This window comes from Pseudomonas sp. Q1 (assembly GCF_009935975.1).
GTDB lineage: Bacteria > Pseudomonadota > Gammaproteobacteria > Pseudomonadales > Pseudomonadaceae > Aquipseudomonas > Aquipseudomonas palleroniana.
In genome coordinates, this window is sequence record NZ_QODI01000016.1 from 1 (window position 1) to 56,419 (window position 56,419).

General features: G+C 61.9%; 53 protein-coding genes (1 of these 53 cut by a window edge). 27 read left to right on the top strand and 26 right to left on the bottom strand.

Features of this window, described 5'->3' with window-relative positions; all coding sequences use genetic code 11:
• The first annotated feature begins 405 nt into the window (after window positions 1-405).
• Window positions 406-1,962 (top strand): methyl-accepting chemotaxis protein, encoded by a 1,557-nt coding sequence (locus DK870_RS23005; RefSeq protein WP_372241701.1) that lies wholly within the window; start codon window positions 406-408, stop codon window positions 1,960-1,962.
• A 67-nt stretch (window positions 1,963-2,029) separates the two neighbouring features.
• Here the strand turns inward: DK870_RS23005 and DK870_RS23010 are convergent, their stop codons facing one another.
• A complete protein-coding gene (locus DK870_RS23010; RefSeq protein ID WP_161549762.1) occupies window positions 2,030-3,445 on the bottom strand; it encodes a cytosine permease in 1,416 nt (471 codons plus the stop codon).
• A 255-nt stretch (window positions 3,446-3,700) separates the two neighbouring features.
• Here DK870_RS23010 and DK870_RS23015 point away from each other — a divergent pair, with 255 nt between their 5' ends.
• Window positions 3,701-4,612 (top strand): LysR substrate-binding domain-containing protein, encoded by a 912-nt coding sequence (locus DK870_RS23015; RefSeq protein WP_060752510.1) that lies wholly within the window; start codon window positions 3,701-3,703, stop codon window positions 4,610-4,612.
• 48 nt (window positions 4,613-4,660) lie between these two features.
• On the opposite strand, the gene DK870_RS23020 is transcribed toward DK870_RS23015, so the two are convergent.
• The 7 genes from DK870_RS23020 to DK870_RS23050 form a co-directional block, all read right to left on the bottom strand.
• Window positions 4,661-5,041 carry a hypothetical protein gene (locus DK870_RS23020; protein ID WP_161549763.1) on the bottom strand — a complete coding sequence of 127 codons (381 nt, stop codon included), beginning with the start codon at window positions 5,039-5,041 and terminating at the stop codon, window positions 4,661-4,663.
• Window positions 5,042-5,176: 135 nt separating this feature from the next.
• Window positions 5,177-5,599, bottom strand: coding sequence for a hypothetical protein (locus DK870_RS23025; protein WP_161549764.1), 423 nt, complete (start codon window positions 5,597-5,599; stop codon window positions 5,177-5,179).
• A 203-nt stretch (window positions 5,600-5,802) separates the two neighbouring features.
• Entirely contained in the window at window positions 5,803-6,948 is a 1,146-nt protein-coding gene (argE, locus tag DK870_RS23030) for an acetylornithine deacetylase (RefSeq protein WP_161549765.1), read from the bottom strand.
• Window positions 6,945-7,622 (bottom strand): DUF1028 domain-containing protein, encoded by a 678-nt coding sequence (locus DK870_RS23035; RefSeq protein WP_104994037.1) that lies wholly within the window; start codon window positions 7,620-7,622, stop codon window positions 6,945-6,947. The genes argE and DK870_RS23035 overlap by 4 nt, the downstream gene beginning before the upstream one ends.
• Before the next feature lie 11 nt (window positions 7,623-7,633).
• Entirely contained in the window at window positions 7,634-8,044 is a 411-nt protein-coding gene (locus DK870_RS23040) for a RidA family protein (protein ID WP_060752514.1), read from the bottom strand.
• A gap of 24 nt (window positions 8,045-8,068) precedes the next feature.
• Window positions 8,069-9,400 (bottom strand): flavin-containing monooxygenase, encoded by a 1,332-nt coding sequence (locus tag DK870_RS23045; protein WP_372241696.1) that lies wholly within the window; start codon window positions 9,398-9,400, stop codon window positions 8,069-8,071.
• A gap of 108 nt (window positions 9,401-9,508) precedes the next feature.
• Window positions 9,509-10,111 (bottom strand): response regulator transcription factor, encoded by a 603-nt coding sequence (locus DK870_RS23050; RefSeq protein ID WP_161549767.1) that lies wholly within the window; start codon window positions 10,109-10,111, stop codon window positions 9,509-9,511.
• 111 nt (window positions 10,112-10,222) lie between these two features.
• On the opposite strand from DK870_RS23050, the gene DK870_RS23055 reads away from it, so the two are divergent.
• The gene (locus DK870_RS23055) at window positions 10,223-11,836 is read left to right on the top strand and encodes a hybrid sensor histidine kinase/response regulator (RefSeq protein ID WP_161549768.1); all 1,614 of its coding nucleotides are present in this window, start codon (window positions 10,223-10,225) and stop codon (window positions 11,834-11,836) included.
• Here DK870_RS23055 and DK870_RS23060 read toward each other — a convergent pair.
• Window positions 11,829-12,161: a hypothetical protein gene (locus tag DK870_RS23060; RefSeq protein WP_060752518.1), complete on the bottom strand. Its 333-nt coding sequence runs from the start codon at window positions 12,159-12,161 to the stop codon at window positions 11,829-11,831. The genes DK870_RS23055 and DK870_RS23060 overlap by 8 nt on opposite strands.
• Before the next feature lie 178 nt (window positions 12,162-12,339).
• Here DK870_RS23060 and DK870_RS23065 point away from each other — a divergent pair, with 178 nt between their 5' ends.
• Both DK870_RS23065 and DK870_RS23070 read left to right on the top strand, forming a co-directional pair.
• Window positions 12,340-12,810: a GNAT family N-acetyltransferase gene (locus DK870_RS23065; RefSeq protein ID WP_161549769.1), complete on the top strand. Its 471-nt coding sequence runs from the start codon at window positions 12,340-12,342 to the stop codon at window positions 12,808-12,810.
• 136 nt (window positions 12,811-12,946) lie between these two features.
• Window positions 12,947-13,276 carry a DHCW motif cupin fold protein gene (locus DK870_RS23070; protein ID WP_090370508.1) on the top strand — a complete coding sequence of 110 codons (330 nt, stop codon included), beginning with the start codon at window positions 12,947-12,949 and terminating at the stop codon, window positions 13,274-13,276.
• A gap of 313 nt (window positions 13,277-13,589) precedes the next feature.
• On the opposite strand, the gene DK870_RS23075 is transcribed toward DK870_RS23070, so the two are convergent.
• Entirely contained in the window at window positions 13,590-14,057 is a 468-nt protein-coding gene (locus DK870_RS23075) for a copper chaperone PCu(A)C (protein WP_060752521.1), read from the bottom strand.
• Window positions 14,057-14,665: an SCO family protein gene (locus tag DK870_RS23080; protein WP_060752522.1), complete on the bottom strand. Its 609-nt coding sequence runs from the start codon at window positions 14,663-14,665 to the stop codon at window positions 14,057-14,059. Before DK870_RS23080 ends, DK870_RS23075 begins: the two co-directional genes overlap by 1 nt.
• A 191-nt stretch (window positions 14,666-14,856) precedes the next feature.
• On the opposite strand from DK870_RS23080, the gene DK870_RS23085 reads away from it, so the two are divergent.
• The 3 genes from DK870_RS23085 to DK870_RS23095 all read left to right on the top strand — a co-directional run bounded on the left by DK870_RS23085 (window position 14,857) and on the right by DK870_RS23095 (window position 16,161).
• Window positions 14,857-15,240, top strand: coding sequence for a DUF2946 domain-containing protein (locus DK870_RS23085; RefSeq protein WP_060752523.1), 384 nt, complete (start codon window positions 14,857-14,859; stop codon window positions 15,238-15,240).
• A 62-nt stretch (window positions 15,241-15,302) separates the two neighbouring features.
• Window positions 15,303-15,863 (top strand): putative natural product biosynthesis protein, encoded by a 561-nt coding sequence (locus tag DK870_RS23090; protein WP_161549770.1) that lies wholly within the window; start codon window positions 15,303-15,305, stop codon window positions 15,861-15,863.
• Window positions 15,864-15,954: 91 nt separating this feature from the next.
• Window positions 15,955-16,161 carry a PLD nuclease N-terminal domain-containing protein gene (locus tag DK870_RS23095; RefSeq protein WP_060752525.1) on the top strand — a complete coding sequence of 69 codons (207 nt, stop codon included), beginning with the start codon at window positions 15,955-15,957 and terminating at the stop codon, window positions 16,159-16,161.
• Between the two features lie 61 nt (window positions 16,162-16,222).
• On the opposite strand, the gene DK870_RS23100 is transcribed toward DK870_RS23095, so the two are convergent.
• Window positions 16,223-16,783 (bottom strand): type 1 glutamine amidotransferase domain-containing protein, encoded by a 561-nt coding sequence (locus tag DK870_RS23100; protein WP_060752526.1) that lies wholly within the window; start codon window positions 16,781-16,783, stop codon window positions 16,223-16,225.
• 203 nt (window positions 16,784-16,986) lie between these two features.
• Here DK870_RS23100 and DK870_RS23105 point away from each other — a divergent pair, with 203 nt between their 5' ends.
• Genes DK870_RS23105 through DK870_RS23115 form a run of 3 tightly spaced genes read left to right on the top strand, consistent with a single transcriptional unit; the run spans window position 16,987 to window position 18,358 of the window.
• Window positions 16,987-17,199, top strand: coding sequence for a hypothetical protein (locus DK870_RS23105; protein ID WP_161549771.1), 213 nt, complete (start codon window positions 16,987-16,989; stop codon window positions 17,197-17,199).
• Window positions 17,200-17,201: 2 nt separating this feature from the next.
• Entirely contained in the window at window positions 17,202-17,633 is a 432-nt protein-coding gene (locus DK870_RS23110; protein ID WP_060752528.1) for a hypothetical protein, read from the top strand.
• Entirely contained in the window at window positions 17,630-18,358 is a 729-nt protein-coding gene (locus DK870_RS23115; RefSeq protein WP_161549772.1) for a DUF72 domain-containing protein, read from the top strand. Before DK870_RS23110 ends, DK870_RS23115 begins: the two co-directional genes overlap by 4 nt.
• On the opposite strand, the gene DK870_RS23120 is transcribed toward DK870_RS23115, so the two are convergent.
• Window positions 18,323-19,108: a DeoR/GlpR family DNA-binding transcription regulator gene (locus DK870_RS23120; protein WP_161549773.1), complete on the bottom strand. Its 786-nt coding sequence runs from the start codon at window positions 19,106-19,108 to the stop codon at window positions 18,323-18,325. The two genes, DK870_RS23115 and DK870_RS23120, sit on opposite strands and share 36 nt — an antisense overlap.
• Before the next feature lie 121 nt (window positions 19,109-19,229).
• Between DK870_RS23120 and DK870_RS23125 the strand changes: the two genes are divergently transcribed.
• Window positions 19,230-20,390 (top strand): alpha-hydroxy acid oxidase, encoded by a 1,161-nt coding sequence (locus DK870_RS23125; RefSeq protein WP_161549774.1) that lies wholly within the window; start codon window positions 19,230-19,232, stop codon window positions 20,388-20,390.
• Window positions 20,391-20,582: 192 nt separating this feature from the next.
• Here the strand turns inward: DK870_RS23125 and DK870_RS23130 are convergent, their stop codons facing one another.
• Window positions 20,583-21,509 (bottom strand): alpha/beta hydrolase, encoded by a 927-nt coding sequence (locus DK870_RS23130; RefSeq protein ID WP_161549775.1) that lies wholly within the window; start codon window positions 21,507-21,509, stop codon window positions 20,583-20,585.
• 193 nt (window positions 21,510-21,702) lie between these two features.
• Here DK870_RS23130 and DK870_RS23135 point away from each other — a divergent pair, with 193 nt between their 5' ends.
• From DK870_RS23135 to uvrA, 7 genes are all read left to right on the top strand, one after another.
• Window positions 21,703-22,290, top strand: coding sequence for an NUDIX domain-containing protein (locus tag DK870_RS23135; protein ID WP_161549776.1), 588 nt, complete (start codon window positions 21,703-21,705; stop codon window positions 22,288-22,290).
• Between the two features lie 45 nt (window positions 22,291-22,335).
• Window positions 22,336-22,953 carry a transcriptional repressor LexA gene (gene lexA, locus DK870_RS23140; protein ID WP_161549777.1) on the top strand — a complete coding sequence of 206 codons (618 nt, stop codon included), beginning with the start codon at window positions 22,336-22,338 and terminating at the stop codon, window positions 22,951-22,953.
• Window positions 22,953-23,567, top strand: a complete 615-nt coding sequence (gene imuA / locus DK870_RS23145; RefSeq protein WP_161549778.1) for a translesion DNA synthesis-associated protein ImuA — start codon at window positions 22,953-22,955, stop codon at window positions 23,565-23,567. Before lexA ends, imuA begins: the two co-directional genes overlap by 1 nt.
• 7 nt (window positions 23,568-23,574) lie before the next feature.
• Entirely contained in the window at window positions 23,575-24,987 is a 1,413-nt protein-coding gene (locus DK870_RS23150) for a DNA polymerase Y family protein (RefSeq protein ID WP_161549779.1), read from the top strand.
• Window positions 24,984-28,055 carry an error-prone DNA polymerase gene (locus DK870_RS23155; RefSeq protein WP_161549780.1) on the top strand — a complete coding sequence of 1,024 codons (3,072 nt, stop codon included), beginning with the start codon at window positions 24,984-24,986 and terminating at the stop codon, window positions 28,053-28,055. The genes DK870_RS23150 and DK870_RS23155 overlap by 4 nt, the downstream gene beginning before the upstream one ends.
• A gap of 109 nt (window positions 28,056-28,164) precedes the next feature.
• Window positions 28,165-29,877 carry an ATP-binding protein gene (locus tag DK870_RS23160; RefSeq protein ID WP_060752538.1) on the top strand — a complete coding sequence of 571 codons (1,713 nt, stop codon included), beginning with the start codon at window positions 28,165-28,167 and terminating at the stop codon, window positions 29,875-29,877.
• On the top strand, window positions 29,874-32,387 hold the full coding sequence (gene uvrA, locus DK870_RS23165; protein WP_161549781.1) for an excinuclease ABC subunit UvrA: 2,514 nt from the start codon (window positions 29,874-29,876) through the stop codon (window positions 32,385-32,387). Before DK870_RS23160 ends, uvrA begins: the two co-directional genes overlap by 4 nt.
• Before the next feature lie 110 nt (window positions 32,388-32,497).
• On the opposite strand, the gene tkt is transcribed toward uvrA, so the two are convergent.
• Window positions 32,498-34,552, bottom strand: coding sequence for a transketolase (gene tkt / locus DK870_RS23170; protein ID WP_161549782.1), 2,055 nt, complete (start codon window positions 34,550-34,552; stop codon window positions 32,498-32,500).
• 175 nt (window positions 34,553-34,727) lie between these two features.
• On the opposite strand from tkt, the gene DK870_RS23175 reads away from it, so the two are divergent.
• Window positions 34,728-34,952: a YdcH family protein gene (locus DK870_RS23175; protein ID WP_060752759.1), complete on the top strand. Its 225-nt coding sequence runs from the start codon at window positions 34,728-34,730 to the stop codon at window positions 34,950-34,952.
• Between the two features lie 136 nt (window positions 34,953-35,088).
• Here DK870_RS23175 and DK870_RS23180 read toward each other — a convergent pair whose 3' ends face one another.
• The gene (locus DK870_RS23180) at window positions 35,089-36,465 is read right to left on the bottom strand and encodes a VOC family protein (RefSeq protein WP_161549783.1); all 1,377 of its coding nucleotides are present in this window, start codon (window positions 36,463-36,465) and stop codon (window positions 35,089-35,091) included.
• A gap of 297 nt (window positions 36,466-36,762) precedes the next feature.
• On the opposite strand from DK870_RS23180, the gene DK870_RS23185 reads away from it, so the two are divergent.
• Entirely contained in the window at window positions 36,763-38,172 is a 1,410-nt protein-coding gene (locus tag DK870_RS23185; RefSeq protein ID WP_060752542.1) for an OprD family outer membrane porin, read from the top strand.
• Between the two features lie 134 nt (window positions 38,173-38,306).
• Complete coding sequence (locus tag DK870_RS23190) at window positions 38,307-40,946, top strand: glucosidase (RefSeq protein ID WP_161549784.1); 2,640 nt, start codon at window positions 38,307-38,309, stop codon at window positions 40,944-40,946.
• Window positions 40,947-40,993: 47 nt separating this feature from the next.
• Here DK870_RS23190 and DK870_RS23195 read toward each other — a convergent pair whose 3' ends face one another.
• Together DK870_RS23195 and DK870_RS23200 are read right to left on the bottom strand one after the other, a co-directional pair.
• Window positions 40,994-41,308 carry an SCP2 sterol-binding domain-containing protein gene (locus DK870_RS23195; protein ID WP_003215671.1) on the bottom strand — a complete coding sequence of 105 codons (315 nt, stop codon included), beginning with the start codon at window positions 41,306-41,308 and terminating at the stop codon, window positions 40,994-40,996.
• A gap of 55 nt (window positions 41,309-41,363) precedes the next feature.
• On the bottom strand, window positions 41,364-42,074 hold the full coding sequence (locus tag DK870_RS23200) for a histidine phosphatase family protein (protein WP_090370542.1): 711 nt from the start codon (window positions 42,072-42,074) through the stop codon (window positions 41,364-41,366).
• Window positions 42,075-42,278: 204 nt separating this feature from the next.
• Between DK870_RS23200 and sohB the strand changes: the two genes are divergently transcribed.
• Window positions 42,279-43,304 (top strand): protease SohB, encoded by a 1,026-nt coding sequence (gene sohB, locus DK870_RS23205; protein WP_060752545.1) that lies wholly within the window; start codon window positions 42,279-42,281, stop codon window positions 43,302-43,304.
• A gap of 138 nt (window positions 43,305-43,442) precedes the next feature.
• Here the strand turns inward: sohB and DK870_RS23210 are convergent, their stop codons facing one another.
• Window positions 43,443-44,972, bottom strand: coding sequence for an MFS transporter (locus tag DK870_RS23210; protein ID WP_161549785.1), 1,530 nt, complete (start codon window positions 44,970-44,972; stop codon window positions 43,443-43,445).
• 149 nt (window positions 44,973-45,121) lie between these two features.
• Here DK870_RS23210 and DK870_RS23215 point away from each other — a divergent pair, with 149 nt between their 5' ends.
• Complete coding sequence (locus DK870_RS23215) at window positions 45,122-46,018, top strand: LysR family transcriptional regulator (protein ID WP_161549786.1); 897 nt, start codon at window positions 45,122-45,124, stop codon at window positions 46,016-46,018.
• On the opposite strand, the gene dhaL is transcribed toward DK870_RS23215, so the two are convergent.
• The 7 genes from dhaL to DK870_RS23250 form a co-directional block, all read right to left on the bottom strand.
• Window positions 45,975-46,622 (bottom strand): dihydroxyacetone kinase subunit DhaL, encoded by a 648-nt coding sequence (gene dhaL / locus DK870_RS23220; protein ID WP_060752548.1) that lies wholly within the window; start codon window positions 46,620-46,622, stop codon window positions 45,975-45,977. The genes DK870_RS23215 and dhaL overlap by 44 nt on opposite strands.
• A gap of 3 nt (window positions 46,623-46,625) precedes the next feature.
• Entirely contained in the window at window positions 46,626-47,627 is a 1,002-nt protein-coding gene (locus DK870_RS23225; protein WP_090370547.1) for a dihydroxyacetone kinase subunit DhaK, read from the bottom strand.
• A 76-nt stretch (window positions 47,628-47,703) separates the two neighbouring features.
• Window positions 47,704-48,819, bottom strand: coding sequence for an alcohol dehydrogenase catalytic domain-containing protein (locus DK870_RS23230; RefSeq protein WP_090370548.1), 1,116 nt, complete (start codon window positions 48,817-48,819; stop codon window positions 47,704-47,706).
• 25 nt (window positions 48,820-48,844) lie between these two features.
• Window positions 48,845-49,600 (bottom strand): SDR family oxidoreductase, encoded by a 756-nt coding sequence (locus DK870_RS23235; protein WP_090370549.1) that lies wholly within the window; start codon window positions 49,598-49,600, stop codon window positions 48,845-48,847.
• A 60-nt stretch (window positions 49,601-49,660) separates the two neighbouring features.
• Window positions 49,661-50,668 (bottom strand): substrate-binding domain-containing protein, encoded by a 1,008-nt coding sequence (locus DK870_RS23240; protein ID WP_161549787.1) that lies wholly within the window; start codon window positions 50,666-50,668, stop codon window positions 49,661-49,663.
• Window positions 50,669-50,702: 34 nt separating this feature from the next.
• Window positions 50,703-51,680 carry an ABC transporter permease gene (locus DK870_RS23245; RefSeq protein WP_090370553.1) on the bottom strand — a complete coding sequence of 326 codons (978 nt, stop codon included), beginning with the start codon at window positions 51,678-51,680 and terminating at the stop codon, window positions 50,703-50,705.
• Window positions 51,677-53,164: a sugar ABC transporter ATP-binding protein gene (locus DK870_RS23250; protein ID WP_161549788.1), complete on the bottom strand. Its 1,488-nt coding sequence runs from the start codon at window positions 53,162-53,164 to the stop codon at window positions 51,677-51,679. Before DK870_RS23250 ends, DK870_RS23245 begins: the two co-directional genes overlap by 4 nt.
• A 283-nt stretch (window positions 53,165-53,447) precedes the next feature.
• Between DK870_RS23250 and rpiB the strand changes: the two genes are divergently transcribed.
• The 3 genes from rpiB to DK870_RS23265 form a co-directional block, all read left to right on the top strand.
• Window positions 53,448-53,909: a ribose 5-phosphate isomerase B gene (gene rpiB / locus DK870_RS23255; RefSeq protein WP_161549789.1), complete on the top strand. Its 462-nt coding sequence runs from the start codon at window positions 53,448-53,450 to the stop codon at window positions 53,907-53,909.
• A gap of 63 nt (window positions 53,910-53,972) precedes the next feature.
• Entirely contained in the window at window positions 53,973-54,953 is a 981-nt protein-coding gene (locus DK870_RS23260) for a sugar-binding transcriptional regulator (protein WP_060752556.1), read from the top strand.
• Between the two features lie 389 nt (window positions 54,954-55,342).
• Window positions 55,343-56,419, top strand: partial view of a TerC family protein gene (locus DK870_RS23265; RefSeq protein ID WP_161549790.1) — the 5' portion only. It continues 492 nt past the right edge of the window; the window shows 1,077 of its 1,569 coding nt (coding positions 1-1,077); its start codon is at window positions 55,343-55,345; its stop codon lies beyond the right edge, outside the window.

The following is a 56,419-nucleotide window of genomic DNA, read 5'->3' on the forward strand; positions in this document are numbered from 1 at the left end:
GTTGGTAGAGAGGTTGGGTGAGCGGCCGGCTTGCTCAATTTGAATCTGAGCCAATCCGACCGTCAGCTTTGGGTCGATAACGGACACTTGCGAGTGCCTGCTATTGGCCGATAGCCGCCTAAGTCTTTCACCGCTTTTCAACTGCCACCATTTCCCCCTTGCCCATCGCACACGCCACCACCGTAACCGAGATCACCGCCCAGCCTCTCGCACAATAAATCCAGCGCTAAGCAAAGGTTTCTACAAGCTCGTTAACCGACCACCCACCACCCTCAAACTTTCCCCCCCCAAGTCGATACAGTATTGAACGCCTCCACCCCCCTCGAAAAACAGGTATCCCGCATGCGCCTCAGAAATCTCAACGTAGCCCCACGCGCTGCGCTTTTTTTCGCGTTAATCATTGCGCTGGTCTTTGTGCAGGGCGTATTCGCAGTCATGCAGATGGGCAAGCTGAAGGACTCCGAAAAGGACGTCGAACTCAACTGGATGGCCAGCGTCCGACAAACGGCGTTGATGAACAGCACGGTCCTGCGTTTGAGGCTTGAAACGCAGCGGGGTCTGGCTGACCCCACGTCCATTCAAAAAACTCTTGAAGCCTTCCCGGGTTACCGTAAGGCGTTCACCGAAGCCGTGGCGAATTACGAGCCTCTGGTAGGGGGCGATAAAGAGCGCTCGTTATACACGGCGGTGAAAACCAGCGCCGAAGCGTACATCCGCCAACTGGATCTGCTCGAGCCATTGATGCGCCGGGGCGACCTGGAGGGAGCGGCCGGCCTGGTGAAAAGTGGCATTCGGCCCCTGACTGATGCGATGGAGACGCAGATCAATGCGTTGACCACCTTCAACAATGATGGCGCAGCGGAGGCGGGGTTGTATTCCACCAGTGTCTATAACAACGGGTTTTGGCTGATCGTGGGGCTGATTGCCGGGGTTATCGTGCTGACGGTGGGGTTGGCGCTGTTGCTGACCCGAAGCATTACCTCGCCGATCAATGATGCCTTGACGGTCGCGGAGCGTATCGCCGGCAGTGATCTGTCCAAGGAGGTTTTGGTCAGCGGCACGGATGAGGCCGGGCGTTTGTTGAAGGCGCTTGCGCAGATGCAGGCGAACCTGCGCAGTACCATCATGCAGATTTCCGATTCGTCTACTCAATTGGCCTCGGCGTCTGAGGAGATGACGGCGGTCACGGAAGAGTCGAGCCGGGGCCTGGTGGCGCAGAATGATGAGGTCAATCAGGCGGCCACGGCGGTCACCGAAATGAGCGCGGCGGTGGATGAGGTCGCTCGCAACGCGGAGTCGGCTTCCGAGGAGTCCAAGCGTACCCAGGGCTATACCGAGGTCGGTCTGGCACGTGTGGCGCAGACGCTGCAGTCGATCCAGAAGCTCAACGGTAACGTTGAAAACACCAGCGAACAGATTCAGGGGTTGTCGGATCGTGCGCAGAGCATCACCAAAGTGGTGGATGTGATTCGGGCGATTGCCGAGCAGACCAACCTGTTGGCGTTGAACGCCGCGATCGAGGCGGCACGCGCCGGTGAGCAAGGTCGTGGTTTTGCGGTGGTGGCTGACGAAGTCAGGGCTTTGGCCCATCGCACCCAGGTGTCGACCCAGGAAATCGAGCAAATGATCGCCGGCATCCAGAGTGAATCGGACCTGGCAGTGAAGGCGATGAACACGAGCCGGGACCTGGCGACTGAATCACTGGGTGTGGCGCAAGAGGCCAGTACTTCGCTGGATCAGATTTCCACGGCGATTGTGCAGATCAACGAACGTAACCTGCTGATCGCGACAGCCTCCGAAGAGCAGTCGCATGTTGCGCGTGAAGTTGACCGCAACCTGGTCAGTATTCGCGAGTTGGCCACCCAGAGTGCTGCGGGTGCCAGCCAGACCGCGAGTGCCTGCGGTGAAATGTCAAAACTGGCGATCAACCTGAATCAGTTGGTCAATCGCTTTGTAGTGTGACGCGGTTTTTTTGAATGAGGTGTAAGCAGGCTTGGCGACAGGTGACCTCTCGCCAAGCCTGCGCACGTCAGATCCCGCCGACCAACTTGCCCCCCTCCATGCGGCGCTTGTACGCGCTGTCCCGGCTCGCCAGCCAGAAGTACAGCGGCGACGTCACCAGCAAGCCCACCACCCAGGACAGGTCCGCGCCATTGATGTGCTCGGAAATCGGGCCCACGTACAGCGGCGTGTTCATGAACGGAATCTGCACCACGATGCCTACCGCATAGGCCAGTAGCGCCTGTGGGTTGTACTTGCCGTAGATGCCGCCGTCCACGCGGAAGATCGAGGCAATGTCGTACTTGCCCTTGTGGATCGCATAGAAGTCGATCAGGTTGATCGCCGTCCACGGCACCAGCACCACCAGCAATACCAGCACCATGTCGACGAAGTGGCCGATGAAGTCTTTGGAGGCGAACACGGCGGCAATCGCACACGCGGCCAGCACCAGCACCGAGATCACCGCGCGGCTTTTGGCGGTCGGTATCCAGCGGTAAGTGAAGGTCTGCACCAGGGTGATGATCGACAGCACCGCGCCGTACAGGTTGAGGGCGTTGTGGCTGATGACGCTGAGCAGGAACAGCACCAGCATCAATGGGCCAATGGCTCCGGTGGCGAGCTTGACGGCGTCCATGGTGTCCATGCCCACCGGGGTGGCGAGCACGGCCACGGCGCCGAAAATGAAGGCCAGGCTGGAGCCCAGCGCAGAGCCCAGGTAGGTGGTCCAGAAGGTCGACGCCACCGGCACGTCGGCCGGCAGGTAGCGGGAGTAGTCCGATACATAGGGGGCAAAGGCGATTTGCCAAAGCGCCGCCAGCGACACGGTCGCCAGCCAGCCGGACAGGTTGAATTCACCACGGGTCAGAAAGTCTGCGGTCTGCACATGGGTGAAGATGTAGCCGAAGCCCAGCACGATGCCGGCGCCGAGTACCCAGGTGCCGATGCGGTTGAGCACGTGGATGAAGCGGTAGCCGATAATGCCGATGACGCCGGAGCCAATCGCGCCGATCACGATGCCCACCGGCACCGGTACGCTGTCGACCACGCCGTGCAGGGACTTGCCCGCCAGCACGATGTTGGAGGCGAAGAAGCCGACGTACATGACGCCGGCAATTACCACCACCAGCAATGCGCCGAGCGAACCGAACTGGGCGCGGCTCTGGATCATTTGCGGGATGCCCATCTGCGGGCCCTGGGCCGAATGCAAGGCCATCAACACGCCGCCGACCAAGTGGCCGACTAGGATGGCGACAATGCCCCACAGCAGGTTCAGGTGAAACAGTTGTACGCCGAGTGCACCCGTGACGATCGGCAACGGCGCGATGTTGCCGCCGAACCACAGGGTGAACAGGTCTCTTACCTTTCCGTGGCGATCTTCCGGGGGCACGTATCCAATCGTGTGTTTTTCGATAAGCGGGGCGGAGGATGTTGCGGTGGTGACCATGACGAGCTCCAAGGCAAGGTGAGTACGTTGACGTACTTCGCTGTGCGCCGCACGGAGAGGCGCTTTCTTTGTTGTTGGAGGGATCATCTGCAATGGGCGCAGGGAGGTAAATTAGTAAGTTTGTTGCTATAGACCTTAAAAAATATAGCTCGCGGCGGATTCTGCTCCGGTATGTTGCATGCACTTGAATCCTCGTAAAAAAGTCGATTTTCACGCACTTGTTTGGGGCGAAATCCCACGTTTCTGGAGGTTCTGATGGCTGCTTACAACCTGCGCCAGCTCAGATATTTTGTAACCACGGCAGAATGCGGCAGCGTCGCCGAGGCCTCGCGCAAGCTGTATATCGCGCAACCGTCGGTGTCCACCGCCATCAAGCAGTTGGAAGACAGCTTTGGCGTGCAACTGTTTATCCGCCATCACGCGCAGGGTGTGTCGCTTACACCCAGCGGCGCGCGGTTTTATCGCAAGGCGCTGGAGCTGTTGCGGGTGGCCCACGAGTTCGAGCAGAACGCCCTGGCGGACAATGACGTAGTGGCGGGACAGATCGATATCGGCTGCTTTGAGACCGTGGCGCCGTTGTATCTGCCGCGCTTGATCGCAGGTTTCAAGGCGCGTTGGCCGGGGGTGGAAATCCGTATTCGCGACGGCGAACAACAAGAGCTGGTGCAGGCGTTGACGGCGGGCAGTATCGATATGGCGATGCTGTTCGAGCATGACCTGGGCGGCACCATCGAGACGACGCCATTGATGCCGCCGCAACAGCCGTATGCCTTGTTGCCGGCCGATCACCGCTTTGCGCAGCAGGCCAAGGTGTCATTGGCGGACCTGGTGCTGGAGCCGATGATTTTGCTGGATGTGCTACCGAGTCGGACCTACTTCGTGAGCATCTTTGAAGAACGGGGGCTGACGCCGAATATCGTGTTCAGCTCACCATCGATCGAGATGGTGAGGGGCATGGTGGGCAGGGGGTTCGGCTTTTCGATCCTGGTGACCAAGCCGTATTCGGAGTACGCCTATGACGGGCAGAAGGTGGTGTGTGTGCCGTTGGCCGAGACGGTCACCGGGTCGGGCCTGTCGGCGGTATGGCTGCGGCGGGCGCCGTTGACCAAGCCGGTGCAATTGTTTGTTGATTACTGCCGCGAGGAACTGGCGCGGCTGCTTGGCTGACAGGATCGTTCTCGCGCCAGGCGCGGGAACGATCAACAAAACTAGTCTTTATTCAGGCGCGTAGTTCCTGATGCATTCCACGCGCATCCAGTCTTCAAACAACTGGTTGGTTTTGTTCACGCTTTCCAGATAGTTGGGGCTATAGGTGCCATCGGCTTGGTCAGGGTGGAAGCTGAAGGTGAAGGTCTCTGATTCGATTGGCTTATTGCCATAATCCAGGTTGCTCGACTCCGGCTGGTCAATGGTCACTTGGGTACCGTGGCGCCTGGCGGCTTCAGAGAGCAGATCGATGACCCTCGAGTAGTCTTCTTTTCTTACGGTGATGCGGTTGGATTCTTTGTCCGGCGTGTTGGGTTCGGGGCGCATGCGCAATGCTTCCGGCGCCGCTTGAAGGGTGTTTGAATACAGGGAGGATTGAATGTTGTTCATATAATACCCGTGGCTGTGTTGAGAGTTGATGAAGCGAAATTTAAATAAAAGGGATCTGTGGCCAAATGGCAGATCAAAGATCTGCAAGTTGAAGTTTTTGATATTGGGTTTAGCGATTTTTAGATAGCTAGAGCATTACTGGACAGCGGCATAGTTGGCAATACCCGCACTTCTCATTCGGCCTTCAAACATTCGGTTTGCTCCTTCCATTCTTTTCAAATAATCAGGGCTGAAGGTGCCGTCCGCCTGGTCCGGTACGAAGCTGAATTTGACTGTATGGTAGGTTTCCCGCCCATCGCCGAAGTCAGCTACGAACGACTGATCGGCTTCCTGTTTGACTGTGACCCGGTTCCAGTTTGCGGCATCGTTAAAAAAGTTCACGGCGTCGGCATGGTCTTCTTTGTGTACGGTGAATTGGCGGGAGGTTGATTGAGGGTGCACTTCACTTGAGCGCACGGCACGTACTTGGGCATCTGTATCCAGCCGTGGAGCGGACAGCGAAGATGAAATACTACTCATGATAAGTACCTGTAAGTCGATCAGGGTATAACCAGTCAAGTTTGACTGCCTTCATGGGTGGTCTTTAAGTTCCTTCGGTTCCAGGCGATAACTCACCAAATGTGGCGGAACATTTCATCTTTGCAGGAGGATAAGTTTTTACAGCGAAAGCGCCGGACAGCCACAACGTAGTAGGCAATATCCGGCGCCAGGGCCTGTTCGAATGTGTCAGGCCGGGAAGGGCGGTGAGGGCTGTGTCCGGCTCAAGCGCGGATCGAGTCCAGCATCCGTTGCAGCATTGCGTCGCAGCCCGCCAGTTGTTCCAGGCTCACGAATTCATCCGGCTTATGCCCCTGGTCCATGCTCCCAGGCCCGCACACCACGGTGGGAATGCCCACGGCATCAAACAACCCGCCTTCGGTACCAAACGCCACGGTACCGAAGGCCCGTGAACCGCAAAACGCGGCAATCAACTCCGCGGCCTGGCTGCGCTCATCGGTGACCAGCCCCGGATAAGCCGACAGCGCGGTAAACCGGATGTCACTCTGCGCGCTCACCGCTTGCATGCGTGGCAGCACCTGTTGCCTGGCGTAGGCTTGCAGGGCTTGTGCGACCTCGGCCGGATCCTGGGAGGGCAGTGCGCGAACCTCAAAGTCAAACTGGCAGTCGGCCGGTACGATATTCAGCGCCTTGCCGCCGCTGATCAAACCGGCCTGCACGGTGCTGAAGGGCGGATCAAACCTTGGGTCTTGTTGCTCGCGCAGGCGTTGCCCGATGCGTCCCAGTTCGCCAATCAGGTCGGCGGCATGTTCGATGGCATTCACGCCGTAGGGCGCATACGCCGAATGACAGGCTTCGCCGTGCACATCACAGCGCATGGCCAGCTTGCCCTTGTGACCGAGCACCGGTTTCAGTTCCGTCGGTTCGCCGATGATGCACAACATCGGTTTGACCGGCCGCTGCTCCAGCACCGTCAGCAGCGAGCGCACGCCCAGGCAACCGACCTCTTCGTCATACGACAGGGCGATGTGCACCGGCCTGCGCAGTGTCGCCTTGACCAGCGCCGGAACCAGCGCCAGCACGCAAGCGATATAGCCCTTCATGTCGGCCGTGCCCCGGCCAAACAGCTTGCCGTCGCGTTCGGTCAGCGCAAACGCCGGCACGCTCCAGGGTTGGCCATCCACCGGCACCACGTCGGTATGCCCCGACAGCACAATCCCCGGCAGTTCCACCGGGCCGATGCTGGCGAACAGGTTGGCCTTGCTGCGTTCGTCGTTGTAGATCAACTCACTGGCCACGCCAAAACCGGCCAGGTAATCGCGTACGTACTCGATCAACTGCAGGTTGGATTCGCGGCTGGTGGTGTCGAACCCCACCAGCGTTTGCAGCAATGCGCGGCTGTGGCTCATCGGTCGTCTCCGGCCACGCCGTAGCCGGGTGAGCGATCAGGGGCGAGCGCACGGTCGATGTAGTCCTGCACCTGCGGGCGGTACGCGTCCCAGAGTTTTTGCAGCTCAACGATGGGCGCTTCATCGGCCCAGTCCACGCGCAGGTTGATGATCGGCCAGGTCAGCTCACCCACCACCACCAGCGCAGCGGAATGCACCGGACCGGCTTCGCCACCGGCGGCGATGGCCGCGTGCATCGCCGCCAGCAACCGGTCCGCCAATTGACCTTCGCTTTGTTCAAAGGCCTTGACCATCGCCTCGATCACACCGCGGTCGGCGAGCATATTGCCCGCCGCCACACACTGTTCGCCTGACACGGCATTGTGCGTGCCGAGGGTTTCGCTGCCGCTGAAATGTACGCTGCGCCCCAGGTGATCAATCGCCGTCAGTTGCCGGTACTGGCTGTAGCCGTTGCTCGTCAGGGCCTTGTCGAGGGCGTCGGCCGGTGCGAGGCCCTGTTCCAGCAGGTCGAGTACGTCCGGGCCGAGGGCCGGCAGGGTGATGTTCTGGGTCGATACGGCGCCGACACCGGGCCGCAGCCATGGGCAACGGGCGCCTACGGCGATGCTCGAGGAACTGATGGCGATCCCCAGCTGGCCGGTGTCCGCGCAGCGGGCGACGATGGAAAAGGTCATGGGTTGCCTCCTTACTCTGGGATAACCGCGATCACGTCAATTTCCATCAACCACTGTGGCTGACCCAGGGCCGACACCACCAACCCGGTGGAAATCGGGAACACCCCTTTGAGCCACTTGCCGACTTCCTGGTACACCGGTTCGCGGTAGCGCGGATCGATCAGGTAGGTGGTGGTCTTGACGATATGCGACAGGTCGGAGCCCGCCTCCTCGAGCAACTGCTTGACGTTACGCATGGCTTGCTCGGCCTGGGCACGCGGGTCGCCGAGGCCGATCAGGTTGCCTTCGAAATCCGTGCCCACCTGGCCGCGCACATACACGGTGTTGCCGGCGCGCACGGCCTGGCACAGGTCGTTGTCCAGGCTCTGGTTGGGGTAGGTTTGCTTGGTGTTGAACATGCGGATGCGAGTGTGAGTAGGCATCAAAAAGACTCCGGCAAAAAGTGATCAGGCGCTGACAGGGGACGGGCGAGCCACCGAGGCGGCTTCGCGGTATTCAAGGTATTGGCGCTGGATGGCGATGTGGTCGGCCACGTATTTGGCGTCGTGCCACACCCCCCAGATGAACGACGAACCCCGACGCGATTGCCACGGCAAACCGAGGAAGTAGATGCCCGGCTCACTGGCCACGCCGCGCTGGTGTTGCGGCTTGCCGGCGGCGTCGAACGCGTCGACTTTCAACCAGCTATAGTCCACGGCAAACCCGGTGGCCCAGATGATCGAGGTGATGCCGGCCTTGGCCAGGTCCAGTTCCAGGATCGGCTGCTGGATGCACTCGGCGTCGGGGAACACGCGGCGGGCTTCGGGCTCCTCCGGCAGGTCGAGGCCGTTGCGCTCGATGTAGGCGTCTGCCGCATCCAACAGGGCCAGGTAGTTCTCATCACCACGTGCCAGGTTCTCCACCAGGTTGGCCTGGAAGCGGGCGACGTTGCCGTCGAAGGACTGGGTCAGGCCGACCAGGGTCATGCCTTGCTGGGCCAGCTCGCGAAAGTCGATGGTCTTGCCGCCGTGGGCGCCGCTGACGGCAATGGTCACGTGCTCGCGGCCGGGTTTCATCGCCGCCTGGTCCCACTCGCCCAACACCCCCAGCCACCAGCAGAAATCACGCTTGCGATAGGCACGCGGCGGGCGGTCGTGAGCGCCGACCGACAGGTACACCTGGCGCCCGGAGCGTTGCAATTCATCGGCGATCTGCACGCCGGACGAACCGGCCCCCACCACCAGCACGGCGCCTGCCGGCAGTTGCGCAGGGTTGCGGTAGTCGGCGGAATGGATCTGATGCAGCTCGGTGTCCTTGGGCGCAATCGCCGGAATCACCGGCTTCTGGAACGGCCCGGTCGCCGCCACCACGCGGTTGGCTTCGATCACCCCTTCGCTGGTGTGCACGGTGAAGCCGGGGCGGCCCACATTGCGCACCACAGAAAGCACGTCGACACCGGTGCGTATCGGCGCATTGAACTTGCGGGCATAGGCTTCGAAGTAGGCGGCAACGCGTTCTTTCGGGGCGAAGCCGTCGGCGGCCACGTCATCAAATTCCAGCCCGGGAAAACGGTCATGCCAGGCCGGCCCGTTGGCCACCAACGAGTCCCAACGCCCGGTGCGCCAGCGCTCGGCAATACGGCTGCGCTCCAGCACCAGATGCGGCACGCCTTGCTTGCTCAGGTGCTCGCTCATGGCGACGCCGGCTTGACCGGCTCCCACCACCAGCGTGTCTATTGTTGTTATTGCTTGAGTCATGTGTCTGTCCTTGCGTAATGCAGTTGGATTCAGCTTGGGCATGACTTCAAGGCTAGGGGGAGGGCGGTTTTTAATAAAATATTATTAAGCTGGGAATTGAGCATAAATATCGGATGCAGCCGGTGGGCGCGACTGTGCATCGCCAAGCGCCTAGAACTCCCCCGAATACTTCACCGCTGCGGCCGCACGCGACGGCACATCCAGTGCGCGCAGCACCGACGACACATGAATGCGCACGGTAAACGGCGAGATAGCCAGGGCTTTGGCGATTTCCTTGTTGGTCTTGCCCTGGGCGATCAGGCGCAGCACTTCCTGCTGGCGCGGGGTGAGGGTGTGGGTGTCCAGCGGCAGCAGGCCGGAGGGGGCGAACTTGACAAGCACTTCGCCTTCGCGGATCGCCAGCAACGCCTGGCCGATTTCATCCGGGGCAATGTTCTTGCCGATAAAACCGTCGACGCCCAGCGCCATGACCTGTTCGATCAACTCACGGTCATCCACCATCGACACCACCACCAGGGTGGTGCGGCGCAGTTGCTGGCGCAGCTTGGCCAGTTGGCTCATGCAGGTCAGGCCGGGGAAGCGCAGGTCGAGGATCAACGTATCGACCTCGCCGGGATCCAGCAGCAAGGCTTGCACCGCGTCCAGGTCGCCGGCTTCCTGGATCACGGCGCCGGGCAGCAGCCGTTGTACCGTGCGCGCCATGCCTTCGCGAAACATCGGGTGGTCGTCGGCAATGATGATCCGGCCTGTCATGGTGGGCTCCTTCCTGGGGCACGACGTTGCTGAGGCATGTTACTTTACCACCGGGCGGGATGCCCGCTCAGCCCCCTTGATACGCTGAACGTGACGACAAGGACGTAGTGCATGAGTCATGAGACCAACTCCGAACTCGACCAGGCCAACCTGCGAATTGTGGTTGCCAGCATCGCTATCGTGTACATCGGCGCGCTGGGCTTCCTGCCCGGGCAGTCGGTGGACACCTACCTGCCGGTCATTCTCTACATCCTTGTGTTCCTGCTGGCATCCATCGCCTTGCGCCAGGTCATCGTGCGCTGGCCCGGGCATTACCCGGCGCGGCGGATCTTCGGCATGGTGCATGACTACACCGGCACCTCGTTCGGCATGGTGGTGGGGGGCGAGGCGGCGCTGCCGCTGTATGCGGTGATGGTGTGGGTCAACCTGGGCAATGGCATGCGCTATGGCTCGCGCTACCTGGCGATCGCCACGGCATTGGCGTTGCTGGCGCTGCTGATCGTGTATCGGCTTACGCCTGTGTGGCAGGCGCAACCCTTCATGGTGCTGATGCTGATGATCACCAGCACCGTGATCCCGGTGTACGCGCATATCCTGCTCGAGCGCACGCGCAAGGCATCTGAACAGGCCATCGCCGCCAACCTGGAAAAATCCCGCTTCCTCGCCCAGGCCAGTCACGACTTGCGCCAGCCGATCCACTCCATCGGCCTGTTCACCGCGTGCCTGCGTGAAGCGCGCCTGGGCGATGAAGAGCGGCGGCTGGTGGATAACATCGACCGTTCGCTGCTCAACGTCTCGCAATTGTTCCGTTCGATTCTCGACCTTTACACCCTCGACAACGGCCGCCTGCTGCCCAAGTACCAGCCGGTGAACCTGGGCGATTTTCTGGCCGACCTGGTGCGCCAGAATGCCGAGGCCGCGCGTTGGGCCGGCGTGGAACTGCGCTTGCGGCCGTGTGCTCACTGGGTATTGGTAGACCCTGCGCTGTTGGCCACGATGGTGCAGAACGTGCTGTCCAACTGCTTCAAATACGGCGCGCATCGGCCAGTGCTGATCGGCGTGCGCATTCGTCAAGGTGGCTTGGCGGTGGAGATTCATGATCGGGGCCGGGGGATTGCCGAGGAGCATCTGTCCAAGGTCTTCGAGGAGTTTTACCGGGTGCGCTACCGCCGGGACAAGGACGTCGAAGGCGTGGGCCTGGGGCTGTCCATCGTCAAGCGCCTGGGGCAACTGATGGGCGTGCAGGTGAACCTGCGTTCGCGGGTGGGCCATGGCACCTCCGTGAGCCTGTACGGCCTGACCCTGGCGACCGCACCGCCGACCCCGGCACCCCGTGATGATGCGCGACAGGTCGGTCTGCTGACCGGTTTGAAAGTGTGCCTTGTGGAAGATGACCAGAACGTGCTGCTCGCGACCCAGGCGCTGCTGGAGCGCTGGGGCTGCGAGGTACAGGCCGAACTGTCAGGGCGCGATCTGGTCAGCGATTGCGACATCATCGTCGCCGACTACGACCTGGGCAATCATGCCACCGGTATCGAGTGCATCGACGCCTTGCGGGCGCAACGCGGCTGGGAGGTCCCGGCGCTGATCCTCACCGGGCACGATGTGGAGAAAATCCAGGCCGCGTTGCACGACCGCCAGATCGCGATTCTGTCCAAGCCGGTACGCCCCGCGGAACTGCGCGGCGCCCTGCGCGACCTTAGCCAGCAGGCGGTGATCAGTTGAACGGCACCAAGCCATTGCCGCGAGCCCCTTTGGGCTGGCAGTAAGCGGCCGGCTTCATCATGCCGAAGCTGGCCACGGCGAACATGCCGCCGCTGGCACCGCTGGGCACGGAGCAGTTGTAATCACCGCTGGCGGTGCTGGCGATGTAATAGGTCGTCATGGAATCATTGCGCACATTGGAGATACGCTTGACCGGCTCACCCAGGTTGGTTTCAGACAGCGTCTTGAGATGGTCTTCGGTGGGCTTGATATTGCTGCAACCGGCCACACCGATAATCAACGTACCGAGCAGGGCGAGGCGGGTCAGGGGAGCGTGGAGTTTCATGATGGATCTTCCTTGGGGTTGTTATGGCTTTTCCAACGCGCAACGAGCCCTCGCGCCCTGGAGGCACGGTGTTGGCGGAGCGTTGGAAGTGCCGGGGAATATAGCGCCGGGGGCCGGCAGGGTCGATTAGCACAAATGGGCTAGTGGCAATTTGAAGTCATGGAAGGAGGCAGTACGGTTGGAGATACGACGAGCCACGCCAGACGATGCTGACCGCGCGTTTGAGATTCGCCGCGAGGCCATTCGCGGTCAATGCATCGGTGCCTACAGTGCTGAGCAAATGGCGCTCTGGACCCGAGGTTGCGCAAGCGACGGTTATAACGCCCTGATGGAAAAACCGTTTTACCTGGGGTGGGTGAACGGTCAGCCTGTCGCCACCGGCATGCTCGACCTTGCCAACAATGAAGTCGGCGCGTTGTTTGTACTGCCGGCCTTCACCGGCCGCGGGTACGGCAAGGCAATGCTCGATCATCTGGAAAGCGTGGCGCGGGCATTGGCGATTGAAGAAGTGGTGCTGGACGCCACGCTGAACGCGGCAAGCTTCTATCGCGCCAACGGATATGTGGGTGAGGAGCAGGCGGTCTATCACTCGCCGTCGGGGCTGACGCTGGCGTGTGTGCCGATGGTGAAGCGGCTGGCTGCGGTTTGAACCCTGCAGAACCCCCGCACTTGATTGCCTGACAAGCGAAGGCACCTGTATCCCGCAAACCCGTCGGATCTGTGTCTATCGCCAACGGCCTCGGCCCGGTAGTTTCATGCCACGCTAACTGACGACCGAGTGTCCCATGGATCTTACCGCTGTCCCGTTTGGCACCACGGATTGGGCCACCCTCGAACCCACAACCCATCCTGGCGTTACCGGCAATGCCTTATGGCGTACTTGCCATTTCGGCACCACCCGCGTGCGTCTGGTGGAGTACACGCCCGGTTACCTGGCGGATCATTGGTGCTGGAGAGGGCATGTGCTGTTGTGCCTTGAAGGCGAGTTGCACACGGAGCTGGAAGATGGCCGCCGGTTCATTCTGACGGCCGGGATGAGTTATCAGGTGGGCAATGACATGGAGGGCCATCGCTCCTCGACGGCCATTGGCGCCAAACTCTTCATCGTCGACTGATCTGTAGTGAGCGGGCTCGCCCCGCGCTGGGCTGCGAAGCGGCCCTAACCCCAGGCACCTCGGGTTCACTGAAAATACTGTGGCGTTCTTATTGGGGCGGCTACGCCGCCCAGCGCGCGGCAAGCCCTAATGCCAGTCAGTTAAGCGATAAAGCGGGCGATGAATAAATTGTGGGAGGGGGCTTGCTCCCGATAGGCCGCGCAGCGGCCTCAAAAATGGGCCTGCTACGCAGTCCATCGGGAGCAAGCCCCCTCCCACATTGACCGCGTTAATCCTTAACTGACTGGCATTAGGGCGAGCCCGCTCACTACAGTCAGTGCATCTTGCTGTGGTCCATGCCGTTCAGGGCACGGACCGCTGCTTTCACTTCGATGGACTGTTTCTCGCCCTTGGCGTCCTTGACGGTCAGGGTCAGCGGCACCTGGTCGCCTTCTTTGATCTGGCCGGTGAGGCCCATCAGCATCACGTGGTAGCCGTCCGGGTCGAGCTTGACGGCTTTGCCGGCGGGCAGGGCGACCGAGTCTACCGGGCCCATTTTCATCACGTCGTCCTTCATGCTCATTTCATGGATCTGTACGTCCTTGGCCACCGGCGACGCCACGCTGAGCAACTGGCTGTCGCTGTCGGCGGTGAGGGTCATGAACGCGCCGCTGGACGGCTGGCCCGGCACTGTGGCGCGTACCCAGGCATCGCTGACTTGTACCTGGGCGCTGGCGTGGGCGGCAAGGCCCAGCAGGGTCAGGCCGAAGGCAACGCGTTTGAGGTGTTGAACGGCAGTCATTAGCAGACCTCCATGACGGTGAGCAGGTCTTCTGCGCACTCTTTAGCGGTAAGGGATGCCGACAGGCCCAGGCGCAGGTTGCCGCGGGTGTCGAAGACGAAACTGGTCGAAGTGTGGGACAGCGTGTAGGTGTCCCCGGCCGGGATCTTTTCATAGAAGATCCCGAATTCCTTGGCGGCCACGGCGATTTCTTCCGGGGTGCCGTACAGCGCTTCGAAGCTGGGGTCGAAGGCTTTCACGTAGCGGTCGAGCAGTTGCGGTGTGTCACGCTCGGGGTCAAGGGTGATGAACACCACCTGCATGATCTCGCCGTCGCGGCCCATCAGCTTCTTGGCCTGGGCGGCACGCGCCAGAGTGGTGGGGCATACGGCCGGGCACTGGGTGAAACCGAAGAACACCACCGGCATCAGGCCACGGAACGAGCTCAGGGTGACGGTTTCGCCGTCGGTGTTCTTAAGCTTGAAGGTGCGGCCCATGATCTTGTCACTGAGGTCCTTGCCGTACTTGAAGTTCAGCTTGGGGCTGTAGTCACAGCCGCCCAGCAGGCTGCCCAGGCCCAACAGGCCCATACCGGTCAGCACTTTGCGGCGGGTGAATAACGTACTCATCAACTGTGCATCCTGTGAAGCGCCTGCATGGCTCTGGATCTACACATCAGGCTTTGAAAAGGCATTGAAACGTAGAAACGAGGAGGGCGCACAGTCTACCAACCCAGGCCTGCCTGCGTAATCTGCGACGTTCTGCCACAGGGGCGCGTCGCGCTTCATCCTTTTACGGCTTCGGTGGTAGAGTCGCCGCCATGAAACTGAGCCATCCCGACCGTTCGCTGATCGCCTGGACCCTGTACTTCTGCGTGCTGATGAACGTGTTCGTGTGCGGTTTGGGCCATGGGCAGATGCTGGGCCAGCAGCTCAACGGTATCGGCGGCGCGTTCTGTTCGGTGGACGGTAGCCAGGCGCCACTTTCCGATAAAGGGTTGGGCACTCCGTCGTCCAGCAACATCTCGAACTACTTTGCCTGCCCGGTGTGCAACGCGGTCACCGTGGCCATCGTGTTTCTTATCGGCCTGGCCTGGCTGCTGAGCCTTCAGCAAACCCCGGGCCCGGCCCATGAGCGGCGCAACAAGGCGCCGCCGCGTTATTCCTGGCCTTCGGCCAACCCCCGCGCTTCTCCCGCAGCCTGACGTTTGCCTTGGGCTTCCTGTGATCAGGAGGCGTTCTATCGTCACGACTGTGAGTCCATCTGATGACCCCTCTATTGCCTGCAGGCGCCAGTCGCCTGGTCAGCAAGGCGTCCCGTCGCCCGCTTGCGCAACCCCTGCGTACGGAACCGTTGTTGGCGCACTACCCGAGTAATTCCCGTTGCTTCGTGCACCTGGATGCACGCCTGCTGCCTCATTGGCACAGCTTGTTCGACATCTGCCCGACGCTGCTCAAACTCGACCCGCCCGAGGGCTTGAACCTGTTCCGCAGCTTCATGACCTGGGCCTATCGCAAGCAGCCGCCACTGGATTGGACCTACCACCTGAATGTGGCGCGCTGGCTGCTGGGCTCCCCATACCGTGCGCAAATCAATGAGGAGCCGATCGAGGCGTTCATGGCGGCCGCAGCAGCGTGCTGGATCAGCCTGGACACCAGCCAGGCCCGGGGTCTGGTCCTGGCCTGGCAAGGCGCCACTCTCTTCGATTGGAAAGGCCCGCCGATCAGCGCCGCGCAACAGCAGGCATTACCCGCTTCTACCCTGGACTTCGCCTGGAGCCCGCTGAACGCACGGGGTGAATTCAGCGGTTGGTTGCCGGTGCCCTGAGCAGTCAGCATCACGCTGCGATGGCTGCGCAATTTTAATGAACCCTTGGCGCATCGGCTTGACCTAACGCATACGACCTAGGAGGTGAAGCATGCAAACTGAATACATCTGGATCGGCCTGGCCGTGGTTCTGGTGCTGGTGGAGTTGTGGGCGATCAGTACCGTGTTGCGCAGTACCGGGGGCTGGGAAAGCAAGGGTTTCTGGCTGGTGATCTTGATCTTTGTGCCGCTGTTCGGGCTGATCGCCTGGGCGATGTTCGGGCCTAAACGCGAGATGCCTGAGCAACGTAGAAGCTAACGTAGAAGCTGAAGCAGAACAGGCGCCCTTGAGGCGCCTGTTTTCATTCAAGGGTTTGGCGTTATCCAGCAATCGCCTTGGCAATCGCGTCATTGAACGCGGGCAGGTCATCGGGTGTGCGCGAGGTGATCAAGGTCCAGCCATTGGCCTTGCATGCCTTGACCTCGGCGTCGACCCAGCCCGCAGCTCCGGCATTTTCCAAGTCGATGCGCACGCTTTTATACGAGGTCAGCGTCTTGCCCTGGATCACGCCGGCGTCGATCAACGTCCACGGCCCATGGCAAATCGCTGCCACGGTCTTGCCGGCCTTGACGAAATCGTTGATCAACTTCAACGCGCCGGCGTCCTGGCGCAGGGTGTCGGCGTTGACGGTGCCACCCGGGATGACCAGGGCGTCGAAATCGCTGCTCAACACATCCGACAGCGCCACGTCGGACTCTACGGTTTTGTCTTTCTCTGTATCGCCGACGAACGTCTGCGTGGTGCCGCCCTTGCTGGAACCGTGGGTCACGGTCGCGCCGTAGCCGCGCAATGCCTCCAGGGGCTTGAGCAGTTCATCGCGCTCGATACCGGTGTTGGAGGTGATGACCAGAATCTTCTTGCCGCTAAGGGGTGAGCTCATGATCGAGAGTCTCCTGATGGCTGGGTTTATGGGTGGATATGGGAGAGTTGATCAAGGCCAGGGGCTAAAGGTTTAAATTAATTTGGGTTGATGGGCTGGACGGTTGTACGGGGCAGTTTCCTTGAACTATCGAAAGGGGGCGGGCTCTGCTGCATAAGGGCTCGCCTTTATTGCGAGCATTAAAAAAAGCCTGGAGACCGAGCATGACTGCCGATAAAACCCCTGATCCGATCAGTTCCGAGCAAGCGCAGAAGGGCGCGGAAAAACCCGTCAAAGGCCGCACGCTGGAGCATCCGAACCCGAAGACCGAAACCATCGACAAGGTGCTCACGCCCACCTCGATCAAGGACACCGAGCGCCAGGCCGAGGCGATCAACCGGCAGGCCGACAAGGCTGAGCGCAAGCTGGACCACTGATCATGGCCAAGTCGATCACCGCTTCCGAACTGGGTATCGAGCTGGCGCCCGAAGACGACGCCAGCCTGTTCAAATGGTTTATTGCCAGCTTTCTGATGGGCAAGCGAATCCAGGCGCCGATTGCCGCGCAGGCGTACCGCGTGATCGTCGAGCAAGAGGGGCGTGATACTGCGCGCAAGTTGCAGCACTGCACTGCTGGCGAACTGGTCAGGATGCTGGGGCGTGCCCACTACGTGCGCTATGACGAAACCACCGCGCAACGGCTGTTGGACCTTAGCGCCAAGTTGAACGCCGAGTATGCCGGCAAGATCACGCAGATACGCGACGCCAGTGGCGACCGTCCGGGGTTCGAGAAACGCCTGGGTGAGTTCGAGGGGGTTGGCCCCAAGACGATCGAAATCTTCATGCGCGATGCGGCCAAGGTGCTGTTTTGACCGCACCGTTGTATCTAGGCTGTGCGGGGTGGAGTTTGCCCCGTGAGCACTGGCCGGCATTTGCCGACGAGGGCACGCATTTGCAACGTTATGCGTCGCGCTTCAATGCAGTGGAGATCAACAGTTCGTTTTATCGTGCGCACCAGCCCAAGACCTACGAGCGCTGGGCACAATCGGTGCCGGCAAGCTTTCGCTTTTCGGTCAAGGTGCCCAAGCGCATCACCCATGAACTGCGTTTGCAGCGTTGTGACACGGCACTGGATGAGTTTCTGGAACAGTGTCTGCACCTGGGTGAAAAGCTCGGTTGCCTGCTGGTGCAGTTACCGCCCTCACTGAGCTATGACCCGGCCGTGGCGTCGAATTGGTTCATGGCATTGCGCCAACGTTTTGCCGGCGCCGTGGTGCTGGAGCCGCGTCATCCCAGCTGGCGAGAGGCCGAGTCGCTGCTGATGGACCTGCACATCGGCCGGGTGATCGCCGACCCGGTTGTCATCCAGATGAGCACCGGTTGGCCAGGCGTGCAGTATTGGCGCCTGCACGGCGCTGAGCGCATCTATTACAGTGCCTATGGGCCCGAGCGCGTGAAGGCGTTCGGGCAACAGCTCGACCTCTCGGTAGCGGCGGGCGTGCCCACGTGGTGCATTTTCGATAACACTGCCAGTGGTCATGCGACGGCCGATGCCTTGTGCCTACTCGACCTCTACCCGCACCACTTCCAGACCTAGCTGTTCATAAGCTTCGACACTCGGCACATGCCACTCGGTAATCAGCGTGTGAAGACGGTTGCAGGGCGCTACGACAAAGGGCTCCACCGCGCCGAGCTTGTCCGCCATGGTCACTGCGACCACGTGGGAGGCGCTGTCGAGCAAGGCCTGTTTGACCACCACTTCATCGAAGTGCAACGAGGTGATGCCCACTTGCGGGTGCAGGGCGCACACGCCCGTGAACAATAGGTCTGCCTTGATACTCTGGATCAGGCGCACGGCATCGTGGCCGCCGGTGGAAAGGGTGGCCGGGTTGAGCTGGCCGCCGGCCAGGATCACTTTCACATGGGGATGGTCGGCCAGGGCGATGGCGATCATCGGTGATGCCGTGACCACCGTCAGGTGAATCGAGCGCGGCAGCGATTGGGCAATGCGCAGGGTGGTCGAACCGGAATCGAACAGCACGATCTGGCCGTCCTCCACGCGCTGCGCCGCCAATTGGGCGAGCTGACGCTTGGCCTCGTTGGTCTCGCCGACCCGGGTAAAGAAGTCTTTGCCGGTGTCCTTGGGCCGGGGCAGGGCGCCACCGTGTACGCGCTGTAACAAACCGGCGGCGGCCAGTTCGCCGAGGTCGCGGCGGATGGTGTCCTGGGATACGGCAAAATGCTCCACCAGCTCCGCTGCGGTGACTTTTCCGTCGCGCTCCAGCAGCAACAGGATCTTCTGTTTGCGCAAGGAAGGCAGGTCAGTGGCTTGATGAGTGTTGTGCATGTTTGTGCATATTTTTGCTGGTTTGTGCGACATTAGCCGCCTGCTGCCATAAACGCAATGGCTGGTTGCGCAACCGCTGGACGGTTACTCTTCGTGCTCGGTTCAGGGAGAGGTGACCTAGATGACGTTGATCACAACCATCGAAGACTTACGCAAGCTGGCGCAAAAACGTGTCCCACGGATGTTCTACGATTACGCCGATTCCGGCTCCTGGACTGAAAGCACCTACCGGGCCAATGAAAGCGATTTCGCCCGGATCAAATTCCGCCAGCGCGTGGCGCGCAATATCGACCAGCGCTCGATCCGCACTACGATGATCGGCCAGGACATGACCATGCCGGTGGCCCTGGCGCCGACGGGCCTGGCGGGCATGCAGCACGCCGACGGCGAAATTCTTACCGCCCGCGCCGCCGCCGCATTCGGCCTGCGCTACACCTTGTCGACCATGAGCATCTGTTCACTGGAGGACATCGCCGAGCATGTCGGCCAGCCGTTTTGGTTCCAGCTCTATGTGATGCGTGATCGCGGGTTTATCGAACAGTTGATCGAGCGCGCCAAGGCTGCCGGCGTGGATGCGCTGGTGCTCACACTCGACTTGCAGATCCTCGGGCAACGCCACAAGGACTTGATCAACGGCCTGTCGGCACCGCCGCGATTGACCCTGCCGAATATCCTCAACATGGCGACCAAGCCACGTTGGGTGATGGGCATGCTCGGTACCAGGCGCCGTGGGTTCGGCAATATCGTCGGCCACGTGAAAGGCGTGGCCGACATGAGTTCGCTTTCGTCATGGACCGCCCAGCAATTCGACCCGCGCCTGAGCTGGGACGATGTGGAGTGGATCAAACAATGCTGGGGCGGCAAGCTGATCATCAAGGGCATTCTCGATGTGGACGATGCGCGCCTGGCGGCAGACGCCGGTGCCGATGCACTGGTGGTGAGTAACCACGGTGGCCGTCAACTTGATGGGGCGCCGTCGAGCATCAGCCAATTGCCGGCGATTGTCGACGCGGTAGGCCAGCGCATTGAAGTGTGGCTCGATGGCGGTATCCGCAGCGGCCAGGATGTGCTCAAGGCGGTCGCGCTGGGGGCCAGGGGCACGATGATCGGCCGCCCCCATCTGTACGGTCTGGGCGCGATGGGGGAGGCGGGCGTGACCAAGGCTCTCGACATCATCGCCCGCGAGTTGGACGTGTCGATGGCGCTGTGCGGCTATAACGATATACGCGATGTGAATCGCGAGATTTTGCTGCCGGGAACCTTGCCTGAAGGGAATTGCTGAGCAAAAAAATCGTAAAAAAGTAAAAAGAGTTGTCCACGAAAACCGTGGGTATCTCTGTGGATAACTTTGTGAAGACCCGGCTGGGTTGGCGATTTAACCTGCGGTTAATATTTGATCAACTGCCGGCGAGGACCAGTATGGGCAGGGTTTGCGCTTGACAGGCAAGCGCGAACTCAGTGCCGAAATGCGTGTTCAGGAGTCGCCGTCGGGTGCTGTGGAGTGTGTCACGACCTGGGACGGCGCCTTCGCTTGCATCAACCTGTCCAGTGCCTGGCCATAACTGCGGCCGGCCAGGCTCATGCTGTTGTTGTGGGTGGCACCGGGCACCAGCAGCAGTCGCTTGGGCTGCTGGGCGGCGTCGAATAATTGCTGGCTGAAACGCGGCGGCACGTACTGGTCGGCCAGGCCGTGGACCACCAGCAGCGGCATGTGCACATCAGCGATCTTGTCGATGGAGTCGAACTTCTGCGAGAGCAACCAGCGCACCGGCAGCGAGGTGTTGGCCACGGCGGTCGCCGCGTCCCCCAGCGAGGTGAAAGTGGATTCGATCACCAGGCCGCGCACGGGGATCGGCGTTTGCCGGCTCAGTTCGGCCGCCAGGTCGATCGCCACCGCGCCGCCCAGGGAGTGCCCGTAGATCAGGCGCTTGTTCGGGTCGGGTTGCAGTACCTTGAAGCGTTCCCAGGCGATACGCGCGTCTGCGTAGACACTGGTTTCCGACGGCAGATCACCCTGGCTCTGGCCGAAGCCACGATAGTCGATGGCCAGCACCGAATACCCCAAGGCGTGCAATTGCTCGATGCGAAACAGCTGGCCGGTGAGGTTCCAGCGCACGCCGTGCAGGTAGAGGATCGCCGGGGCGTTCTTCTTGTCTGCCGGGTACCACCAGCCGTGAATGTTCTGGCCCGACTTGAAACTGGCCGGCTTGAGGTCGAATTCCTGTACCGCTTTGGGCAGCCCGGTATACCAGCCGGCGGTGCCCGGTTCGATGCGAAACACCAACTCACGTTCTTTGTGTTGCAGCACGGCACACCCCACCGGCAGGCCGATGATCAACAGCGCCATGCACAGCAGGGGAAACCAGCGCAGGCCGAGGCGAGACAGAAAACGAGAGGACATGAAGATTCCAGGACAAAAACAAAGCAGGGGTTTTACCAGATGGCACATCGGGTAAGGAATTAATTCGACAGTCGTGAGTGGGTATTGCTTGCAAAGTGTTACATCGCCTCCGTTGAACTCGAGCGCACCTGCCAACTTGACGCTGGCCGGCGCCCGGGAACATGCTCGCCCTCCCACGTACAGAGGCCCAACCATGGACAACAGCCCCGTTCGCATCACCGCCGAAGAAACCCTCTCGAAAAACTGGTACCTGTTGAAAAAATACAGTTTCGACTTGCGCCGCCAGGACGGCAGTTGGCAAGCCCAGACCCGTGAGGTGTACGACCGCGGCAATGGCGCGACCATCCTGCTGTACAACCGTGCGCAGCGCACGGTGTTGCTGATCCGCCAGTTCCGTATGCCCACCTTCGTCAACGACTACCACGGCTATCTGATCGAAGCGGCGGCCGGCTTGCTCGACAACGCCAGCCCCGAAGAACGCATTCGCCTGGAAGCCGAAGAAGAGACCGGCTATCGCGTCGGCCACGTGGAGAAAATCTACTCGGCGTTCATGAGCCCGGGTTCGGTGACTGAGCGCATTCACTTCTTTATCGGCGAGTACCAACCGACGGATCAGGTCGGTACGGGGGGCGGCCTGGAGGAGGAGGGCGAGGATATCGAAGTGCTGGAGCTGGGGTTCGAGCAGGCGCTGACGATGGTACAGAACGGCGAGATTGTGGATGGCAAGACGATCATGCTGCTGCAGTATCTGGAACTGCAGATGTTGAAAGACGGCTGGTGAGCCCCGACTGGCGGTTATTGTCAGAAATTTCCCAGAGGAGTACAAATGTACTCCATGACGACTCTCACTCCCCGCCGTACCGCCATCCTGACCTTTATCCGCGACCGTATCGCGCAGCAAGGTCAGCCCCCCAGCCTCGCCGAGATCGCCGAGGCGTTCGGCTTCGCCTCGCGCAGCGTCGCGCGCAAGCACGTGGTAGCCCTGACTGAAGCCGGGTTCATCGAGGTCAACCCCAACCAGGCGCGGGGCATTCGCCTGCTCAACCAACCGGCACGCCCCGAATGGCTGGATGTGCCGGTGCTCGGCCGAGTGGCTGCGGGCCGGCCCATCGGCGCCGACGCCGAAGTGCACAGCCGCCTGCAACTGGACCCTGCCACCTTCACGAAAACCCCGGATTATCTATTGCGGGTGCAGGGCGACTCGATGATCGATGACGGCATCCTCGACGGCGACCTGGTGGGCGTGCGCCGCAGTGCCGAGGTGTTGAACGGGCAAATCGTCGTGGCGCGGCTGGATGGCGAAGTCACCATCAAGCGTTTCGAGCGCAGTGGCGAGCGCGTGCGCCTGCTGCCGCGCAACCCCGCCTATCAACCCATCGTGGTCGGGCCCGACCAGGACCTGGCCATTGAAGGGGTGTTCTGTGGCCTGGTGAGGCAAGGCTGATGGGCGCCGTGGTTGCCCTGGACGCGCTGTTCAATGGTGGGCGCGTGTGGAAGGGCCGGCCCGTTGCACCATCGGCCAGCGTGCACCCCACGGGGTTGGCGAGGCTGGATGCGGTGTTGCCAACGGGCGGCTGGCCGGAGTCGGCCTTGAGCGAAATCCTGATGGCCAAAGAGGGCATCGGCGAATTGCAATTGGTGCTGCCGACCCTGGCGCGCTTGTCGGCGGCGGGGGAGCGAATTGTGTTGGTCGCGCCGCCTTACACGCCGTACCCCCACGCCTGGCAGAACGCCGGGGTGGATGTGCGCCAGCTGTCGGTGATCCGGGCCGAGGAGCGCGATGCGTTGTGGGCGGTGGAGCAATGCCTGCGCTCCGGTAGTTGCGGCGCGGTGCTGTGCTGGCCGCGCAAGGCCGATGACCGAGCACTGCGCCGCTTGCAGGTGGCGGCGGAAACCGGACAGACCCTGGCGTTTGCCTGGCGTGCCTTGAGCGAGGCGGTCAATGCGTCGCCTGCGGCTTTGCGCCTGGCGGTTGAGGCAGCGCCTGCACAAGTGCGGGTGCTCAAATGCCGGGGCGGGTTGGCCCATCCGGCGCCCATCGCGTTGGCGGGGCACTGAGGTTGCCATGCGTTGGGTGTGTATTGTCTTTCCGCAATTGGCGCTGGACGGCGTGCAGCGTGTGCATCCCGAGCCGGACCAACCCCTCGCGTTGTTGGCCGGTACCCCGCAACGTCGCGTGCTGCAGACCGTCAATGCTGCCGCCCGTGCCTTGGGCCTGCGCCCCGGGCAATCGCTGACGGCGGCCCATGCGCTGGCCAAGTCCTTTGCCTGCGCCGAATACGACCCCGCCGAGATCGAGCGTTGGCAGCAATTCCTCGCGGCCTGGGCCTACTGTTTCAGCTCCCAGGTCAGTCTGCACTACCCACGCGCCTTATTGTTCGAGATCGAGTCGAGCCTGGGCCTGTTCGGGCCGTGGCCGCGGTTTGAAGCGCGTTTGCGCCAGGAGCTGAACGAGTTAGGTTTTCGCCACCGTATCGTCGCCGCGCCCAACCCTGCGGCGGCGCGGGTACTGGCCAATCTCTACGATGGCCTGGCGGTGACTGACGACGCCTTGAGCCAGGCCCTGGCGTCGCTGCCCATCGACCGCGCCGGCCTCGACCCGCAGGCCGCCATCGCGTTGTCCCGCATGGGCCTGCGCACCCTGGCCCAGGTGCAGGCGTTGCCCCGGCACACCCTGGCGCGGCGTTTCGAGGCGGGCTTGCTCAAGCACCTGGATACCCTCACCGGGCAACGGCCATTGGCCTTGGCGTTCTATCAGCCGCCGGATCAGTTCGAGGCACGCATCGAATTGAATTTCGACGTGCAATCCCACCAGGCGCTGCTCTTCCCCTTGCGCCGTTTGACCGGCGACCTGTCTGCCTTCCTCTGCGGTCGTGACAGTGGTGTGCAGCGCTATGACCTGCACCTGGAACACGCCCAGCAACCCGATAGCGTGATCAAGGTCGGCCTGCTCAGCGCCGAGCGGGAACCTTCGATGTTGTTCGAACTGGCCCGCGGGCGCCTGGAGCAGGTGCAAGTCAGCGCGCCGGTACGCGGCGTGCGCCTGCTGGCCCAGGACTTGCCCGTATTCGTGCCGCAACGCCAGGACCTGTTCGACGACCGCCCGCAACAGACCTTGCCCTGGGAGCAACTGCGCGAACGCCTGCGCGCGCGGCTTGGCGATGACGCGGTGCAGAGCCTGCGTTTTCATGCCGACCATCGCCCCGAATGCGCCTGGCAAGCGACAGCGGCCAAACACCCGTGCCAGCCCCTGGACAACGTGCGCCGCCCCGGCTGGTTGCTGACCGAGCCGACCCTGCTGGCCGAGCCGGGCGTGCAGATCCTCATGGGCCCGGAGCGCATCGAATCCGGCTGGTGGGACGGCGCGGATATCCGTCGCGACTATTACCTGATCCGCACCCGTGCCGGCCAGCAAGGCTGGGCCTACCGCACCGTCGGCGAACCCGATGGGTTGTGGTTGCAGGGTTGGTTTGCATGAGTTACGCCGAGCTGCATTGCCTGTCCAACTTCAGTTTCCAGCGCGGCGCCTCCAGTGCGCTGGAGTTGTTCGAGCGCGCCAAAGGCCAGGGTTACAGCGCCCTGGCGATCACCGACGAATGCACGCTGGCAGGTATCGTGCGGGCCTGGCAGGCGGCAAAGGCCGTGGCGTTGCCGTTGATTATCGGCAGCGAAGTGCGCATCGAAAACGGCCCGAAACTGGTGCTGCTGGTGGAAGACCTGAATGGCTATCAGCACCTGTGCCGCTTGATCACCCTGGCCCGACGGCGTGCCGCAAAGGGCGGTTATCGCCTGCTGCCAGCCGACTTCGAACAACCGTTGCCGGGCCTGCTGGCATTGTGGGTGGCCGAAGACAGCGACACCCAGGCGTCGATCCAATGGCTGCGCCACACCTTCGCCGAACGCCTGTGGCTGGCGGTACACCTGCACTGCGGCCAGGACGATGCGCGTCATCTGGAGCAACGCCTGCACCTGGCCGCCAGCCTGAATATCAAGGCGGTGGCCTGCGGTGATGTGCATATGCATGTGCGCGGCCGTCGGGCCCTGCAAGACACCATGACTGCTATCCGCCATCACGTGCCGGTGGCCGAGGCCGGCACGCGCCTGCACCCCAATGGCGAGCGGCACTTGCGTGATCTCGACGCCCTGGCTGCGCTGTATCCGCAAACGTTGCTCGACGAGACCCAGGCCATTGCGCGCCGTTGCACCTTTGACCTCGGCCAGTTGCATTATCACTACCCACGCGAGCTGGTGCCCGAGGGGCATGACGCAACGTCCTGGCTGCGTGCCGTGACGCAAGAAGGCATCGCCCGGCGCTGGCCAAAGGGGGTTGATAGCAAGACCTTGCAGCAGATCGACAAGGAACTGGAGGTGATCGGCACCCTGGGTTATGAAAGCTATTTCCTCACGGTTCACGACATCGTGCGCTTCGCCCGCAGCCGGTCGATCCTGTGCCAGGGCCGGGGTTCGGCGGCCAACTCGGCCGTGTGTTTTGCCTTGGGCATCACCGAGATCGACCCCAGCCTGACGGCTATGCTGTTCGAGCGCTTCCTGTCCAAGGAGCGCAATGAGCCCCCGGACATTGATGTGGACTTCGAGCACGACCGACGCGAGGAGGTGTTGCAGTACGTGTTCCAACGCTACGGCCGCACCCGCGCGGCGTTGACGGCGGTGGTCAGTTGTTATCACGCGGCCGGCGCGGTACGCGACGTGGCCAAGGCCCTGGGGCTGCCGCCGGACCAGATCAACGCCCTGGCCGACTGTTGCGGGCGCTGGAGTGACGATGCTCCGCCCCTGGAACGCCTGCGTGAAAGCGGCTTTGACCCGCACAGCCCGATCCTGCGCCGCGTGCTGACGCTGACCCGGCAACTGATTGGTTTTCCCCGTCATCTGTCGCAGCACCCCGGCGGCTTCGTGATTTCCGAATACCCGCTGGACACCCTGGTGCCGGTGGAAAACGCGGCCATGGCCGAGCGCACCATCATCCAGTGGGACAAGGACGACCTCGATGCGGTCGGCCTGCTCAAGGTGGATATTCTGGCCCTGGGCATGCTCAGTGCGATCCGCCGCTGTTTCGACCTGTTGCGCCGCCACCGTGGCCGTGACCTGGCCTTGGCGACGATCCCCAAGGAAGATCCGGCGACCTACGCGATGATCAGCAAGGCCGACACCATCGGCGTGTTCCAGATCGAATCGCGGGCGCAGATGTCGATGCTGCCCAGGCTCAAGCCGAATAATTTCTATGACCTGGTGATTGAGGTGGCGATTGTGCGGCCGGGGCCGATCCAGGGCGGCATGGTGCATCCTTACCTGCGTCGTCGGAACAATGAAGAAGCCACCACTTACCCGTCGCCGCAATTGAAAACGGTGTTGAAGCGCACCCTGGGCATTCCGCTGTTCCAGGAACAGGTGATGCAGATCGCCATGGTCGCCGCCGACTACAGCCCCGGCGAGGCCGACCAGTTGCGCCGTTCGATGGCCGCCTGGAAGCGCCACGGCGGGCTGGAACCACACCAGGAGCGCCTGCGCGACGGCATGCTCAAGAACGGCTACACCGAAGCCTTTGCCGCGCAGATTTTCGAGCAGATCAAGGGCTTTGGCAGCTATGGTTTCCCCGAGTCCCACGCGGCCAGTTTCGCCTTGCTGACCTATGCCAGTTGCTGGCTCAAATGCCATGAGCCGGCGGCCTTCGCCTGTGCGCTGATCAACAGTTGGCCCATGGGTTTCTACAGCCCGGACCAGATCCTGCAGGACGCCCGGCGCCATCGGTTACAGATTCGCCCGGTGGAAGTCCAGGCCAGCGACTGGGATTGCAGCCTGGAGCCTATCGACGGCGCGCAACCGGCAATCCGCATGGGCTTGCGCATGATCGCGGGGTTTCGCGAGGAGGACGCACGACGTATCGAGGCCGCTCGCCAACACCAGGCATTCAGCGACATTGCCGACCTGGGCGCACGCGCCGGGCTGGATGCGCGGGCCCAGGCCTTGCTGGCGGATGCTGGGGCCTTGCGGGCGTTGGCCGGGCATCGGCACAAAGCGCGCTGGGAGGTGGCGGGCGTGCAGCAGCAACTGGGCCTGTTCGCCGGTCTGCCCAGCCCCGACGAAGCGGTGGTGGAGTTGCCGGCGCCTTCGGTCGGCGAAGACCTGCACGCTGATTACGCCACCGTTGGTACCACCCTTGGCCCGCACCCGTTGGCGCTGTTGCGTGAAGAATTGCGCAAGCGACGCTGCCGCAGCTCCCATGAACTCCTGGCGGTCGAGCATGGTCGTAACGTGAGTATTGCCGGGCTGGTTACGGGGCGGCAGCGGCCCGGCACGGCCAGTGGCGTGACCTTCGTCACCCTGGAGGATGAGTTCGGTAACCTCAACGTGGTGGTCTGGCGTGACTTGGCCGAGCGTCAGCGCCAGGCGCTGGTTGGCTCTCGGCTGCTCAAGGTGGATGGGCGCTGGGAGGCGGTGGGTGACGTGCGACACCTGATCGCCGGACGTTTGACCGACCTGACGCCGCTGCTGGAAGGGATCCATGTGCGCAGCCGGGATTTTCACTGAAGACTGTGACGCGGGTTGCATTTACCTGCTGGCGTTAAGGCGGTGAAACGATCTAGGGTTGGCGCGCTCCAACGCTGGTCGATGTTTTCTTTTCGTACTGAGTCAACCCATGCATTTTTTATCCAACTCTCATGGCTGCGAAGGCTGGGCCGGTGAAATGGCCCGGCGAATCCGCGCGTTCGACTGGTCGACCACTGATCTTGGCCCCATCGACTCGTGGTCCACCAGCCTGGTCTGCAACGTGCAAATGATGCTGGCCTCGCCCGTGCCGATGGTGATGCTGTGGGGGCGGGCGGGGTACATGATCTATAACGACAGCTATTCGGCGTTTGCCGGTGGCCGCCACCCGTATCTATTGGGCAAGCCGGTGGAGTTGGGTTGGCCGGAAGTCGCCGACTTCAACCGTCATGTGGTCGACACCTGCCTGGCGGGCGGGACCTTGTTATTCAACAACAAGGACCTGGTACTGTCGCGCCATGGCAAGCCGGAGACGGTCTGGCTGGACCTGTATTACAGCCCGGTTGCCGGCGACAACCAGCAGCCGGCCGGCGTGCTGGCGATTGTGGTGGAGACCACCGAACTGGTGAAGTCCGAGCAAGTGCGCCAGGAACTTACCCACAATCTGGAACAACGCGTCGCCGCTGAAGTGCAGGCGCGCTCCGCTGCCGAGGATCAACTGCGCCAGTCGCAGAAGCTGGAAGCCATCGGCGGCCTGACCGGTGGTGTAGCCCACGACTTCAATAACCTGCTGCAGGTGATCGCCGGCAACCTGCACCTGCTGGCCCGGCATGAGCCGGATAACGCCCAGGTGCAGCGCCGGGTCAACGCAGCCATTGAGGCCGTTGAGCGCGGCGCCAAGCTGTCGGCGCAACTGCTCGCCTTCGCCCGTCGCCAGCCGCTGTCGCCGGCGGTGTACAACCCGCAGCGCATCTATGCGGGCCTGGGCGAATTGCTGCAGCGTGCGTTGGGTGAAACCATTCATATCGATGTGCAGATGCCCACGGATGCCTGGTGCATCAAGGTCGACCGCAACCAGCTGGAAAACGCGCTGCTCAACCTGGCGATCAATGCCCGGGATGCCATGCACGGCGAAGGCGTGATTCGTATCACCGGCGAAAACATAATCCTCAACCCTGACGATTGCGCCGGTAAAAGTATCAAGCCGGGCGAGTATGTGCGCCTGGCGGTCAGCGACACCGGCGTGGGGATGTGCCCGGAGGTGCTCAAGCGCGTCTTCGAGCCGTTTTTCACCACCAAGCTCGAGGGCCAGGGCACCGGGCTGGGCTTGAGCATGGTGTTCGGCTTCGTGCGCCAAAGCGGCGGGCACGTGGAGATGTGGAGCGAGGAGGGCAAGGGCTCGACGGTGCAGATGTATTTCCCCCACAGCCTGGAGCCGGAATGCTTGGACACACAGGAAGAACTGGCGCTGCACTGCGGCGGCCAGGAGACCATCCTGGTGGTGGAGGACAATGAAGGCGTGCGCCTGACGGTCGTCGAGTTGCTCAAGCAAGCGGGCTATACCGTACTCACCGCCGAGGACGGCGACCGGGCGATGCGGGTGTTGCAGGACGGTGTACGGCCGGACCTGATTTTCACGGATGTGGTGATGCCCGGCCGCGTCAAAAGCACGGACCTGGCCGACTGGGCCCGCGTGCAGCAGCCTCCCGTGCCAGTGCTGTTCACCTCCGGGCACACCCGTGACATTCTCTCCAGCAATCATTTGCTGAGCCCGGATATCAACTTGCTGAGCAAGCCCTACAGCCCCGATGCCCTGACGCAACGGGTGCGCTCGGTGCTCACTACCCGACAAGGTTGTCCATGACCTCACAGCGCAACATGCCCAAGCTTTCTACCCCGGTCGGCTTCGTCCGGGTGCGTGGCGCCCGCGAACACAACCTGCGCGATGTCGATGTGGACATTCCCCGTGACGCCCTGGTGGTGTTCACCGGGGTGTCCGGCTCCGGCAAGTCGTCGCTGGCATTTTCCACGGTGTATGCTGAGGCGCAGCGCCGTTACTTCGAGTCGGTGGCGCCGTATGCGCGGCGCCTGATCGATCAGGTCGGCGTCCCGGACGTGGACAGCATCGAGGGCCTGCCCCCCGCCGTGGCCCTGCAACAGCAGCGCGGCACGCCGAGTGCGCGTTCATCGGTGGGCAGCGTGACCACGCTGTCGAGCCTGATCCGCATGCTGTATTCCCGCGCCGGCAGCTACCCGCCGGGCCAGCCAATGCTGTACGCCGAAGACTTTTCGCCGAGCCTGCCCCAGGGGGCCTGCCCGGAGTGCCATGGCCTGGGTCGCGTGTATGAGGTGACCGAGGCGCTGATGGTGCCGGACCCGTCGCTGACCCTGCGCCAGCGTGCGGTGGCATCCTGGCCGCTGGCCTGGCAGGGCCAGAACCTGCGCGACATCCTCGTGACGCTGGGCTATGACGTCGATATTCCGTGGTGCGACCTGCCGAAAAAGCAGCGCGACTGGATCCTGTTCACCGAAGAAACCCCGACCGTACCGGTGTATGCCGGCTTCACCCCCGAACAGACCCGCGACGCCCTCAAGCGCAAACTGGAGCCGAGCTACCAGGGCACGTTCAGCGGTGCGCGGCGTTATATCCTGCACACCTTCACCCACACCCAAAGCGCACTGATGAAAAAGCGCGTCGCGCAATTCATGCAGGGCAGCGCGTGCCCGTTGTGCGAAGGCAAGCGGCTGAACCAGGCGGCGCTGTCGGTGAAGTTTGCCGGGGTGGATATCGGTGAGTTGTCGCAGTTGTCGTTGTCCCGCTTGGCCGAGCTGTTGCGCCCGGTGGCGGCGGGGCAGGACAAGATGAAACTGTCGGTGGAAAAGCGCCTGGCGGCGCAGCGCATCGCCCAGGACCTGCTGGAGCGGGTCAACACCTTGATCGAATTGGGCCTGGGTTATCTGTCCCTGGAGCGCAGTACGCCGACCTTGTCGTCCGGTGAATTGCAGCGCCTGCGCCTGGCCACTCAATTGGGCTCGCAGTTGTTCGGCGTGATCTATGTGCTGGATGAGCCTTCGGCGGGCCTGCACCCGGCCGATGGTGAAGCGTTGTTCAGCGCATTGGAGCGCTTGAAGGCGGCGGGCAATTCGTTGTTCGTGGTCGAGCACGACCTGGAAACCATGCGCCGCGCCGACTGGCTGATCGACGTCGGCCCGGCGGCCGGCGAGCAGGGTGGGCAGGTGCTGTACAGCGGCCCGCCGGCCGGTTTGGCCGACGTTGAGGCGTCGCAGACCCGCGAGTATCTGTTTGCCGAACAGCGCCCGCCGAGGCCGCCGCACCGTGAGCCTTCGGGCTGGTTGAAGCTCGAAGGGGTGACGCGCAATAACCTCAATGACCTGGACGTGGAGTTCCCGCTGGGGTGCTTCACGGCGGTGACCGGTATTTCCGGCTCGGGTAAATCCAGCCTGGTCAGCCAGGCGCTGCTGGAACTGGTGGGCACGGGCCTGGGGCGCGTGCTGGAGAACGACGAAGAACCAAGCCTGGAAGACGACGCGCCGCAAGCCAGCGGCGGGCGGATCAGCAGCGGCCTGGAACACCTTCGCCGTCTGGTGCAGGTGGATCAGAAACCCATCGGCCGTACCCCGCGTTCGAACCTTGCGACCTACACCGGGCTGTTCGACAACGTGCGCAAGCTGTTCGCCGCCACGCCAGCGGCGAAAAAGCGCGGTTACGATGCCGGGCAGTTTTCCTTCAACGTCGCCAAGGGCCGCTGCCCGAATTGTGAAGGCGAAGGCTTTGTCAGCGTCGAATTGTTATTCATGCCCAGTGTGTATGCGCCGTGCCCGACGTGCCATGGCGCCCGCTACAACCCCGAGACTCTGGCGATCCAGTGGCAGGGTTTGAACATCGCCCAAGTGCTGGGGCTGACGGTGGCGCAGGCGGTCGAGGTCTTCGCCGAGCAGCCGGGGATATTGCGCTCCTTGCAGGTACTGCGGGATATCGGCCTGGGCTATTTGCGCCTGGGCCAGCCGGCGACGGAGTTGTCGGGCGGAGAGGCGCAGCGCATCAAGCTGGCCACCGAACTGCAACGCAATGCGCGGGGCGCCACGTTGTATGTGCTGGATGAGCCGACCACCGGCCTGCATCCGCGAGACGTCGACCGCCTGCTCAGCCAGTTGAATCAGCTGGTGGATGCCGGCCACACCGTGGTGGTGGTGGAGCATGAAATGCGCGTGGTTGCCCAGAGTGATTGGGTGATCGATATCGGGCCGGGAGCGGGCGCTCAAGGCGGCAAGGTGGTGGCGTGTGGTACGCCGCAGAAAGTCGCCAAGAGCAAGGCCAGCCGCACCGCCCCCTTCCTCGCCCGGGAACTGTGAGGCCGATGCGGGACAAACTGTGGGAGGGGGCTTGCTCCCGATGACGGCCTGTCAGTCACTTCATGTGTCGACTGAACCCCGCCATCGAGAGCAAGTGCGAATCAACGCATTCAGTGTTGAGCCCGTTGGATCTGCTGCCTGGCCAGCTCCACCACATTCTCAACCGTAAACCCGAACTTCTCCTGCAACTTGGCCAGCGGCGCCGAAGCCCCGAAGCTGTTCATCACCACTTTGGCCCCGGTCTGCCCGACATAGCGGTCCCAACCCAGGGGGCCGGCCTGTTCTATCGCTATCCGAGCCTTTACTGCGGGCGGCAACACACTGTCGCGATAGCTGCGTTCCTGCTCTTCAAACAGCTCCCAACAGGGCATTGAAACCACCTGCGCGGCAATCCCTTCGGCGGTCAACTGTTCATAGGCCGCCACGGCCAGGCTGACTTCACTGCCGGTCGCCAACAGCAACACTTCAGGGCGCTCGGCACCCGCCAGCACATAGGCGCCCCTGGCCGCCCCCGAGGCGCTCGCATACTGCGTACGGTCCAGGGTCGGCAACGCCTGGCGCGACAGCACCAGGCAGCTGGGCCGGTGGGTTTGCGCCAGGGCTACCTTCCACAATTCCAGGGTTTCATTGGAATCGCCGGGGCGCAGGGTCAGCAACCCCGGCGTGGCCCGCAGCTGCGTGAGGTGCTCGATGGGTTGGTGCGTTGGCCCGTCCTCACCCACGCCGATCGAGTCGTGGGTAAACACGAACACCACCGGCAACTCCATGATCGCCGCCAGGCGGATCGGCGGTTTCATGTAGTCGCTGAACACCAGGAACGTCGAGGTGTAGGGCCGCAGGTAGGACAAGGCCATGCCGTTGGCGATGGCGCCCATGGCATGTTCACGAATCCCGAAGTGCAGGTTGCGCCCGCTGTAGTCGTCGGCGCTGAAACGCCCGGCACCCTCAAAGGTGAGGTTGGTCTTGGTCGAGGGCGACAGATCCGCCGACCCGCCAATCAGCCAAGGGATATGCTGGGCGAAGGCGTTCAACACCTCGCCGCCCGAGGCACGGCTGGCGACGCCCTTGGCATCCGCCGTAAAGTCCGGCAGGTCGGCTTGCCACTGTGCCGGCATTTCCCCGGCGCGCATGCGCTGGAGTTCGTCGGCCAATGGCGCGTCGAGCTGGGACAGGGTCTGGTTCCATTGGCTGAACAAGGGCTCGGCGCGTTCGAGCAACGCATCGCGCAACGCCGTACGCGCCGCATCGGGCACCAGGAAGCTGGAGTCCTGTGGCCAGCCATAGGCGGCCTTGGTCAGGCGGATTTCTTCTTCACCCAGCGGCTCGCCATGGGCGGCGGCTGTGTTGTGTTTGTGGGGCGAGCCATAGCCGATCACGCTGTCGACCACGATCAGGGTCGGGGCGCCGGTGTTGGCCTGGAAGGTTGCCAGCGCAGCACTCAGGGCCTGCAGATCATTGGCATCGGTGACGTGCAGGGTGTGCCAGCCATAGGCCTGGAAGCGCTGGATCACATCTTCGCTGAACGCCAGCTCCGTGTGGCCCTCGATGCTGATGGTGTTGTTGTCGTAGATCCAGCACAGGTTATCCAGCTGCAGGTGCCCGGCCAACGATGCCGCTTCGCCGCTGATACCCTCCATCATGTCGCCGTCACCGCACAGGGTGTAGACGTTGTAGTCGAACAGCACCTTGCCGTCGCGGTTGAAGCGCTTGGCCAGCCAGCGCTCGGCCATGGCCATGCCGACGCTGTTGGCACAGCCCTGGCCGAGCGGGCCGGTGGTGGTTTCCACGCCGGTAGTCATGCGGTATTCGGGGTGGCCTGGGGTCTTGGAGCCCATCTGCCGGAACTGCTTGATGTCGTCGAGGCTGATCGCGGGCGCTCCGGAGCGTTTGCCATGGGCATCGATCTCGACCACACCGGCCAGGTGCAGCAGCGAATACAGCAGCATCGACGCATGCCCCACCGACAACACAAACCGATCACGGTTGGGCCAGTCGGGTTGCTGCGGGTGATAACGCAGGAAGCGACTCCACAACGTATACCCCACCGGCGCCAGGCCCATCGGCGTGCCGGGGTGTCCGGAATTGGCCTTCTGCACGGCGTCCATGGCCAGGGTGCGAATCGTGTTGATGCATTGGGTGTCGACAGCGGTGGCAGCATGATTCATGAACCGGTCTCCCTCGGGTGGCTATCTAGAGTGGAGGGCAGGGCTGGGCAAAAGGTTTGATCCCATCGCCCGCCTTGCGACGAACGGAGCCCTATTGATCCCGGACATGACAAGACCCTGCGCAATGGGCTAGCTTCAAGAGCGTAGGCCATTGATCAACGTGCAGAGGTACGCCATGCCAGTGAAACACGACCTGATTCAGGACTTGGGTAAAAGCAAGGAAGAGGTTCACCAACGTAGGGCGAGTGATAAGCGCCTGGACGCGCTGTTCGACCAGTACAAGGACGCCGACGACGCGGTACTGAAAGCGGAATCGGCCAGCGCCAGTGATGAACAGGTGGAGGTACTGAAGAAAAAGCGGCTGTTGATCAAAGACGAAATTGTGCAACGGATGTTGTAGGAACGAAGGCAATATTTGTTCAGAATTGTCTGGGGGACAGACGGCGTCTTACTGCCTATGATGCCCCCCGTCCACCCGGCTCTGGGGATTTTTGCAGCGCATGGAATGCGCAGCTGAGCCGGGCGGGCATCTCATTTCAATTCAGCAGGGTTTTCAGGCATTCGTCGATGGAGCGCTGCTGCGTCTCGCCATACAGCTGCAATTCATCAATCGTCTGACGCCCCAGCGCCTGTTCGAACTGCGCCTGGTTGGCGTTGGCTGCGTAGTGACTTTGCGCCGCATCCCCCAGGTTCGACTGGAATATCCCCGCCGCACTCACCGGCAGGAAATCTTCATAGACCAACGGCTCTACCGCCACATGGCCGGCTGCGATCAATGCCGCCAGGGTCTGTGGTTGATCGGCGTGACCGCGTGCCGCCAAGCCTTGTTCGGTGGCGAAGTAGCGAAAGTACGCCAGGCCCTGTTCACGCATCTGTGCATGATCATCGGGGAAGGCTTGGAAGTGTTGTTCCATCAACGCCACATAACGCGCAGCGTTGCTTTCATTGGGGAAGGCGCCCAGCGCATCGCGGGCGGCGTTCAGCAGTTGGTCGTACAGGGCGCGGCCTTTGGGTGTCAGGGCGACGCCGCGTTGTTCGATTTCGCCGAAGCGTGCGCTGTGGCTGCCCTGGGCATCGGTGAAGGCGATGGGTTCGTCGAGGGCCTTGAAGCTGGTCTGGCGCAGCAGGATCGGGCAGCGACGGCAGGGTGGGCCTTCGATCACCGCCTTGGGGGTGATGCCTTTGCCAGGCATGGCGGCCTGCACTTGGTCGATATCCAGGGTGCGCGGTGTCAGGTGGTTGATGTGCGGGCCCTTGAACGCCACGACATCGGCGATCAGGCGATGCTGGTCGCTCAATTGCTGGTATTGCGCAGCGGTGACGGTGGCGGTGTGGTGCCAGCGGAAGGTTTCCAGGGCCTGGCGGATGAATTCATCAGCGTCCTGGGCGTTGAGGCCGCCGTCCCGTTCTGATTGTGCAATCAGCGCCAGTGCGCCCGGGGTGAAGATCGCACGTTTGGCCAGGGCCTGTTCGGCGAAGGCGCGCAGCTCGGGGTTTTCGATCAGTTCCAGGCGTAGCAGCGAGGTGAACACGCGAAACGGGCTGACCTGCAGCGAATGTTCATGCACGGCGCGAAAGGCCGTTGAATGCACCGGCACCCCGGCGGGCGTCAGGTCGTAGTAGCCCACCGGTTGCATGCCCATCACCGCAAACAGGCGGCTGATGGTTGCCAATTCCTCGGCGGTGCCCAGGCGGATGGCACCGTGGCGTTCCATGTCCAGGCGCTCGATCTCTGCGGTGCGGCGCAACTGCCGGGCCAGGCCCGGATCAGCCTTCAACACCCGGCTGTTGGTCTCGGCCACCAGCGCCATCAACGCGCCGTACAGCGGAACTTCATCTCGGTACATGTCCGACATGGCCTTGGAAAAACCTTTGCGGATCTCGTCGGGGCTGACATGCGCGGCGCTGGGCATAAAAAAATTCCTGAACACTAGAGATAGGGGCATGCAATGACGCGGCTTGTGCCTGGATTTTGTTGGGCTGGGTGCCAGCGTGCAAACGAAGAATCTTCAGGACTTCATTCTGCGAATGAATGACATGACGTAAATATGACAAAAACCATCCCCTGCGAAATTTCATTTTTCCCCGACTTTCCTAACAAATTCTTCACGAGGTGCGCCCAGGGCGTCATGAAACAATCGTCACGTTTGTAGGGATGAAAGCTGTTCTAAACACCGCACACATAAAAATAGATTTAGGGGCCGTCATTAATGAAAATTTCTACACTGGCGTTAGCTGTCACCGCCGCCGTGCTCGCACAGCAAGCGAGCGCCGATGGTTTTGGGCTGGGTTCTCTGGGTACAGGCAACGGTCACAGCGGTTTTCTTGAAGACAGCCATGCGTCCGTCAGTTCGCGGACCATGTACTACAGCGCCGATAACCGCTCGGGGACCAACAACGATCTGCGCGAAACCGCGACCGCGCTGCGTTTTGACTATAAGTCCGGCTACACCCAAGGCACCCTCGGCGTCGGTTTCGACGTGATGGCCTTTGGTGCGTTGCGCCTGGACGGTGGCGATGGTCACACCGCAGGCCCGGGCCTGGCGGGTAACGGCAACAGCTTCTTCCCGACCAAGAACAACGGTACCGAACCGGCCGACTCCTTCAGCCGTGCCGCCGGCAATGTGAAGTTCCGCATTTCCCAGACCGAGCTGCATGTGGGTGGCGGCCTGGCGCCGGTGTTGCCGATCCTGGTCTCGAACGACAGCCGCGTGGCGCCGCAGACCTTTGATGGCGGCATCCTCACTTCCAACGACATCCCGAACGTGAGTATCACCGCCGGTGAGTTGAACAAGGCCGAAGGCCGTGCGTCGAGCAACTCCACCGGGCTGAGCGTGGCCGGTGGTACCCGTGACAGCGACAGCTTCAAATTCGGCGGGTTTGATTACAAGCCGTTTGGCTCCTCCGACAACGCCATCGCTAAAAACCTGACGTTGCAGTACTACTACGCCAACCTGGAAAACTTCTACAAACAGAACTATTTCGGCCTGGTCCACGTATTGCCGCTGGGCAACGACCAATCGTTCAAGACGGACCTGCGCTACTTCGACAGCAGCAGCGACGGTAAAAACGGCGAGTCCGGCTATGCGTTCAACAACAACGGCGGCTACGCCAAGCACGCCGGCGAAGTGGACAACAAAACCTACAGCGCCGCGTTCACCTACCAATTGGGCGGCAGCAGCCTGATGCTTGGCCATATCGGTGTGAGCGATGACGGTGGCTTCGTCTGGGTCAACCAGGGCAGCCTTGCCGACCCTAACCCGCAAGGTGCGGGCGGCAGCGACTTCTATCTGTTCACCGACGCCGTGGTCGGCCAGTTCTCCCGTGCCGGTGAGCAGGTCAACTTCGGTCAGTACTCTTATGACTTCAAGGCTTTCGTACCTGGCCTGAGAGCGTCCGTGGCCTACCTGGACGGTACCGGCATCAAGTCCAAAGTGGCCGGCGGTTCCGACCAGAAAGAAAACGAAACCGACTTTCGTCTCGACTACGTCGTGCAGGAAGGGCCGCTCAAGGGCTTCGGTACCACGCTGCGCACCGGTACTTACCACGGCCACAACACCGGCACGCCGGATCAGGACCAGACGCGCCTGATCTTCAACTATACCTATGCGATCTTCTAAGAACGCGCTGGGATAACGAGCGGCCGCTGAATCAGCGGCCGTTTTTTTTGGCGCTCATAAAATGAGTCTTCATGTGCATCCGGGCACGGCGGGGCTCTACACTGCCCCTCACTGTGTCAGTGATGGAGGACTCGATGACGGCCAAGCCCGCAACCCACATCCTTGAAACCCTGGAAGGCCGGCGCCTGGCGGCTCAAGACGCCGAGCGCTGGCGCGAATGGGGGCCTTATCTGAGTGAACGCCAATGGGGCACCGTGCGCGAAGACTACAGCGCCGACGGCGACGCGTGGGCCTACTTTCCCCACGAGCACGCCCGCAGCCGGGCCTATCGCTGGGGTGAAGACGGCCTGGCCGGTTTCAGTGACAAGGCGCAACGCTGGTGCCTGGGCCTGGCCCTGTGGAACGAGCGCGACGCGATCATCAAGGAGCGCCTGTTCGGCCTGAACAATGCCGAGGGCAACCACGGTGAAGACGTCAAGGAGCTGTACTTCTTCGTCGACGGCGTACCGAGCCATGCCTACATGCGCATGCTCTACAAATACCCGCATGCCGCCTTTCCCTATGAAGATTTGCTCAACGAAAACGCCCGGCGCGGTCTGGACGCCGCCGAGTATGAAGTGCTCGACACTGGGGTATTCGAAGACAACCGCTACTGCGATGTCAGTGTCGAATACGCCAAGCATCAACCCGACGATATCTGCATGCGCATCACCGTGCACAACCGCTCGGACCAACCGACGCGCTTGCAGGTACTGCCCCAGCTCTGGGCGCGCAATGACTGGAGCTGGACCTACGACGCGCCCAAGCCAAGCCTGACCCTCAGCGGCGAGCAGGTGCTGGCCCGTCACCCTGAGCTGCCCGATCGCCATCTCAGCGCGTGGGGGCAGGAGGGTGTCGAATGGCTGTTTTGCGAAAACGAGACCAACTTCCCCAAGCTGGATGGGCTGGCAGCCTTGGGGCCGTTCAAGGATGGCATCAACGATTACGTGGTGGGTGCGGTGCAATCGGCGATTCGCCGCGACCGCGGCACCAAGGTCGCGGCGCGCTTTGTCCTCGAACTGGCGGGCCTGGAAAGCAAGACCCTGTACTTGCGCTTTGCCTCCACCGATGCGCCTGAGCTGAATGCGCGCAAGCTCTTCGAACAGCGTCGCCAGGAGGCGGATGATTTCTACGCGGCCTTGCAGCAGGGCATTGCCGATGAGGATGCGCGTAATGTGCAACGCCAGGCACTGGCCGGCCTGCTGTGGTCCAAGCAACTCTATTATTTTGACGTGAACCAATGGCTCGACGGCGACCCGGCCCAGCCCGCGCCACCGCCTGAGCGCCTGCATATCCGCAATACCCATTGGCGGCACCTGTCCAACTTCGACATCCTGACCATGCCCGATACTTGGGAATACCCGTGGTACGCCTCCTGGGACCAGGGCTTCCAGGCGGTGGCGATCGCACTGATCGACCCAGGGTATGCCAAGCAACAGCTGCTGTTGCTGGTGAAAGACCGCTTCATGCACCCCAACGGCCAATTGCCGGCTTATGAATGGCGTTTTGACGACGCCAACCCGCCGGTACACGCCTGGGCCAGCTGGCGGGTGTATCAGCAGGACAAAGCGCTCAACGGCGTGGGCGACATGGACTTTCTTGAGCGGATATTCCACAAGCTGCTGTTGAATTTTTCCTGGTGGGTCAACCGCAAGGACGCCGAAGGGCGCAACCTGTTCCAGGGCGGCTTCCTCGGCCTGGACAACATTGCGTTGTTCGACCGCTCGGCGGCGCTGCCGCCGGGTTACCAGTTGGATCAGGCCGACGGCACGGCCTGGGTAGCCGCCTATGCTCTGGACCTGATGCGCATCGGCCTGGAGCTGGCCAAGCGCAACGCGGTGTACGTGGACATCGCCGTGAAGTTTTTCGAGCACTTCCTGTATATCGCCGGCGCGATCAATCGCGTCGACGACAGTGCCGAAGGCTTGTGGGATGAGCAGGACCGGTTTTTCTACGACGTGCTGCACCGCCCCGACGGCCAGAATGAACCGGTGCGCCTGCGTTCCATCGTCGGCCTGATGCCGCTGTTTGCAGTGCTGGTGCTGGAGCAGCGTGAGCACGAAGGCTTGCCGGGCTTGCGTGAACGTCTGTTGGGGTTCATGAAGCACCGGCCAGACCTGGCCAAGCTGGTGTCACGCTGGAACGAACCGGGGCAGGGCAATCGCCTGTTGCTGGCGCTGTTGCGCGGTGAGCGCACCAAGGACCTGCTGCGGCGCATGTTGGAGGGCGATGAGTTCCTTTCGGCGTTTGGCGTGCGCTCTCTGTCCAAGGCATTTGCCGAGCAGCCGTTGGCGCTGAAAATGAATGGCGACACCCTGTGTGCGCGCTACCAGCCTGCTGAATCCGACTCACGCCTTTACGGCGGCAACTCCAACTGGCGGGGGCCGCTGTGGATGCCGGTGAACTACATGCTGATTGAGTCGCTGCGCGAGTTTCATCGTTACTACGCGGATAATTTTTCGGTGGAGTACCCGACGGGGAGTGGTTATCTGTCTTCCCTGGAGGACGTCGCCGACAGCCTGAGCCAGCGTCTGACGGGTTTATTCCTGCGCGATGAAAATGGCCTGCGGCCTTCGATGGCGGGGTATGCGCAGTTGGAGGCAGATCCGGCCAGCCGGGATCTGGTGTTGTTCCATGAGTATTTCCATGGGGAAACCGGACGGGGGTTGGGCGCATCCCATCAAACGGGATGGAGTGCGTTGGTGGCGTTGTTGCTACAGCCGAACCGCAACTGAATGTGGGAGGGAGCAAGCCCCCTCCCACCATTGGCGTTTCAGTGCACTCAGGCTGGGAACAGTTCGCTCAGCTTCATGGCCAGCATCATGTCGCCTTCAGTGCGCAGTTTGCCGCCCATGAACGCCTGCATGCCGTCGGTGGAGCCGTCGACGATGCCTTTCATGGTCTCGCCGTCCATGACCAGGGTCACTTGGGCGTCCGGGTTTTCGCCTTCCAGCAGTTCACAGGTGTTGTTTTTAACCACCAGCGAGAAGTTCTGGGTGTCATCGATACGGAAACCGAAGACCAGGTCCAGGCCGTCGGCGGCAGCTGGGTTGAATTTGGCTTTCATTGCTTCTACGGCTTTAGCTACGTCAGTCATGGTTTCGATCCTTTAGGGTGAGTCCAGTGACCTTGGGGTCACGGTTGGCCGCAGTTCATCGGAAAGTGATGAGCTGCGGCGCCTTCAACAATTGCAAGTGGGTATGACTGTTGAAGGAAGCCAGTGCCACCTCGCGACCGCGGAATTTCAGCTGGTTGAGCGAGGTGTTAACAATTTGCCAGTTCAGTTCGAAGGCCTGGGCGGCAGGCATCCGGGTAATCAGGTGGAGCAGGGCGGTGATGGTGCCGCCGGAGGTAAACACGGCGATCTTGTGGGTGTTGTCTGCCGCCTCGAGGATGCGCTGCAGGCCACCCTGGACGCGCTCGACAAACCCCAGCCAACTTTCCAGCCCGGGCGGGTCGTAGGTGCCGGCCAGCCAACGCTCGATGATCAGCGCGAAAATTCGCTGGAATTCGCTGCGGTTCTGCGCAGCATTGCGCAGGATCTCCAGGGCGTGGGGCTCGGTGCCGAGCAGGTCGGGGAGCAGGGCGCGGATGATCGCCTCGGCGTCGAACTCGTTGAAGGCACTGTCGACTTCAAGCGGTGGCACCGCAAGGCCCAGAGCCGTGTACTGATCGAAGGTAGCGCGGGCGGTGTGCTGCTGGCGACGCAGGTCGCCGGCGATGCAGCGGTCGAATGCCAGGCCGAGGTCGGCCAGGTGGCGACCGAGCACTTGCGCTTGCTCCACACCGACGGGCGACAGCACGTCGTAGTCGTCTGCACCGAAGGAGGCTTGGCCATGTCGAATCAGGTAGATGCTGCCCACGTCCGTTTTCCCGGTACGTTGAAAGTCTGGCGAGGTTATGAGGATGCCCGCGAGCTGTCAATGAAAAAACATACGCTTGTTTTAAAAGCGCGTTAGAGCGGTATTGCTGGCGGTTTGAGCACTGGTCCGAAGGCGGTGCCGCCGGTATGCTGGGGCATCTGCGCCTGGCGCACATCCATTTAAATTGTCCTTATAAGGAGCGACATGGATTTTCTGGCTGAATACGCGAGTTTCCTGGCAAAGACCGTCACCCTGGTGGTCGCCATCCTGGTGGTACTGATCAGTTTCGCGGCGCTGCGCAACAAAGGCCGTCGCAAGTCCGCCGGCCAATTGCAGGTCAGCAAGCTCAACGATTTCTACAAGGGCCTGCGTGAGCGCCTGGAGTCGAGCCTGCTCGACAAAGAGCAGCTCAAGGCCCTGCGCAAAGCCGAAAGCAAAACCGAAAAGAAAAACAGCAAGAAGAAACCCGAGGCCAAGCCGCGGGTGTTTGTGCTGGATTTCGACGGCGATATCAAGGCCTCGGCCACCGAGAGCCTGCGCAATGAAATCACCGCGTTGCTGAGCCTGGCCACGCCCAAGGACGAGGTGGTGCTGCGCCTGGAAAGCGGCGGCGGCATGGTGCACAGCTATGGCCTGGCGTCATCGCAACTGGCGCGTATCCGCCAGGCGGGCGTGCCGTTGACCGTGTGCATCGACAAAGTGGCGGCCAGCGGCGGCTACATGATGGCGTGCATCGGCGAGAAGATTATCAGCGCACCGTTCGCCATCCTCGGCTCCATTGGCGTGGTGGCGCAACTGCCCAACGTCAATCGCCTGCTCAAGAAGCACGATATCGACTTCGAAGTGCTGACCGCCGGCGAGTACAAGCGCACCTTGACGGTGTTTGGCGAAAACACCGAGAAGGGCCGCGAGAAGTTCCAGGAGGACCTGGACATCACCCATCAGTTGTTCAAGAACTTCGTTTCGCGCTACCGCCCACAGCTGGCGATCGACGACGTGGCGACCGGCGAAGTGTGGTTGGGGGTTGCCGCCCTCGACAAACAACTGGTCGATGAACTGCAGACCAGCGACGAATACCTGGCGAACAAGGCCAAGACCGCCGAGGTGTTCCACCTGCATTATGCCGAGCGTAAAAGCCTGCAGGAACGCGTGGGCCTGGCCGCCAGCGGCTCGGTTGACCGCGTGTTGCTGACTTGGTGGAACCGGCTGACCCAGCAGCGGTTCTGGTAACTGACGCTGGGCCTGTAGGCTGATCCCTTGTGGGAGGGGGCTTGCTCCCGATGGCGATGTGACAGTCGATAACTGTATGGACTGAACCACCGCTATCGGGAGCAAGCCCCCTCCCACATTTGTTGTGTGGTGTTGGAATCAGCGGGTCGGCAGTGGCGATGGGGTGGCTGCCGGAATGGGTTTGCTCATCAAGATCCCCACCACCAACGCCCCCAGCAACCCCAACAATCCGGCCACCCACAATACCCCGCCGAACCCACCCACAAACGCCTGTTGCGCCAGCGGTTGCACGCCCGCCCGTGCCGATGGCGGCAACAAGCCCATCGCCGCCGGCATATCCCCGGCCACGACGCGCGAGGCAATAGCCGCCACCTGGGCCTGCCACCGAGCGTCAAGACTCGCACTGAGCAACCGCTCGCTTTGGCTGCTTAACAACGCCCCATACACGCCGATGGCCAGCATGATCGCGCTGAAACGCATGGTGGTGCTCATGCCCGACGCCATCCCGGCGCGGTCGCGTGGCACGCAGGCCATGATGTTTTTCTGTGTATCGCCATTGAGCAGCCCCGCACCGGCACCGGTGACGGCAATCGCCAGGGCGAAGGGCAGATAGCCGCCGACGTTCACGGCCCAGGCACTCAGCAAGTTGCCGCAGCCCACCAGGGTCAAGCCGGCGGCCATCATCGTCGCGGGTGCAAAGCGTCCAGCCAGGCGGGCGCCGATCCGGGGGCAGATGAGCATGGTCAAAGCAAACGGCAGCATGCCCAGCCCCGAGGCAATCGCGGAAAAGCCCAAGCCGTTTTGCAGGTAGAACGGCAGCAGCGTCATCATCACCTGGGCGCAACCGGCGTAGGCAAACATCCCCAACAGCGCGCCGATAAAGCGCGGGTGGCGCAACAGTTGCAAATCCACCATCGGCCGTTGTTGTAGGCGCTCGACCCACACAAACACGCCCAGCAACAGCGCGCCACCGACCAGACGCGCGTAGGTCAGCGGGTTGTCCCAGCCAATGCGATTGGCCTCAATCAAGCCCCAGATCAGGCACAGCAAGCTTGCGCTGAAGGCCAGACTGCCCCATGGGTCGAGGCGCGCCGACTGGGTGTCGCGTGATTCAGGAATCGCGCGCAGCGCCAGGCTCATCAGTGTCAGGCCCACGGGCAGGTTGAGGTAGAAGATCCAGCGCCAGCCCAGATAGTGGGTAATCAGGCCGCCGAGGGTCGGCGCGGCGGTCATCGCCACGCCCATGCAGGCGCCCCAGAACGCCCAGGCTTTGGCACGCTCCACTTCATCGTGGAAGGTGTGGCCGATGGACGCCAGTGCCGAGGTCAACAGCAGGGCCGCGCCGACCCCTTTGACGGCACGGGCGATATCGAGCAACAACGCGTTCGGCGCAGCACCACAGCCCAGGGACGCCAGGATGAAAATGCTCAACCCCCAGATCAGCGATTTCTTGCGGCCAAAGCGATCGGCAATGCTGCCGGCCGGCAGTAACAAGGCGGCGAACGCGAGCATATAGGCGCTGACCACCCATTCGATATCGGCAAAATTGGCGCCCAGGTCGCGGGCGATGCTTGGCAATGTCACCGCGACGATATTGGTATCCAGCACGATCAACGAACAGACACCGGAGGCGGTCAGCAGCGTCAGGCGTGGGCTGGCCGGGTTCATGGTTGAATTACCTTGCAGGCAATCCTGAAAAGACAATTGACGGACATCGCGAGGGCTCTCTAGTGTTGAAGTGGTATGAGCTTATCCTTGGCCGGTAACGTCTCTGTTAGCCGCTGCGAAGCACTTCATTACCTTTGAGCTAATCCTCTATGGAACTACGCCATTTCCGTTACTTTCTGGCCGTTGCCCGGCACCGCAACTTCAGCCGCGCGGCCGAGCAGTTAGGCATCGCGCCGCCGACCCTGAGCCGGCAGATCCAGGACATGGAAAACAGCCTGGGCACACGTTTGTTCATCCGCCGGCAGCGCGAGGTCAGCCTCACCGAAGCGGGCGCCGCCTTGCTGATTGAAGCCGAGGCCACGGTGTGGCAATTCGAGTTCGCCCAACGCAATGCCCAGCGCGCCGGTCGTGGGGAGATCGGGCATATCGAGTTGGGTTACGTGGCTTCGGCGCTGTACTGCGGTTTGCTGCAACGGCAAATGCAGGGGTTCAGCCAGGCGTTTCCCGACGTGAGCGTGAACGTGCGCGAATGCGCGATGGCGACCTTGGCCAATGCGGTGGCGGATGGGCGGTATGACATCGGCTACATCCGCTCACCCATGAACTTGCCCGATGGCGTGGAGGCGGTACGCCTGGACAGTGAGGGCTTCGTGCTCGCGCTGCCGCAGGATTCCTGGCTGCTCGGGCTCAAAGCCATCGGCTGCGAACACTTGCAGAATGAGACGTTTATCCTGCCGGAACAGATCAGCGGCACCCTGCACGTGGCCGCACAAGGTGGCTATGCGCCACGCCTGGGGCCGCAACCGGGTGGTTTGGTCGCGGTGGTGGCGCTGGTGTCATTGGGGCAGGGCGTGGCGGTGGTACCGGCGTCCATGGTGGGGCATGTGAGTTTGCCGGGCGTGGTGTACCGCACGATTCAGGGATGCGAAGCCTCGTCATGGTTGTCGTTGATTCACCGGCGCTTTGAGCAAGCGCCGGCGGTGGTGCGCTACCTGGAGCACATCAAGCAATCAGTCGCGGTTGTACCGAGTCGGCCAGGCGCGTGAGGATCAGGCAGCACGACACCGCGCCCGCGTCCAGCACCCCCAGGGAACGCTCGCCCAGGCGACTGGCGCGGCCGATTTTCGCCACCAGGTCCTTGGTCGAATCGCGGCCGCGTGACGCAGCGCTTTTCATCGCCTCCAACGCATCATGGAAGGACGCGCCGCCGGCATGCGCGCCCTCAAAGGCTTCGACCGCCGGGATCAGCGTATCCATCAAGCACTTGTCGCCCACGCCGGCTTCGGTAATGTCCTGCAGCGAGGTCAAGCCGCCGCGCAGCAAGTGGGCGAAGGTGGTGGCGTCGATGTCATCACAGCTGCGTACCTCGTCGGCCATGCCGATAAACAGGCTGCCGTACAACGGGCCCATGGAGCCGCCGATGCCTTCCATCAGGCTCAGGGTCAGTTCATCCAGGGCTTCGGCCAGCGTCAGTTGGCGGCCCTCGATTGTGCGCCCGCAATGGGCGAACCCTTTGGCCATGTTGATGCCGTGGTCGCCATCGCCGATGGCGCCGTCCACTTCGCTCAAGTATTCACGGTTGGCGACGATCACGCTGACCAGGTCGGCAACGATGGCGCTGCCGTCGTGGGTGGAAAAATGCTGGCTCATGGTTCACTCCGCCTGGGTCATGCCGATGGAACGGCAGGGATGATCGATCAGGGTTTTCAGCTCTGCGTCCAGGCCGAGCAGGGTCAAGGTCACGCCCATCATCTCCAGGGAGGTGAAGTAGTTTCCGACGTAGCAACGGTGAATCTTCAAGCCCTTGGCGCTGAGCTGACGCTCCACTTCGGCGTAGAACACATACAGTTCCATCAGCGGCGTGGCCCCCAGGCCTGAAACCAATACCACCACGCTGTCGTCCTGGCTGAAATCGCGGTCGGCGAGGATTGGCGCGAGCATGCGTTCAGCCATCGCGGCTGCCGGTTCGATGGCGACCACTTCGATGCCCGGCTCGCCATGATGGCCGATGCCCAATTCCATCTGGCCGTCGGGGATCTGGAAGTTCGGCTTGCCGACGGCGGCAATGGTGCAGGGGGTGAGGCCGATGCCGATCGAGCGGCAATGATCGACGGTTTTTTGCGCGACCCGTATGACCCCGTCCAGGTCGTAATGCTGCGCTGCAGCGGCACCGCCGACCTTCCACATGAAAATTTCCCCAGCCACCCCTCGGCGCTTGGCGATATCGGCCTTCGGCGCGGAGGCCACGTCATCGTTGGCGACCACCGTGCGGATGCGCATGTCTTTGCTGGCCGCCATTTTCATCGCCAGCTTCACGTTCATATTGTCGCCGGCATAGTTGCCATACAGGCAGGCCACGCCCGCGCCATGATCGGCGGCGCGGAAGGCATCGAAAAAGCTTTTGGCGGTGGGTGACGAAAAAATTTCGCCGACGGCTACCGCGTCCACCAGGCCCGGGCCGACATAGCCGAGAAACGCCGGTTCATGGCCTGAGCCGCCGCCGGTGACAATGCCTACGCGGCCCTGGCCGGAGGGCCTGGCTTTGGTGATGACCCGAGGGTTGGTCTCGTACTGGCGCAACTCGGGGTGCGCGACCAGGATGCCGCGCAGCATGTCCTCGACCACTTGGTCCGGATCGTTGATGACTCGATTCATAACGCGGGTTCCTGTGTTCTTGTTCTGTTGGACGACAACAATCCAGTGTGGAGCGGCTTGCTCCCAGGTGGTGCGCCTAAGGTTTGAGCACAACCTTGAGCGACTTGTCTCCGCGCTCCATCACTGCAAACGCCTCCTTGAAATCCGCGAGTGCGAACGTGTGGGTCACCACATCGCGCATGTCGATCTTGCGGTTACCAATAAAGTCGATGGCGCGCGGGTACATGTAAGGCCCCAGGTGGGAGCCGAGGATATCGAGTTCCTTGCGGTCGCCGATGATCGACCAGTCGACCGTGGCTTCGTCGTTGAACACGCTGAACTCGACGAAGCGCCCCAGTTTGCGCAGCATTGCCAGGCCCTGGTTGACCGCTTTGTGGTGCCCGGTGGCCTCGATGTAAATATCGCAGCCGTAGCCATCGGTGATCTCGCGGATTTTGCCCATGACGTCGACCTCGGCCGGGTTCCAGACTTCGTCGGCGCCCAGGCGCAGGGCGAGGGCGGCGCGTTCTGGCTTCATGTCCAGCACGATGAGCCTTTTCGGATTGCGCAGGCGCACGGCGCCGATGATGCCCAGGCCCAGCGTGCCGGCGCCGGCGACCACCACAACGTCGTCGTGGTCGACATTGGCGCGCTCGGCGGCGTGCAGCGAACAGGCCAGCGGCTCGATCAGGATCGCTTCATCGGGGGCGATGGATTCCGGCACTTTGTGGATGATGCCCTCCTTGGTGAAGATCATGTACTGGGCCATCGCACCCTGGACATTGTTCTGGAAACCGTAGAGGTCATGCTTCTGGCACATCCAGTACTGGCCGTGGTTGCAGAAGCGGCAGCCCCAGCAGGGCACGATCTGCTCGGAGATCACCCGGTCGCCGACCTGTACACCCCGCTTTTGCGCGCCCGGGCCGAGGGCGACTACACGGCAGACAAACTCATGCCCGGGAATCATCGGCGGTTTCACGTAGCGCGGTTGTTCGGCATCGCCCCAGAACGACGGCGCGCCGCGATAGGTCTTGATGTCGCCCATGCAGATACCGCACAGCTCGACTTTGGTGAGGATTTCATCGGGGCCAGGCGTCGGGACGTCGACGGTTTCCAGGCGATAGTCTTCCGGGCCGTGGCAGACCACGGCCTGCATGGTTTTCGGGATGACCGGGTGCAGTTGATCAGGTGTGCGTTCGGTAGCGGTGGACATGACAGAACCTCACGACAAAAAAGAATTACTGAATGCTGTAGCCGCCGTCGATCACCATGTTGGCGCCGGTAATCATCTGTGCGGCATCGCTGAGCAGGTACAGCGCCAGCCCGGCGATTTCTTCGGGCTGGGCAAAACGGCCCGCCGGGATCTGCAGTTTGGCTCGCTCACCCACTTCACCGGCCCAGGCTTTCTTGCCCAGGGCGGTTTCGACGATGGTCGGGGAGATGGCGTTGACGTTGATCTGCGGCGCCCATTCCATGGCCAATACCTTGGTCATGCCCACGATCGCGGCCTTGCTGGCGCAATAGGCAACGTGGCGGTCGAGGCCGATCACGGCAGCCTGGGAGGCGAGGTTGACGATACGCCCGGCGCCTTGGGCCAGCATGTGCCTGGCGCAGGCCTGGGCCACGAAAAAACTGGCTTTCAGGTTGATGTCCAGGGTGCTGTCCCAGGCGCTTTCGCTGACGTCGATGGCTTTGTCCAGCAGCGCGATGCCGGCGCTGTTGATCAAGTAATCCAGGCGTTGAAAGTGTTCGAACACCTGGTCGATGGTGTGTTGCACCTGGCTGATCCGGCTGAGGTCGACGGCGATACCCAGATGTTCGGCACCCAGGCTTGCCGCGACATCCACGACCGCCGGGTCACGGTCCAGCAGCGCCACGCGGGCGCCGCGTTCGGCCAGCAGGGTGGCGCAGGCCAGGCCGATCCCGGCGGCACCGCCGGTGATCACGGCGCAACGGCCGCTGAGGTCGAAGGCTTGGTTCCAGAATCCAGACATGCATGGCTCCTCTTGTGAGCGCTGTGACGATCCAATGTGGGCAGTGTTTCAGGCCAATAGCTATTTGCCGCCGCTGACTTGTCTGTACAGGGCGTCGGCGTTGGCGTCGGTCACCGGCACCCACGGCAGGATGTAGTTCTTGGCCGTGCCCTCAGCCCATTTCAGCTCTTTGGCATAGCGCTCCCAGATCACCGACTGGGGTTTGTAGTCCTTGCCGGACAAGGCCCGCAGCGCCACATCCAGCGCACCTTGGGACTGGGCCTGGGCGTCCTGGAGGAAGGTGGTGACTTCGCCTTTCTTCGCCGCCTGGATCGCATCGGGCATGCCGTCAATCGAGGTCACTGGCACGTCTTTGGCGGTCAAACCGTGGGACTTCAGCGCCTGCACGGCGCCCAGGGCCATGTCATCGTTCTGCGCGATCACACCGTTGATGCCTTTGGGGTGGGCGTTCAACCAGTCTTCGGTCAGTGCGAGGGCCTGGGCGCGGTCCCAGTTGGCGGTTTTTTTCTCGATGATCTTGATCTCGGGGTGTTTACCGAGCACTTCCAGCTCGCCTTTTTCCCGGTCGATTTGCGCCGATTGGCCAATCGGGCCCTGGATGATCACCACGTTGCCTTTGCCGTTGAGCTTGTCGACCATGGCCTGGGCTTGCAGGCGACCACCCTCCACATCGTCGTTACCCACATAAGGGACGGCGGCATCGGCGACTTTGGTATTGGACGCGATGACCACTACGTCGTTGCTCATGGCTTGCTTGACGGTGCCGACGCCGGCCTTGGTGTCGATCGGCACGAACAGGATGGCGTCGTAGTGCTGGGTCACCATGTTTTCGATCTGGTTGTTCTGGGTCAGGGCGTCGTAGTTGCCGTCGAAAATGGTCAACTGCACGGTGCCGTCCTTGACGGCCGGGTGTTCCTTCAGCTCGCGCACCCAATTCTGCATGAACTGACCCTTGAGGCCGTAGACGGCCGCGCCGATCTTGTAGGACTTGCCTTCGGCGGCCAGGGTGATACTGCTGGCGAGCAGGGAGAGGGCCGCCACGGCGGCCAAGGTGGTACCAAGTTTCATGAGTAGAACTCCGGTTATTGTTGTGGGTCGTTCTCTAGGGTTTTTTCTTGCGCCACACGTCAATCAGTACTGCGAACACGATGATCAGGCCCTTGGCGACCTGCTGGTAATAGGAGGACACGCCGAGCAGGTTCAACCCGTTGTTGATCACGCCGATCAACAGCGCACCAAACAGCGTGCCGACAATGCTGCCGGTACCGCCCGACAGGCTGGTGCCGCCGATCACCACTGCGGCAATCGCGTCCAGCTCATAGGACACTCCGGCCTGGGGCAGGGCGGAAGTGGTGCGGGCCGACAGCACCACGCCGGCCAGCCCGGCAAGCAGGCCCGAAACCACGTACACCGAAAACATCACTTTGCGTACGCCAATGCCAGAAGTGCGTGCGCTCTTTTCGTTGCCGCCTACCGCGTACACATAACGGCCGTAGGTGGTGTAGCGCAGCACCATCCAGAAGATCAGCGCGACCACGGCAAAGATGATGATCGGCACACCTATCGGGCCGATCTTGCCGATGCCCAGGGCCAGGTAAGCGTCGGGCAGGTCGGTGATCGGGCTGCCGTCATTGAGGATGAACGTCATGCCTCGCGCCACGCTGAGCATGCCCAAGGTTGCCACGAAGGGCGGGATCGACAGGTTGGCGACCATGAAGCCGTTCACCACGCCGAGCATCGCCCCGGCAAACATCCCTGCGCTCACGGCGGCCAGCAGGCCGTAGCCCTGGGTGGCAACCATGGCGCTGCACAGCCCGGCGAAGGCCAGGATCGAGCCCACCGACAGGTCGATGCCCTTGGTCAGGATCACGTAGGTCATGCCTACGGCCAGGATGCCGTTGATGGAGGTCTGGCGCAGGATGTCCATCCAGTTGCGCCAGGTCATGAAGTATTCGCTGGAAAATGCCATCACCCCGCACAGCAGGATAAACACCAGCGGCAGGCCGAAGCGGTCGATGGAAAGGCGCAGGCGATTGCGCGGCGCGGCGGTAATCGGAGCAGCAAGGGTTTTGGCATTCATGAGGCAAGACTCAACAAGGCTTCCTGGGAAAGGGCGGTGTCAGTACTGATGGTCACCAGCCTGCCGCCTTTGAATACGGCGATGCGATCACTCAGGTGCAGCAACTCGGGGGCTTCCGACGACACCACGATGGCCGCGCCGCCGGCCCTCACGAACTGGTCGAGCAGGTGGTAGATCTCCTGTTTGGCGCCTTCGTCGATACCGCGGGTCGGTTCATCGCACAGCAGGCACACCGGCTCGGTGGACAGGCATTTGGCGAGCACGACTTTCTGTTGGTTACCGCCGCTCATGGAGGCCACCGGCAGGTCCAGTGACGTGGTCTTGATCTGCAGGCGCTTGACCATGTCGCGGGCCAGTTGGGTTTCCTTGCGCGCATTGATCAACGACCAGTTCGACAAGCGCTTGTAGGCCGACAGGGCAATGTTGGAAAGAATGCTGCCGGTCAGCACCAGGCCGCTGTCTTTACGGTCTTCGGTAACCAGGGATACGCCGGCATTGATCGTGGCCTTGGGCAGGCCGATCGGCATGGGCTTGCCGTGCAGGGTGACGCTGCCGGAATCCGGTGTGGTCAGGCCATAGATGCAGTTGAGGAATTCACTGCGCCCCGACCCCATCAGGCCATAGATACCGAGGATTTCCCCCTGGCGCAGTTGCAGGCTGATGTCGTGGAATTCGCCGGCGCGACTCAGGTTGTCCACTTGCAGGCAGGTGCTGGCGGCGCATTCGCGGCCGACCTTGTGGTCGATGCGCGTCAGTTCCTGGCCGACGATGCCGCGCACCAGGTGGTTGCGATCGATATCCGCCATGCGCCCGCTTTCCACAAAGGCGCCATCGCGAAAGATGCTGTAGTCGTCGGCGATCTGCGCCAGCTCGCTCAGGCGGTGCGACACATACACGATACCGGCGCCCCGGGCGGTGAGGCGGCGGATCGCCTTGAACAGGGTTTCGGCCTCGCGCTCGCCGATGGCCGAGGTGGGTTCGTCCATGATCATCACCTGACAGTCATGGCTGAATGCCTTGGCGATTTCCACCAGTTGGATCTGCGCCACGCTCAGGCGGTGCATGGGCTGGGTCGCGTCGACGTCGAACTCCAGGCTTTCAAGTAGCTCGCGGGTGCGACGGTTGAGGGCCTTGCTGTCGACGATACAGCCGGCGCGGCGCGGTTCGCGGCCCAGCCAGATATTTTCGGCGACGGTCATGTAGGGGATGGGCTCCAGCTCCTGGGTGATCATCGCGATCCCCGCCGCCAAGGCTTCGCCTGGGCGGTTGAACTGCACCGGTGCGCCGTTGAGCAGAATGGTCCCGGCGTCACGTTGGGTGATGCCCATCAGGATACTCAGGAACGTCGATTTGCCTGCGCCATTGCCACCGCACAGGGCGTGGACGCTGCCGGCCCGCAGCGAGAGGCGCCCATCACGCAGGGCAGGCACCCCGGCATAAGCCTTGGCGACGTGTTCAGCCTGGAGCAGTAATGGCGTAGCCATCGGCGTGTCCTCGTGCTGTGAATTCTTATTAGGTCGCACAGTCATGTTCTGCTGCGATCATATGTGTATCAAATGAAATTCTGATCAGTCAATCTCTTTCATTAAAAAGCCATGATTCTGGTCATGAGTAGCAATATCGCCTTTTTAGACCGCTTTGACTGCCGGGTCAGTTAGAACTTGCTTGACAGGAAGGGGTGAATGCAAGCGAAATGACTGAGAGAAATTTCATTGAGTGATCATATGATCAGTCACAAGCATAAACACGGCAGCGGAGTCAGACGCCATGAACACACCTTTCCCGGTGGCTATCGGATGCGATGAAGCGGGTTTCGAGCTCAAGGAGCTGTTGAAGCGTCATATCGAGACGCTGGGTTATCCGGTCACCGACTTCGGCACTCATTCCACCGCGCCGGTGCTGTATCCGGATATCGCCCTGGCCGTGGCCAACGCCATTAATGCCGGTGAGCAACGCCTGGGTGTGCTGGTGTGCGGCACCGGTATCGGCATGGCCATTTCCGCGAACAAGGTATTGGGCATTCGTGCAGCCCAGGCTCACGATACCTACTCGGCGGAGCGTGCCCGCAAGAGCAACGATGCGCAGATACTGTCCATCGGTGCGCGAGTGATCGGTGCGGAGTTGGCCAAAAGCATCGTCAAGGCATTTCTGGAGTCGGAGTTCGAAGCGACGCGTTCCGGGGCCAAGGTCGAGCGCATCAATGCGATTGAGCGCGATGGGCATCAGTAGTGGACTAAACGGGGCAAGAGTCGGGAGAATGCGCCTTTGACGCCGAAACGGAAGCCCGTCCCCATGAGTGACAGTACCCAGCGCATTGCCAGCGATATCGATCAGATGACCGAAGTGGCGATGCTCTATTACCTTGAGAACGTCACTCAGGAAGCCATCGCCAAGCGCTTCGACCTGTCGCGGGCCAAGGTCAGCCGCCTGCTCAAGCGTGCGCGGGATGAAGGTATTGTCGAGGTGCGCGTCTTGCAGCATCCGGCGATGAACAACGAACTGGAGCGGGCGTTGGTGGAGCGCTTCAAGTTGGATCGTGCGTTGATCGCGGTCGACCATAGCGACCCCGACACCCAGCGCTCGGCAGTCGCCAGCCTGGTGGCCAACTACCTGAACAAAACGTTGAGCGATGGCATGATCGTCGCCGTAGGCATGGGGCGCAATGTCGGCGCAGTGGCCGATAACGTCTTCCTGCCGGTGACGCGCAACTGCACATTTGTGTGTGCTATCGGTGGTTCGCTCAAGGCCGGCGAATACATGAACCCTGACCATATCTGCCGGCGCCTGGCGCTGCGCTTTGGTGGCGAAAGCGAAAGTCTGTATGCCCCTGCCTTGGTGGCCAACCCGGAATTGCGGGGCGTACTGATCAACAACGACACCGTGCGCTCCACGCTGGACCGCGCCCGGCGCGCTGACATCGCGTTGATCGGCATTGGCGATATGAGCGAAAACAGCAATATGGTGCGCATGGGCTGGTTCTCGCCCCAGGAGATTGCCCAGGCGCGGTTGTCCGGTACGGTCGGGGACATGATGGGCTATGACTTCATCGACATTCATGGCCAGCCGGCGGTCAACGCCATTCAAGGGCGGGTGATCGGCTTGACGGTACAGGAACTGGTCCGCATTCCGGATGTGGTGGCGATTGCCAGCGAAAACACCAAGGCGGCGGCGACGCTGGGTGCGTTGCGCTCGGGGGTGATCAACACGCTGGCAACGACGGTTACCAACGCTCACACCATCCTGGCGCTGGATGATGCCACCCGTAAAGGCTGACTCAACCAAGATCGGAATGAGGGCGGGGCGGTGCGACGATTCGGCTGGTTCCCGATGGCGGCGGATCAGTCGGTAGATAGGTTGACTGACAGGCTGTCATCGGGAGCAAGCCCCCTCCCACAGGGTGGTGGGGCGGCGTTGAGGACAGGTTTTGTAATAGTTTTGCGTTGTAGGAAATTTGTGTTCAGGCTGTACGATTCAAGTCCTTTTATGATTTCAGGACCTGCATGAACACCCTCTCGGAGCCTCCCAGTCGTCTTTCCCCAAGACCACCATTGCCGCTGTTCCAGCTGAAACCCTACCGTATTGCGCCTGCTAACCTTGTCCCGGTCCATCGACCGCGCATTGCCGTGCCCGGCATTCTGAAAAATTCTAAAGAGGTTCTATAAATGGAGTGGTTAGCGGACCCTACGGCCTGGCTCGGCCTGTTGACGTTGATTGTGCTGGAACTGGTGCTGGGTATCGACAACCTGGTGTTTATCGCGATCCTGGCCGACAAGTTGCCGCCGGAGCAGCGCGACCGTGCGCGGTTGATCGGCTTGTCCCTGGCGTTGCTGATGCGCCTGGGCCTGCTGGCAAGTATTTCCTGGTTGGTGACCCTCACCCAACCGCTGTTCGAGGTGTTCGACAAGAGCTTCTCCGGCCGTGACCTGATCATGCTGTTTGGTGGCGTGTTCCTGTTGTTCAAAGCCACCATGGAACTGCACGAGCGGCTGGAGGGCCATGTGGCCCAGCGCTTGGGCAATGTCGCCTATGCGATGTTCTGGCCGATCGTGGCGCAGATCGTGGTGCTCGACGCGGTGTTCTCCCTGGATGCGGTGATTACCGCCGTGGGCATGGTCGACGAGTTGGCCGTGATGATGATCGCGGTGATCGTATCCATCGGCCTGATGATTGTGGCGAGCAAGCCGCTGACCCGTTTCGTCAACGCGCACCCGACGGTGATCATGTTGTGCCTGGGCTTTTTGATGATGATTGGTTTTGCCCTGACCGCCGAAGGCTTGGGCTTCCATATTCCGAAGGGCTACCTGTATGCGGCGATCGGTTTCTCAATCCTGATCGAACTGTTCAACCAGATTGCCCGTGCCCGTCGCAAGAAGTCGGCGCAAGGTACGCTGCCGGTTCGCCAGCGTACCGCGCATGCGGTCATGCGCTTGTTGGGTGGCCGCAGCCTGGCGGTGGAAGGCATGGATGACGACGTGGCTGACTTGCTGGGCGAGCCCGACGCCAGCCAGGGGCCGTTATTTGATCGGCGCGAGCGCGTGATGATCAGCGGTGTGCTGCAACTGGCCGAGCGGCCGATCCGCACGTTGATGACGCCCAGGGCCAAGGTCGACTGTATCGACCTGGCGGACGATCCCGAGACGATTCGCCTGAAGCTGATGCATTCGTCCTACTCGCGTTTGCCGTTGATCCGCCACGGTGCGGTGGATGAACCGCTGGGCTTTGTGCACAAAAAGGAGCTG

Excerpts from the sequence above, each read along its gene's own strand:
- DK870_RS23010 (WP_161549762.1), bottom strand. The coding sequence starts at position 3,445 with ATGGTCACCACCGCAACATCCTCCGCCCCGCTTATCGAAAAACACACG.
- DK870_RS23015 (WP_060752510.1), top strand. The coding sequence starts at position 3,701 with ATGGCTGCTTACAACCTGCGCCAGCTCAGATATTTTGTAACCACGGCA.
- DK870_RS23020 (WP_161549763.1), bottom strand. The coding sequence starts at position 5,041 with ATGAACAACATTCAATCCTCCCTGTATTCAAACACCCTTCAAGCGGCG.
- argE (WP_161549765.1), bottom strand. The coding sequence starts at position 6,948 with ATGAGCCACAGCCGCGCATTGCTGCAAACGCTGGTGGGGTTCGACACC.
- DK870_RS23035 (WP_104994037.1), bottom strand. The coding sequence starts at position 7,622 with ATGACCTTTTCCATCGTCGCCCGCTGCGCGGACACCGGCCAGCTGGGG.
- DK870_RS23040 (WP_060752514.1), bottom strand. The coding sequence starts at position 8,044 with ATGCCTACTCACACTCGCATCCGCATGTTCAACACCAAGCAAACCTAC.
- DK870_RS23045 (WP_372241696.1), bottom strand. The coding sequence starts at position 9,400 with ATGCCCAAGCTGAATCCAACTGCATTACGCAAGGACAGACACATGACT.
- DK870_RS23050 (WP_161549767.1), bottom strand. The coding sequence starts at position 10,111 with ATGACAGGCCGGATCATCATTGCCGACGACCACCCGATGTTTCGCGAA.
- DK870_RS23055 (WP_161549768.1), top strand. The coding sequence starts at position 10,223 with ATGAGTCATGAGACCAACTCCGAACTCGACCAGGCCAACCTGCGAATT.
- DK870_RS23060 (WP_060752518.1), bottom strand. The coding sequence starts at position 12,161 with ATGAAACTCCACGCTCCCCTGACCCGCCTCGCCCTGCTCGGTACGTTG.
- DK870_RS23070 (WP_090370508.1), top strand. The coding sequence starts at position 12,947 with ATGGATCTTACCGCTGTCCCGTTTGGCACCACGGATTGGGCCACCCTC.
- DK870_RS23075 (WP_060752521.1), bottom strand. The coding sequence starts at position 14,057 with ATGACTGCCGTTCAACACCTCAAACGCGTTGCCTTCGGCCTGACCCTG.
- DK870_RS23080 (WP_060752522.1), bottom strand. The coding sequence starts at position 14,665 with ATGAGTACGTTATTCACCCGCCGCAAAGTGCTGACCGGTATGGGCCTG.
- DK870_RS23085 (WP_060752523.1), top strand. The coding sequence starts at position 14,857 with ATGAAACTGAGCCATCCCGACCGTTCGCTGATCGCCTGGACCCTGTAC.
- DK870_RS23090 (WP_161549770.1), top strand. The coding sequence starts at position 15,303 with ATGACCCCTCTATTGCCTGCAGGCGCCAGTCGCCTGGTCAGCAAGGCG.
- DK870_RS23095 (WP_060752525.1), top strand. The coding sequence starts at position 15,955 with ATGCAAACTGAATACATCTGGATCGGCCTGGCCGTGGTTCTGGTGCTG.
- DK870_RS23100 (WP_060752526.1), bottom strand. The coding sequence starts at position 16,783 with ATGAGCTCACCCCTTAGCGGCAAGAAGATTCTGGTCATCACCTCCAAC.
- DK870_RS23105 (WP_161549771.1), top strand. The coding sequence starts at position 16,987 with ATGACTGCCGATAAAACCCCTGATCCGATCAGTTCCGAGCAAGCGCAG.
- DK870_RS23110 (WP_060752528.1), top strand. The coding sequence starts at position 17,202 with ATGGCCAAGTCGATCACCGCTTCCGAACTGGGTATCGAGCTGGCGCCC.
- DK870_RS23120 (WP_161549773.1), bottom strand. The coding sequence starts at position 19,108 with ATGCACAACACTCATCAAGCCACTGACCTGCCTTCCTTGCGCAAACAG.
- DK870_RS23125 (WP_161549774.1), top strand. The coding sequence starts at position 19,230 with ATGACGTTGATCACAACCATCGAAGACTTACGCAAGCTGGCGCAAAAA.
- DK870_RS23130 (WP_161549775.1), bottom strand. The coding sequence starts at position 21,509 with ATGTCCTCTCGTTTTCTGTCTCGCCTCGGCCTGCGCTGGTTTCCCCTG.
- DK870_RS23135 (WP_161549776.1), top strand. The coding sequence starts at position 21,703 with ATGGACAACAGCCCCGTTCGCATCACCGCCGAAGAAACCCTCTCGAAA.
- lexA (WP_161549777.1), top strand. The coding sequence starts at position 22,336 with ATGTACTCCATGACGACTCTCACTCCCCGCCGTACCGCCATCCTGACC.
- imuA (WP_161549778.1), top strand. The coding sequence starts at position 22,953 with ATGGGCGCCGTGGTTGCCCTGGACGCGCTGTTCAATGGTGGGCGCGTG.
- DK870_RS23150 (WP_161549779.1), top strand. The coding sequence starts at position 23,575 with ATGCGTTGGGTGTGTATTGTCTTTCCGCAATTGGCGCTGGACGGCGTG.
- DK870_RS23155 (WP_161549780.1), top strand. The coding sequence starts at position 24,984 with ATGAGTTACGCCGAGCTGCATTGCCTGTCCAACTTCAGTTTCCAGCGC.
- DK870_RS23160 (WP_060752538.1), top strand. The coding sequence starts at position 28,165 with ATGCATTTTTTATCCAACTCTCATGGCTGCGAAGGCTGGGCCGGTGAA.
- uvrA (WP_161549781.1), top strand. The coding sequence starts at position 29,874 with ATGACCTCACAGCGCAACATGCCCAAGCTTTCTACCCCGGTCGGCTTC.
- tkt (WP_161549782.1), bottom strand. The coding sequence starts at position 34,552 with ATGAATCATGCTGCCACCGCTGTCGACACCCAATGCATCAACACGATT.
- DK870_RS23175 (WP_060752759.1), top strand. The coding sequence starts at position 34,728 with ATGCCAGTGAAACACGACCTGATTCAGGACTTGGGTAAAAGCAAGGAA.
- DK870_RS23180 (WP_161549783.1), bottom strand. The coding sequence starts at position 36,465 with ATGCCCAGCGCCGCGCATGTCAGCCCCGACGAGATCCGCAAAGGTTTT.
- DK870_RS23185 (WP_060752542.1), top strand. The coding sequence starts at position 36,763 with ATGAAAATTTCTACACTGGCGTTAGCTGTCACCGCCGCCGTGCTCGCA.
- DK870_RS23190 (WP_161549784.1), top strand. The coding sequence starts at position 38,307 with ATGACGGCCAAGCCCGCAACCCACATCCTTGAAACCCTGGAAGGCCGG.
- DK870_RS23195 (WP_003215671.1), bottom strand. The coding sequence starts at position 41,308 with ATGACTGACGTAGCTAAAGCCGTAGAAGCAATGAAAGCCAAATTCAAC.
- sohB (WP_060752545.1), top strand. The coding sequence starts at position 42,279 with ATGGATTTTCTGGCTGAATACGCGAGTTTCCTGGCAAAGACCGTCACC.
- DK870_RS23210 (WP_161549785.1), bottom strand. The coding sequence starts at position 44,972 with ATGAACCCGGCCAGCCCACGCCTGACGCTGCTGACCGCCTCCGGTGTC.
- DK870_RS23215 (WP_161549786.1), top strand. The coding sequence starts at position 45,122 with ATGGAACTACGCCATTTCCGTTACTTTCTGGCCGTTGCCCGGCACCGC.
- dhaL (WP_060752548.1), bottom strand. The coding sequence starts at position 46,622 with ATGAGCCAGCATTTTTCCACCCACGACGGCAGCGCCATCGTTGCCGAC.
- DK870_RS23225 (WP_090370547.1), bottom strand. The coding sequence starts at position 47,627 with ATGAATCGAGTCATCAACGATCCGGACCAAGTGGTCGAGGACATGCTG.
- DK870_RS23230 (WP_090370548.1), bottom strand. The coding sequence starts at position 48,819 with ATGTCCACCGCTACCGAACGCACACCTGATCAACTGCACCCGGTCATC.
- DK870_RS23235 (WP_090370549.1), bottom strand. The coding sequence starts at position 49,600 with ATGTCTGGATTCTGGAACCAAGCCTTCGACCTCAGCGGCCGTTGCGCC.
- DK870_RS23240 (WP_161549787.1), bottom strand. The coding sequence starts at position 50,668 with ATGAAACTTGGTACCACCTTGGCCGCCGTGGCGGCCCTCTCCCTGCTC.
- DK870_RS23245 (WP_090370553.1), bottom strand. The coding sequence starts at position 51,680 with ATGAATGCCAAAACCCTTGCTGCTCCGATTACCGCCGCGCCGCGCAAT.
- DK870_RS23250 (WP_161549788.1), bottom strand. The coding sequence starts at position 53,164 with ATGGCTACGCCATTACTGCTCCAGGCTGAACACGTCGCCAAGGCTTAT.
- rpiB (WP_161549789.1), top strand. The coding sequence starts at position 53,448 with ATGAACACACCTTTCCCGGTGGCTATCGGATGCGATGAAGCGGGTTTC.
- DK870_RS23260 (WP_060752556.1), top strand. The coding sequence starts at position 53,973 with ATGAGTGACAGTACCCAGCGCATTGCCAGCGATATCGATCAGATGACC.